This is a genomic window from Streptomyces sp. XY006 (assembly GCF_002237655.1).
In the GTDB taxonomy this organism is placed as follows: Bacteria; Actinomycetota; Actinomycetes; order Streptomycetales; family Streptomycetaceae; genus Streptomyces; species Streptomyces levis.
On sequence record NZ_NOKT01000001.1, the window covers coordinates 339066 to 396736 of the forward strand.

A 57671-nucleotide genomic window follows, 5' to 3' on the forward strand; every position below is an offset into this window, starting at 1 on the left:
CAGCGGGCCCCCGACCGGCAGCGGCCTGTTCAGCTCCGCCGCGTAGGCCTCGTGCTCGTCGCCGGTCCGGGTGATCAGCCGGGGCCGCTCGTCCGCACCGAGGACCCGCAACACGTACTCGCCGCCGTCCTGTTCGATGCGGGAGCGCAGCGGCGGGGCGGCCTCCGTGGTGGCGTCGAACGCGGCCGACAGCGCCGCGACGTCCACCGGTCCACGCAGGGTGCAGGACAGTACGGCCCTGCTTCTCTGGCCCACGTAGAGCGTCTCGACCGGACACAGCACACGGTGCATGCCGTCAGCCTTCTTTCCGTCGTTCGTTCCGGAAGTGCACGGCCCCGGGACAGGTCCGCCACCGCGGCGGTCCGCGGGGAGGTCGGGGGGCCCTCCGAGAGTGCACGGCGGACCGCGGCCGAATCCAGCGGAGCGGGCGGCATGCGGGGAAGTCGCGTGATTTCCCTAGAAGTTGAGCCGCGACCCGCACTCCCCGGCCCCTCGAAATTCAGGGAAACCCTTGAATCGTCGGTCGGAGGGCCGGTTCGCCTTGACCTCCATGGCGCCGGTGCACCACCGTGCTGTGACGTGAAACCGGGGCGGGCGAGGTATCCCCCCGCCCTCGGTGTGCGGCCTCCTCTCCTCCCTGTGGGCCGGCCCGGCGCGCCGCCACACGGCACGCGCGGGCGCCCCGGGGGTGGCCGCACCCGTCCGATCCGGCCGGGCTCCGCCGTCCGGGACATTTACGGCTTGCCACGTGAGGGTTGCGCTATGTCACTCCAGGAGGACGCACGTCGACCGCTGTCCGGGGCCCAGGAGGGCCTCTGGTACGCCGGACGGCTCGCACCGGACAGCGCCGCGTACAACACAGCGGAGGCCGTCGAAATCCACGGGCCCCTCGACACCGCCCTGTTCGAGACGGCGCTGCGGCGCGTCGTCACGGAGGCCGACACCTTCGCCCTGCGCTTCGCCGACACCGACGACGGGCCCCGCTGCCATCCCGCGCCCGACGCGGACGACTGGACCCTGCACCGGGCCGACTTCAGTGCCGCCGCGGATCCCGAGGCCGCCGCCTGGGAGCACGTCCGCGCCGACCTCGCGACCCCCGTGGACCTGGAGAAGGGCCCGCTGTTCGCGCACACCCTGCTGACCCTCGCCCCCGACCGCCACCTGTGGCTGCTCAGGGCCCACCACCTGCTCCTGGACGGCTACAGCTACAAGCTCCTCGGGCGCCGCCTGGCCGAGACGTACAACGCCCTGGCCGAGGGGCGGGAACCGGAGCCCTGCCCCTTCGCACCGGTGCGCCGGCTCCAGGAGGAGGAGGCGGCCTACCTGGCCTCCGAGCGGTACACCCGCGACCGGGACCACTGGGCGCGGCGCCTGGCCGACCTGCCGGAGCCCGCCCGGCTCACCTCCCGCACGGCGGCTCCCACCGCACCCTTCCTGCGCCGCACCGCCGAGCTGACGCCCGCCGAGACCCAGGTCCTCGACGCCGCGGCGACCCGCCTCGGCATCCGGCGCACCGACCTGCTGACCGCCGCGACCGCCGCCTACCTGCAGCGGATGACCGGCGTCGGCGACCTGGTGCTCGGGCTGGCCACGATGAGCCGCCTCGGCAGCGCCGCTCTGCGCGCCCCCGGCACCGCCTCCGACGTCCTCCCGCTGCGCGTGTCCGCCGCCTCCGGCACCTCCGTCGCGCAACTGGCCCGGACCGTCGCGGACGAACTGCAGGCCCTGCGCCGCCACCAGAGGTACCGCGGCGAGTTCCTCCGCCGCGACCTCGGTCTGCTGGGCACCGGGCGCCGGCTGTACGGGCCGGTGCTCAACATCATCCCGTTCGACGAGACCCCGGTCTTCGGCGGGCACCCCACTACCTGGCACCACCTGTCCGGCGGAGCCGTCGACGACTTCCAGATCTCGGTGCGCCCCGGGGCCCACGGCGGCCTGTGGCTGGCCTTCGACGCCAACCCCGCCCTCTACGACGAGGATGAACTGGCCCTGCACCGCGACCGCTTCCTCACTCTGCTGCGCCGGCTGGCCGAGGCCGAACCGGCGACACCGCTGGGCGATCTGGACATCCTGCTGCCGGGGGAACACCCCCGCGACACGCCCGTCCGCAGCTATCCGGTCGAGCGGTCCCTGACGGAGCTGTTCGAGGAGCGCGCGGCGGCCGGGCCCGAACGGACGGCCGTCAGCCACGGGGACGAACAGCTCACGTACGCCGCGCTCAACGCCGAGGCCAACCGGCTGGCCCGGCTGCTGACCGAGCACGGCGCGGGCCCCGGCCGGGTCGTGGCGCTCGCCCTGGAGCGCGGCATCCGGCTGCTGCCCGCCCTGCTGGCCGTCCTCAAGACCGGCGCCGCCTACCTGCCCCTCGACCCCGGTCAGCCGGCCGGGCGGCTGCGGCTGGTCGTCGAGGACGCGGCCCCCGTCGTCCTCGTCACCGAGCACGCCCACGCCCACCTCGCCCAGGACGCCGTCCCCGCCGTCCTCCTGGACGATCCGGACGTGGCCGCGGATCTCGCCCGGCGCTCCGGCACCGACCTGACCGACGCCGAACGGCACGGCCCGGTGCGCCCGTCCGACACCGCGTACATCATCCACACCTCCGGCTCCACCGGCCGCCCCAAGGGCGTGCCCGTGCCGCACGCCAACGTCGTACGGCTGTTCGCCGCCGCGGCCGAGCACTTCGACTTCCGGGCCGACGACGTGTGGACGCTGTTCCACTCCTACGCCTTCGACTTCTCGGTCTGGGAGATCTGGGGCGCCCTGCTGCACGGCGGCCGGGTCGTCGTCGTGCCGTACGCCGTCAGCCGTTCGCCGCGCGACTTCCTCGACCTGCTGCACCGCGAGGGCGTGACCGTCCTCAGCCAGACGCCGTCCGCGTTCGAGCAGCTCGTCGACGCCGACCTCGAACACGGCCGCGGCACCGGGGCGTTGCGCTACGTCGTCTTCGGCGGGGAGGCCCTGCGCCCGGCGCGGCTGCGCCCCTGGGCCGAACGGCACGGCCTGGACCGCCCGGCGCTGGTGAACATGTACGGCATCACCGAGACCACCGTGCACGTCACCCACCACCGCCTCACCCCGGCCGACCTGGACGACCCGCGCCGCGTCAGCGTCATCGGCACACCGCTCGCCGACCTCCGGGTGCACCTGCTGGACGCCGAGGGCCGCCCGGTTCCGCCCGGCGCGACCGGCGAGATGTACGTCTCCGGCGCCGGCGTCGCCACCGGCTACCTGAACCGGCCCGAGCAGACCGCGGAACGCTTCCTCGACGATCCCTACGGGCCGCCCGGCACCCGCATGTACCGCTCGGGCGACCTGGCCCGGCGCCGCCCCGACGGCACGCTCGACTACGTCGGCCGCGCCGACGCCCAAGTGCAGCTGCGCGGCTTCCGCGTGGAGCCCGGGGAGATCGAGGCCGTCCTGGCCGCCCACCCGGGCGTCGCCCGCGCCGCCGTCGTGCCCCGCCGCTCCGGCAACGGCACAGTCCATCTCATCGCCTACACCGTCCCCTCGGGGGACACACCGGCGGACCCCGGCGCACTGCGCGCCCACGCCGCCGCGCACCTGCCCGAGCACATGGTCCCGGCCGCCTGCGTCCCGGTGGACACCCTGCCGCTGACCGCCAACGGCAAACTCGACGTCCAGGCCCTGCCCGAGCCCGACTTCACCGCCGCCGCGTCCGGCACCCGTCCCGTCACACCGCAACAGCGCCTGGTGTGCGCCCTGTTCGAGGACGTGCTGCGACTGCCGCGCGACAGCGTGGGCGTGGACGCCGGCTTCTTCGACCTGGGCGGCGACTCCCTGCTCGCCACCCGGCTGCTGGCCCGTCTGCGGCACGAGACCGGCGCGGAGATCCCCATCACCGCCCTGTTCGAGACGCCGACCCCGGCCGCACTCGCCGAGCGGCTCGCCGCGGGGGCGGACGGCGCCCCGCCCCGGCCGGCCCTCGGCGCCGCCGCACGCACGCAGCGGGTGCCGCTGTCCTTCGCGCAGGAACGCATGTGGTTCCTGAACCGGCTCGACGAAGGCGCGGCCACCTACCACATCCCGCTCCTCGTCCCCGTGGGAACCGAACTCGACACCGAGGCGCTCGACGCCGCGCTCGGCGACCTGGCCGACCGGCACGAGAGCCTGCGCACGGTGATAGCCGAACACGACGGGGTCGCCCACCAGCGCATCCTCGCGCCGGGAGAGCTGCGCCCGGTGCTGCGCCACGTCGACTGCCCCGCCGCGGAGACCGCCGCGCACGTGACCGCCGCGCTGCGCCGCCGCTTCGACCTGACCGCCGAAAGCCCCCTCGCGGCCTGGCTGCTGGGCAGCGGCAGCGAGCGGGTCCTGCTGTTCGTCCTGCACCACAGCGCCGCCGACGGCTGGTCGCTCGGCCCCTTCGCCGCCGACCTGTCCGCCGCCTACGCGGCCCGCCGGGCCGGGCGGGCCCCCGACTGGACACCCCTGCCGGTGCAGTACGCCGACTACGCGCTGTGGCAGCGCGCCCTGCTCGCCCCCGGACCGGACGGCCCGGGCCGGCTGGAGCGGCTCACCGCCCACTGGCGCACCGCGCTGGACGGCCTGCCCGAGGAGTGCACCCTGCCCGGCGACCGGCCGCGGCCCGCCACGCCGCGCGGCGCGGGCGCCCACGTCGAACTCGCCGTCGACAGCGCCCTGCACCGGGCCCTGCTGCGCCTGGCCGACCGCGAGGGAGCCAGCCTGTTCATGGTGCTCCACGCCGCCCTCAGCGCCCTGCTCACCCGCTGCGGCGCCGGCGAGGACATCGTCCTCGGCACCCCCGTCGCGGGCCGCACCGAACCCGGCCTCGACCCCCTGATCGGCCTGATCACCAACACCCTGGTGCTGCGCGCCGACACCTCCGGCGACCCCGCCTTCCGGGACCTCCTCGCCCGGCTGCGCACCGCCGACCTGGCCGCCCTGGACCACCAGGACCTGCCCTTCGACCGGCTGGTGGAGGACCTCAACCCGGTCCGCACGCCCGGGCGGCACCCCCTGTTCCAGGTGATGCTGGCCCTGCAGAACAACGCGCCCGCCGTCCTCGAACTCGACGGCACGCGCACGCGGCTGCGGCCCACGGCCACGGGCACCGCCAAGTTCGACCTGTTCGTGGACGTCCTGGAGAGCCACGACCCCGAGGGCGCCCCCGACGGCCTGACGCTGCACGTCGAATACGCCACCGACCTCTACGACGCCGGGACCGCCGAGGCGTTCGCCCGCGCACTGCACGACGTCCTGCGCACGGTCGGCACCGACCCCGGCATCCGCCTCGGCCGGCTGCCCGCGCTCCCCGAGCGCGCCCCGGCCCCGGCCGCGACCGACCCCGCGGACCTGGCGGACACGGCCCGGTCCGTGCCCGGCATCCGCGACGCCCACGCCCTGCCCGGCAGCGGCGACGCCCCCGCACGGCTGTACGTGGTGCCCGGGCGGCCGGACGCCGCCGCACGCGTCGAGGAACTCCTGGAACGCGCGGGCCACGGATCCGTCCGCGTCACGGCGGTCAACGCACTGCCCCGGACCGAGGACGGCACCGTCGACAGCGCGGCGCTGCGCGCCCTGCCCGCCGTCGATCCGGCCGCGGCCGGTGCCTGGCGGGAACGGCTGGCCCGGCTGCCCGGCGTCACCACGGCGGACGTGACGGTGGAGAACGCCCCCGAGGAACTGGACCGCCGCCACACCGGCCGGCCCGAGCGCCCCGCCCCAGCCGCCCCCGCCGTCCGCCCCGAGCCGGCCGGCGCCGTCCCGGCCGTCAGCGAGGGCCCCGCCCTCGCCGAGCCGTCCGTGCCGAGCTGGGCCGAGGCCCTGCGCCGCGCCGCCGCACTGGACCGGGGCGACATCGTCCACGTCCACGCCGACGGCAGCGAGCACCGGCGCACCTACGCGTCCCTGATCCCCGAGGCCTCCCGCGTCCTGGCCGGTCTGCGCCGCGCCGGCCTGCGCCCGGGCGACCAGGTCATCCTCCAGTGCGACGTCACCGAGGACTTCCTCGCCGTGCTGTGGGGCTGCGTCCTCGGCGGCTTCGTCGCCGTCCCGCTGACCGTCCCCGCCTCCTACGACACCCCCTCCGCGGCCCTGACCAAGCTGGAGGGCATCTGGCGGATGCTCGGCCGGCCCTGGATCGTGTGCTCCGCCGGCCGCGAGACCGGGCTGCGCGCGGTCGCCGCCCGGCAGAACTGGCCCGGGCCGCGCATCACCACGGCCGACGCGCTGCGCGAGGCGCCCGAGGACCACGACTGGCACCCCGCCGACCCGGACGACCTCCTGCTCATGCTGATGACGTCGGGCAGCACCGGCCTGCCCAAGGCGGTGCGGCTCACCCACCGCAACGTGCTGACCCGCTCCGCCGCCACCGAGCAGATGAACGGCCTCGGAGCGGACGACGTCTCCCTGAACTGGATCCCGCTCGACCACGTCACCGGCGTGGTCATGTTCCACCTGCGCGACGTGTACCTGGGCTGCCGGCAGATCCACGCCCCCACCTCCTGGATCCTTCAGGACCCGCTGCGCTGGATGGACCTCGCCGACCGGCACCGGGTCACCGTCACCTGGGCGCCCAACTTCGCCTTCGGGCTCCTCGCCGAGCAGTCCGGCCGCTTCACCGGCCGCACCTGGGACCTCTCGCCCATGCGGCTGGTGATGAACGCCGGCGAGGTCGTCGTCGCCTCGGCGGCCCGCGGGTTCCTGCACACACTGCGCCCCTTCGGCCTGCCGCAGGACGTGATGCACCCCGGCTGGGGCATGTCCGAGACCTGCTCCGTGGTCACCGACGCCGTCCTGCCCGCCGAACCGGTCCCGGGCGAGGGGACGTTCGTGAGCTGCGGCCGGCCCTACCCGGGATTCGCCATGCGGATCGTCGACGAACAGGGCACGGTCCTGCCCGAGGGCGAGGCGGGCCGCTTCCAGGTCCGCGGCACCTCGGTGACCGGCGGCTACCACGACAACCCGGCCGCCAACGCGGAGGCGTTCACCGACGACGGCTGGTTCGACACCGGCGACCTGGCGTTCCTGCGCGACGGCGAGCTGTACATCACCGGCCGCGCCAAGGACGTCATCATCGTCAACGGCGTCAACCACTACAGCCACGAGATCGAGGCGTGCGTCGAGGAACTGCCCTACGCGGAACGGAGCTTCACCGCCGCGGTCGCGGTGCGCACCGACCCCTCGTCGCCCACCGACGAACTCGCCCTCTTCCTGCACCTCACCCCGGACGCCTCCGCCGACCCGGCCCGCGCCCTGCGGGAGATCGCCGGCAAGGTCACCCGGGAGATCGGCGTCAGCCCGGCCTTCCTCATTCCCGTCGCACGGGACGCCGTCCCCAAGACGGAGATCGGCAAGATCCAGCGCACCAGGCTGCGCAAGGCCTTCGAGGCAGGCGACTTCGACGACGAGGTGCGCCGCACCCAGGTGCTGCTCGGCACCGCGGCCACCGTCCCCGACTGGTTCCTGCGCCCGGTGTGGCAACGGGCGGAACGCCCGGACGTGCCCGCCGCGACGCCCGGCCGGCACACCCTCGTCCTGGCCGGCGCCGACCCACGGGTGGCCGCGCTCGCCCGACGGGTCGCCGACGCCCTGCGCTCCGCCGGTGGCCTGTGCACGCTGGTCGAGGAGGGCCCGTCGTACGCCCGGACCGACGCCGCGCACTACCGCGTCCGGCCCTGCGAGGACTCCGGCTTCGCCGCGCTGCTGCGCCGGCTGGAGGACGACCAGCGGCCCGTCGACGCCGTCCTCCACCTCGGCGGGCTCGGCGACACGGAAGGACACCGGGCGCCGGACGACACCACAGGAGTCGAGCGGCTGCTCGCGTTCGCCCGGGCCCTCGCCGCACGGCCCGGCCCGCGGCGACCCGTCGACCTGGTGTACGTGTCGGCCGGTGCCCAGGCCGTCCGCCCCGGCGACCGGCCCAGCCCGGCCCACGCCATGGCCGGAGCCCTCCTGAAGTCGCTGGCCGAGGAGTCCGGTTCACTGCGCGCCACACACCTCGACCTGCCCCCGGACGACGGCACGGACCCGCTTCCCGTCCTGACGGCCGAGGCGACGGCCGCCGGGGACGGCGCGGACGTGGCGTACCGCGACGGACACCGGTACGTGCGCCGCCTCGCCCCCCTGCCCGACACCCCCTCGCGCGCCGAGCCGCCCGCGCGCGACGGCTTCACCCTGCTCACCGGGGGCCTCGGCGGCGTCGGCACCGAGATCGCCGCCCATCTGCTGCGCACCCCCGGCACCCGGCTGCTCGTCCTCGGGCGCACCCCGGAGGACGAGGCCCACGCCCTGCCGCGGCTGCGTGAACGCGGAGAGGTCCGCTACGCCCGTGCCGACGTCACCGACGAACACCGGGTGCGCGCCGCGGTCCGGGCAGCCGCCGAGGCCTGGGGCGTGCCCCTGACGTCGGTGCTGCACCTGGCCGGAACGCTCACGGAACGCCCCGTCGGCGAACTGGACACCACCACCTGGCGCCGGGCGCTGGAGGCGAAGGTGCGTGGCGCGTGGACGCTGCACCGGCTCACCGCCGACCACCCGGTCGCCTCCTTCGTCACCTTCTCCTCGGTGAACGGCTTCTTCGGCGGCGCCATGAACGCCGCCTACGCCGCCGCCAACGCGTGCCTCGACGCCCTCGCCGGATACCGCCGCAGCCTCGGCCTGCCCGCCCAGTCGCTCGCCTGGAGCATGTGGCGCGACCGCGGCATGAGCCGCGGCTACGGCCTCACCGCCCTCACCGAGGCCCGGGGCTACCGGCTGCTCGACACACCCGCCGCGCTGCGCTCGTTCGACTTCGCCCGCACCCTGGACGAACCGCACCTGCTGATCGGCGCCGACCGCACCGCCCCCTGGGTCCGCAGCCACGTCGTGGCCCCCGTGCGCCAGACCCGGCGCCTGGCCGCGCGGGTGGGCCTGGAGGACGGCACCGACCTGGGCGCCCTCTTCCAGGCGGCGGGCGACAGCGCTCGCGCGGCCGGGCTGCGCGACGCGTGGGTCGTGCGCGCGGCGGGCACCGCGGCGCCCGCGGACCCCGCCGAGACCGGCGAGGAGCCGCGCGAGCTGGAACGCCGGCTCGCCGAGGTCTGGTGCGCCGTCCTGAGCCGCGACCAGGTGGGCCGGGACGACAACTTCTTCGACCTGGGCGGCAATTCCCTGCTGCTCGTCACCGCGCAGACCGCCGTCAACCGCGCCTTCGGCACCGACCTGTCGGTGGTCGACCTGTTCGCCCACCCCACCGTGCGCGACCTGGCACGCCACCTGTCGGCCACCGTCGCCGGCCGTACGGCGGCCGCCGTACCGCCGCCCCGGCCGCAGGCGACGGCCGGCCTGGACCGCGCCAAGGAGCAGGCACAGCGCCAGCGCGCCGCCCGCGCCCGCCGCTCGGCCCGGCAGGGCAGGGAGAACGGCCGTGCCTGAGACGGCGAACCCCGTGCCGCACACCACCGATCCGGGAAAGGACGACACACACGCCGTGCACGAGACCAGCGCACCCCACGACGACGACCTCCCCGCCGTCGCCGTCATCGGCATGGCGGGCCGCTTCCCCGGCGCCGACGACCTCGACGCCTTCTGGGAGAACCTCGCAGCCGGCCGTGAGTCCGTACGGCCCGTCACCGACGAGGAGTTCCTCGCCGCGGGCGGCGACCCGCGCGACCTCGACGACCCGGCACTGATCCGGATGGCGTCGGTCGTCGAGGGCATCGACCGCTTCGACTCCGGCTTCTTCGGCTACAGCCCCGCCGAGGCCGCCGTCGTCGACCCGCAGCAGCGGCTGCTGCTGGAGACGGCCTACCACGCCCTGGAGGACGCCGGCTGCCTCGGCGGTGACCGCGCGGGAGAGGCGTTCGGCGTGTACGCGGGGGCCGGCGACAGCCGCTACTACCCCGCCCACGTCCACCCCCGCTACGCCGGACAGCCCGGCTCGGTGGCGCTCGTCCACGCGGCCACGGCCAACTCCCTGGGCACCCTCGCCACCCGCGTCTCCTACGAACTCGGCCTCACCGGCCCCAGCGTGTCGCTGCAGACGGCCTGCTCCACCGCCCTGGTCGCCGTGCACACGGCCTGCCAGGACCTGCTGGACCACCGCTGCGACACCGCGCTCGCCGCCGCCGTCTCCCTCAACCCCTCCGCCGTGCTGGGCTACCGCCACGTACCCGACGGGCCCTTCTCACCCGACGGGCACTGCCGGGCCTTCGCCGCGGACGCCGCCGGCACCTCCTCCGGAGACGGCGTGGGAGCCGTCGTGCTCAAGCGCCTTGAGGACGCCCTCGCCGACGGCGACCGCATCCGCGCCGTCATCCGCGGCAGCGCCGTCAACAACGACGGCCGCCGCAAGGTCGGCTTCAGCGCGCCCAGCGCCGCCGGACAGACCGAGGTCATCCTCGCCGCGCAGGCCCAGGCCGAGGTCGACGCCGCCAGCATCGGCCTGATCGAGGCCCACGGCACCGCCACCAAACTCGGCGACCCCATCGAGGTGTCCGCCCTGACGGAGGCCTTCCGGCACAGCACCGACCGGACCGGATTCTGCGCGCTCGGCTCGGTCAAGACCAACATTGGCCACCTCGGAGCCGCCGCCGGCATCGCCGGACTCATCAAGGCCGTCCTGGCCCTGGAACACCGGCAGATCCCGCCGAGCCTGCACTTCGACCGGCCCAATCCGCTCATCGACTTCGACGCGAGCCCCTTCCGCGTGCCCACCGCCCTGGAGGACTGGCCCGAGGGCGACCACCCCCGCCGCGCCGCCGTGAGCGCCTTCGGTATCGGCGGCACCAACGCCCACGTCATCCTGGAGGAAGCCCCCCGCACGCCCCCGGCCCCGCCCCGCCCGCCCCACGACGGCCACCGCCTGGTGCTGCCGCTGTCGGCGCGCACCGCCGGCGCCCTGCGCGGCCAGGCCGAGGCCCTCGCCCGGCACCTCGAACGCCGCCCGGAGCTGCGCCTGGACGACGTGGCCCACTCCCTGCGCACCGACCGGCCCGCACTGCGCCACCGGCTCACCGTCACCGCCGCCACCTGCGAGGAGGCCCTCGACGCGCTGCGCTCCGCGGCACCGGCCACCCCGCCGCTCGCCGACGACCCGGCCCGCGTGGCGTTCCTGCTGCCCGGCGGCGGCACCCAGTACCCGGGCATGGGCAAGGAGCTGTACCGCGACCACGCCGTCTACCGCGACACCGTCGACGAGTGCGCCCGCATCCTGCGGCCCGTCCTCGGCGCCGACCTGCGCACCGCCCTCTTCGAGGAGCAACGGCCCGACGACACCTCCGCGTTCCTCGGGCTCGTCGTCACCGAGTACGCCCTGGCCCGCACCCTCATGGAGTCGGGCGTACGCCCCGACGCGCTGATCGGCCACTCGCTCGGCGAGTACACCGCCGCCTGCCTGGCCGGTGTCATCGACCTCGCGGACATGCTGCCCCTGGTCACCGAACGCATCCGGCTCATCAGCTCGGCCGGCGGAGCCACCGTCGGTGTCGCCGCCCCGGCCGAGGAGATCCGGCCGCTGCTCGACACCGACCTGTCCCTGGCCGCCGTCAACGGACCCGGCGCCTGCACCGTCGCCGGGCACCTCGACGCCGTCACCCGCTTCGAGGCCGAACTCACCCGCCACGCCGTCCCGTTCCGCCGCCTGCGCATCCCCGTCGCGGCCCACTCCCACGTCCTGGACCCGGTCCTGCCGGCCTACGAGACCCATCTGCGCCAGGTCACCCTGCGCCCGCCGCGCATCCCGTACGTCACCAACGTCACCGGCACCTGGGTCACCGACGCCCAGGCCACCTCCGTGCGGCACTGGCTCGCCCACACCCGCGACACCGTACGGTTCGCCGACGGCATCACCGCCCTGTGGGACCGGCTGCACCCCGTCCTCGTGGAGATCGGGCCGGGCGACACGCTGACCAAGCTCGCCACCGGCCGGCTCACCGACGAGACGCCGGTGACGGTGACCACCATGCGGCACGCCAAGGCCGAGGCGACCGACGGGTTCGTCCTCGCCGAGGCGCTGGGACGGCTGTGGAGCGCGGGCGTCGACAGCGCCCTGCCCCCGGTGCCGGGCACGCCCCGGCGGGCGCCGCTGCCCCCGTACGCCTTCGAGCGCCGGCGCCACTGGATCGACGCGCCCGGCGCCCGGCCGGACCCCGGCACGTCCGACGACACCCCGGCCACGGCGGACCCCGGCCTCGCCCCCCGGCCCCGGCTGACGACCGAGCACGTACCGCCGCGCACCGACCGCGAACGGGAGGTCACCCGGTTCTGGGAGGAGACCCTCGGCATCGGCGGCATCGGAGTGCACGACAACTTCTTCGACCTCGGCGGCGACTCGATGCGTGCCGTGCTGCTGGCGGGCCGGCTGCGCCAGGCCGGTGTCCTCGACGTCCCGGCGGCGACCCTGCTGGCCGCGCCCACCGTGGCCGGGGTCCTCGCCACGACCGGCCCGGCGGACCAGGAGACGCCGGACGGCACCGCCTCCGCGCTCGGCCCGCTGCTGCCGCTGCGCGCCGAGGGCACCGCCACGCCCCTGTTCTGCGTCCACCCCGGCGCGGGCGTCGCCTGGCGCTACACGGGCCTGCTGCCGCACCTCGGCGGCGACCAGCCCGTGTACGGCATCCAGGCGGCCGGCCTCGACGGCACCCGGCCCCCCGCCCCGGACGCCGCCGCCATGGTCGCCCACTACCTCGACCTGGTACGGAAGGTGCAGCCGCACGGCCCCTACCGGCTGCTCGGCTGGTCCTACGGCGGTTTCGTCGCCCACGCCATGGCCTGCTCCCTGCAGCGCGACGGCGAGCGGGTGGAACTCCTCGCCATGCTCGACGCGCCCCAGCCGCACGGCATCGCCCACGACCCCGAGGCGGCCGAACGCCAGGTCGCCGCCCTGCTGTCCAGGGTGGCCGGGCTCGCCGTCGACGGGGCGCCCGTGGACACCGTCCTGGACCGGATCGACGCCCGGGTCGCGGCCGACCCGTCGAGCGTCCCCGTCACCCGTGCCGAGGCCGCCGCCATCGCCGCCGTCATGCGCAACAACCTGCGCATCGCGCCCCAGTTCGCGCCCGGGGTGTACCGCGGTGACGTGCTGTTCTTCAGCGCAGCCGAGGAGCAGCCCACCGGCTTCCCGGCGGACCTGGCGGTGCTGCCGGGCAAGGCCGACAGCTGGCGGCCGTACGTCGACGGCACCCTGCACGACCACCACGTGCCGTGCGGCCACTACGAGATGACCGAACCCGAACCGATCGCCCGCATCGGCGAAGCGGTCGCCAAGGCCCTGCGCGGCCTCGACGGCCCGGCCGCCGCGGCCCCTTCCCCCTGAACCCGCGTCGAGGAGAACCAGCGTGAGTGTGACCCAGGACCTCTACGAACTCGGTGACGCGCCCGAGATCGGCACCGCCCCGAAGAAGATGTACGCCTCGCTCATCCGCCGTGAGCGCTACGGACAGCCCGTCGACGCCTTCCGCACCGAGGTGGTCGACGTCCCGCCCGTGGGGCGCGGCCAGGTCCTGGTGAAGGTGATGGCGGCCGGGATCAACTACAACAACGTCTGGGCGGCGCTCGGTGAGCCGCTCGACGTGATCGCCGCCCGGCAGAAGGCGGGCGCCGGCGAGGACTTCCACATCGGCGGCTCCGACCTGTCCGGGATCGTGTGGGCGGTCGGCGAGGACGTACGCGGGGTGAAGCTCGGCGACGAGGTCGTCGTCCTCGCCAACCGCTGGGACGAGAAGGCCGAGGACATCCGCCTCGGCGGCGACCCCACGTGGTCCACCAGCCAGCGCGTGTGGGGCTACGAGGAGAACTACGGCTCCTTCGCCCAGTTCGCGGTCGTCGACGACTACATGCTCCACCCCAAGCCCGCCCGGCTCTCCTGGGCGGAGGCCGCCTGCTACATGGCGACCGCCGCCACCGCCTACCGCCAGCTCTTCGGCTGGCCACCGCACACGGTGCGCCCCGGTGACCCGGTGCTCGTCTGGGGCGGTGCCGGCGGCCTCGGCTGCATCGCCATCCAGCTGGTCCGGCACGTCGGCGGCATCCCCGTCGCGGTCGTCTCCAGCGAGGAACGCGGCGAGTTCTGCCTCAAGCTGGGCGCCGAGGGCTACATCGACCGGCGGCGGTTCGACCACTGGGGGCGGCTGCCGGACACCTCCGACGAGGCCGCGATGGGCCGCTGGCTGTCCGGGGCCCGGGCCTTCGGGCGGGCCTTCTGGGAGGTGCTGGGCGAGCGCCGCAGCCCGCGCATCGTGCTGGAGCACTCCGGCGCCGACACCATCCCCACGTCCCTGTACCTGTGCGACAACGGCGGCATGGTCGTCCTGTGCGGCGGCACCACCGGCTACAACGGCGACGTCGACCTGCGCTTCCTGTGGATGCGGCAGAAGCGCCTGCAGGGCTCCCACGTCGCCACGGCCCGCGAGGCACGGGAGGTGACGCGACTGATCGACCAGGGAATCATCGATCCGTGCCTGTCCAAGACCTTCGATTTCGATGAGATCGGCCTGGCTCACCAGCTCATCCATGACAATAGGCACCCGGCGGGGAACATGGCCGCACGGGTGGGCGACCGGGGCTGATTCGCCTGCGCCCTGAGGGGTACCTGCGGCGGGGTACGACGCACGCGCACCTCCCGGAGGTACCCCATGGGCAAGCTGGGCGACATGATGAACAAGGCCAAGCAGATGGCCAAGGGCCACCCCGACCAGGCCGACAAGGGCGTCTCGGGCGCCGAGCGCATGGTCGACGAGCGCACGGGCAACAAGTACGACGCCAAGACCGACAAGGCGGCCGACGCGGTGCGGCGTTCCTACCGGGACGGCGGCACGCAGGGGCACTGACCCGAGCCCTCCTCCCGCCCCCGGTGCGGCGCACGCACCGGGGGCGGACCCGTATCCCTGGTCAGGCCCGTCCGCCCGCTCAGGCCCGTCCGCCTGCTCAGGCCCGGCCGACGACGTGGCTGAAGACGCCGGTGCCGACGCGCACGACCCGCACGGCCACCGCCTGAGCGGGATCGGCGCGCAGATGAATGCGCAGACCGCCCCCGCAGGGCGCAGCCCCCAGCTCCCGCAGACTTCCCTGCGCGCCGGGCAGGGCCTTCCACGCCGCCTCCTTGGCGGAGAACAGCTCCGTCACCGACCAGGCCGCGAGCAGCCCCTCCTCGTCCGCGCGCAGGACCAGCCGGGCCGCTTCGCGGGGGAGGGGCCGCAGCTCCAGGTCGCAGCCGAGCGGCTGGTCCCGGCCGGGGGCGCGGGCCACGGCGACGGCGATCCCCGCGCTGTGCGAGATCGACGCGGCGCTGCCCGGCGGGAACACCGGCAGGCGCCCCACCCGGGGGATGTCACCGCAGTCCAGCCCCACCGCGCGCAGGGCCCGGCGGGCGGCCCGCCGGCCGGCCAGGAACTCCAGCCGCCGCCACGACGGCATCGACGCCGCGGCGGCGGCCTCGCCGGGCCCGGCCGGCTCCGCACACGGTTCCGAGACGGCCGCGACACCGAGCCCGAGCCCGGCGGCGGCCACGAGTGAACGCAGCACGGCCGTGTCACTCCCCGCCATGAACCGTGGCTCTCCGCGGTGACGGTCCTGCCCCGCGAGCTCCACGTCGCCCTGTCCCGTCCACGCGGGCTCCCGGTCGTGGACCCCGGTCTCCACAGCCTCCCGGTCGTGGACCCTGGGCTCCTTGGCCTCCCGGGCCACTGACGCGGGCCCTTCACAGGCCCGGGCCGGCCACGACGCAGTCGTCGTGGCCGGCCCGGGATGCGTGGGGCGCTCGGTCCTCACCGTCCGCCGTCGCACGCGCTCACGCCCGCAGCAGCTTCTTGATGATCTTCCCGGCGGGATTGCGCGGCACCTGCTCGATGAACTCCACCCGGCGCGGCCGCTTGTACGGCGCGAGCAGCCCCGCGACATGGGCGAGCAGCTCCGCGGTACCCGGCTGCGCACCCTCCTCCAGGGCGACGTAGGCCAGCGGCACCTCGCCGTAGTCCTCGTCGGGCATGCCGACGACCGCCGCGTCCCGGACCGCCGGGTGGGTCATGAGGGCGCGCTCGATCTCCGAGGGGTAGACGTTCTGGCCCGCGCGGATGATCACGTCCTTGGTGCGGTCCACCAGGCTGATGCGGCCCTCGTCGTCCATGAAGCCGAGGTCGCCCGTCCTGATCCAGCCGTCGCGGGTGATCTCGCGGGTGGCCTCCGGGTCGTTCCAGTAGCCCTGCATCACGCCCGGCCCGCGCACCACGATCTCGCCGATCTCGCCCGGCGGCAGCTCCCGCCCGGCCCCGTCCACGGCACGGGCGGACATGCCCGGCACGACCCGCCCGCACGGGATGCGGGCGGTGACGTCCCCGGGCGCGGGGTGCTCGTCCGGACCGAGCGTGACGAACGGGCCGCCCACCTCGGTCATGCCGTACACCTGCCGGAAGCCGCACCCGAGCCGTTCGACCGCGTCGGCGTAGACGTCGAGCGGCATGGGAGCGGCCCCGTACAGGACCTCCCGCAGGGTGGACAGATCGGTGTGCCGGGACGCCTTCGCCTGGAGCATGAAGCGCAGCATCTGCGGCACCAGCCACATGTGCGTGGCGCGGTGCCGCTCCACCGCCGACAGCGCCCGCTGCGGGGTGAACCCGGGCATCAGCACGACCGTCGCGCCGGCCGCCAGGTAGGTCAGGGACACGACCATGCTGCCGTGGTACAGCGGGCAGCAGTTGACCATGACGATGTCGTCGGTGGGGCGGGCCATCACCAGCCAGCCGAGGGCGATCGCGCGGAACGACGCGCTGTCGACCGTCACGCCCTTGGCCTGCCCGGTGGTCGCCGAGGTGTGCAGCACGGCGATGGGGTCCGTGTCGGCGACGTCCGGCAGCTCCCGTTCGGCCGCCAGGGTGCCCAGCGCCGCGAAGGCGGGCTTGTCGAAGGCCAGCCGGAGGCGCACCGAGGCCGGCAGGCCGGTGTGCCGGTCCAGCAGTTCGGACTCGCCGAGGACGGCCACCGCGCCGACGCGCTCGACGATCCCGGCGACCTCGGGCTCGGCCAGGCTGTGGTTCAGCGGCACGAACAGGGCACCGAGCCGGGCCAGCGCGAAGTAGCTCTCCAGGACCTCGATCCGGTCCTTGGACAGCACGGCCACCCGGTCACCCCGCTCGATGCCCAATTCAGCCAGCCCGTGGGCCAGTTGCAGCGTACGGTCGTGCAGTTCGGCCCAGGTGACGCTGCGCTCCTCGTCCACCAGCGCGGTCCGGCCGGGATGGCACTGGCGGTTGCGCTCCAGCAGCTGCGTCAGCCACATCACGCACCGCCGCTCGCGCCGGCGCCCGCGCGCTCGGCCACGAAACGCTCGTAGTCGCCGATCGTGCGCAGCTCCTCCATGTCCTCGGCGGTGATCTCGACACCGAGCCGCTGCTCGACCAGGAGGACGAGACGCACCAGGTCCCCGGAGTCGATGCCGCTGGCGGCCAGGTCGGCGTCGTCGCCGATCCGGTCGGCGTACTCGGCCGTGCCGGTGAGTTCGACCAGCAACTCCCTGATGGTGCTCATGGTTTCCCCTTTCGCCTCGGCGTGCCGGCCGCCGCGGTCTACGACTGTCACCTCCTCAAGAGGCGGCTGAATCCGGCGGCACTCCCCGGGCCGTCCCGTGAGCTTTGTCACGCGCCCGAACCTCGCCCGGCGGGGATAGCCGGGCCGCGGCCCCGGCCTCTTACCGCAACGAAGCAACCCGCTCCGCCCGGCGCCCCGCGCGGGCGGTTCTCGAACCGAGGGAGTGATGTGCGTGCCCAGGCAGCCGGTACGGGTCCGGGCGGCGGGACGGTGCCCGCAGCACGGCACCGCCACGACGGCCGGCCAAGGCCCGGGGGGGTGCCCGGTGACCACGTCGACCACCACCGCCACCGCGGACGCCGAAACCGCCGCGGACGAGGACGAGCTGCTCGCACGTTTCGACGCGCTCATCGCCGGCGGCGAGACGATCGAACCGCGCGACTGGATGCCCGACGGCTACCGCCGCATGCTGGTCCGTCAGATCGCCCAGCACGCCCACTCCGAGATCATCGGCATGCAGCCCGAGGGCGCCTGGCTCACCCGCGCCCCGTCCCTGCACCGCAAGTCGGTCCTGCTCGCCAAGGTGCAGGACGAGGCCGGCCACGGTCTGTACCTGTACTCCGCGGCCGAGACACTCGGCGTGGACCGCGCCGACCTGCTGGACGCCCTGCACCAGGGCCGCCAGCGCGCCTCGGCCACCTTCAACCATCCCGCGCTGACCTGGGCGGACACCGGTGCCATCGCCTGGCTGACGGACGGCGCCGCCGTCATCAACCAGGCCCCCCTGTGCCGCACCTCCTACGGGCCCTACGCGCGGGCGATGCGCCGCGTCTGCCAGGAGGAGGCCTTCCATGTGCGGCAGGGCTACGACCTGATGCGCGCCCTGTGCGAGGGGACGCCGGAGCAGAAGGAGATGGCGCAGGACGCGGTGGACCGCTGGTGGCTGCCGGCGGTGGCGCTGATGTTCGGACCGCCCGACACCGAGGCGGGCGGCGCCGACGCGCGGACCGCCGCGCTGGGAGCCGCCGTGTCCCGCCGCGCGATGGCCTGGGGCATCAAGCGCCACACCAACGACGAACTGCGCCAGCGTTTCGTCGACACCTGCGTCCCGCAGGCCGAGCGCCTCGGCCTGACGCTGCCCGACCCGGCGATCCGCTGGAACGAGGAACGCGGCCACTACGACTTCACACCCGTCGACTGGGACACCTACCGCCGGGCCCTGGGCGACGAGACCCACTGGGCGCGACAGCGCCTCGCGAACCGTCGGGCCGCGCACGAGGACGGCGCCTGGGTCAGGGAGGCCGCCGTCGCGTACGCCGCGAGGACGGACGAGCCGCGCGGAGCAGACGCGTGAGCGCGGCACGGGAGGGCGCGCCGGCGTCCTGGGAGGTGTTCCTGCGGGCTCGCAGGGGCCTGGCCCACCAGCACGTCGGTTCGGTGCGCGCCGCCGGCCCGGACGCCGCACTGGCCGCCGCCCGCGACCTGTACACGCGCCGGGGCGAACCCCTGTCGCTGTGGGTGGTCCGCTCCGACGCCGTGCACACGGCCTCCCCGGACGAACGCGACCCGTACTTCGCCGGCGCCCGCCACAAGCCGTACCGCTACCCGGAGCACTACGCGCCGCTGACCGAGAAAGGCCCCGAAGGTGAGCACCACGAGTGAGGTCGCCGCGGTGCGTCCCGGCACCCCGCCGGGCGAACCGCCGTCCGCCGCCGATCCCGACCTGGCCCGGCACCTGACGCGCCTCGGCGACGACGCCCTCGTCCTCGGGCAGCGGCTGTGCCAGTGGATCACCCGCGCGCCGACCATCGACGAGGACCTGGCCCTGTCCAACGTCGCCCTCGACCTGATCGGGCACGCCCGCGTGCTGCTCACGCGCGCCGGCCGCCTCGACGGAACCGGCCGCACCGAGGACGACTTCGCCTACGCGCGTTCGGAGCGCGAGTTCACCAACGCCCTGCTGACCGAACTCCCCAACGGGGACTTCGCCGTGACGGTGGCCCGGCAACTCGCCTACACCCACTACGCCGTCCTCTACTACGAGACCCTCGCGCACTGCGCCGACCCCGAACTCGCGGCGTTCGGCGTCCGGGCCGCCAAGGAGGTCGCCTTCCACCGGCTGCACGCCGACCGCTGGACGGTGACGCTGGGCCGCGGCACCGCCGAGAGCGCGCGCCGCATGCGGCACGCCCTGGAGCGGGTCTGGCCCTACACCGGCGAACTCTTCGAGGAGGACGACGTGCTGCGCCGCCTGGCCGCGTCCGGCGCCGTGCCCTCACCGGCGCCGCTGCGCGACACCTGGCTCGGGCGGGTCACCGAGGTCGTCACCGAGGCGGGACTCGCCGTGCCCGCTCCCACCTGGTCGGCCACCGGCGGCCGCTCGGGCCTGCACACCGAGGAGTTCGGGCCGCTCATCGCCGAACTGCAGTCCGTGCGGCGGCAGTTCCCCGGAGGCACCTGGTGACCGGGCCCGTACCGGCCACGGCCCGCCGCTCCGCCGAGGAGGTGCGCGAGCGGGTGGCCGCGCTCCCGGACCCCGAACTGCCGATGATCGGCCTCGGCGACCTCGGCGTGGTGGGCTCCGTCGCCCCCGCCGCGGACGGCGTCCTGGAGGTGGAGATCACGCCCACCTACCTGGGCTGCCCCGCGCTGCCCGAGATCACCGCCGCGGTGCGGGAGGTCCTGACCGCCTGCGGACACCCCGACGGACGCGTCCGGCACGTCCTCACGCCCCCCTGGACGACGGACCGCATCACCGCCGAAGGGCGCCGCGCACTCGCCGCGCACGGCATCGCCCCACCCGTGACCCCGGCCCCCGAAAGCCCGGTCCCCGTCGCACTGGGCGCCGTGCCCTGCCCGCACTGCGGCTCACGGGCCACCCGGCCGCACAGCGCCTTCGGACCGTCCCGCTGCCAGTCGGTGCTGTGGTGCACGGCGTGCCGCGAGCCCTTCCCCCACCTGACCGCGCTGTGAGGCACACCGTGGACACCACCCCGCCCGCCCTCCTCGACGAGGCACCGGCCGGCCCGCCCCGCCGCACCGGCTGGCACCCGCTCGACGTCACCGAGGTCCGTCACCTGAGCGCCGACACGGTCGCCGTCACCCTGCACGTGCCCACCGAGCTGCGCGACGCCTTCGCCCACGAGCCCGGCCAGCACGTCGTCGTCCGGCACCGCCCGGCCGGCACCGAACTGCGCCGCAGCTACTCGATCTGCCCGCCGCCGCACACCCCCGCGGCGCTCCGACTGGTGATCAAACGGTCCGGCCCCGGCGGCTTCGGCGAACACGCCACCACCCGCCTCGCGCCAGGTGCCCGCCTCGAACTCTCCCCGCCCACCGGCACCTTCGCGCTGCCGCAGCTGCCGGGCGCCCACCACGTCCTGCTCGCGGGCGGCACCGGCATCACCCCCCTGGCACCGATGGCCGCCCACGTGCTGCGCCGCGACCCCGCCTGCCGCGTCAGCCTCGTCCACTCGGTCCGCACCTCCGCCGACGCCGTGCTGGCCGATGAACTGGCGGCCGTCAAGGACGAGTTCGTCGACCGTCTCACCGTCCTGTACGTGCTGACCCGGGAGGACCGGGGGAGCGGGAACGGTCCGCTCGCACGGCGGCTGGACGCGTCCGGGCTGCGCCGGGTGCTCACGGCCGTGGACGCCCGGCCGGGCCCGGACACCACGTTCGCCCTGTGCGGACCGCCCGGCCTCGTCGCGACCGCGCGGCACGTCCTGGCCGGTCTGGGAGCGGATCCCTCCCTCGTCCGCTGGGAGTTGTTCACCGCCGACGGCACGCGGCCACGGACGCCCGAGCCGGCCGGCCGGGCACCGGGGGCGGGGGAGTACCGGGTCACGGCCCTGCTCGACGGGCGCCGCCGGGCCGCCACCGTCCTGCCGCACGACCCGGTCCTGCTCGACGCACTGCTGCGCAGCCACCCCGACGTGCCGTACGCCTGCCGGGAGGGCGTGTGCGGCAGCTGCCGCGCGAAGATCCTGTCCGGTCAGGTGGCGGCGGACGGCCAGCACGCCCTGGACGAACGCGACCGCGCCGCCGGCTACACACTCGTCTGCCGCGCCCGGCCCCGCACCCCCGAGGTCACCCTCGACTTCGACGCCTGACCCGCCCCCCCGGGATCCGCACGCCAACCCACCCCTCAGTGAAGGAGACCCACGATGACCGCCACCGCCCGCCACGCGGGGAAGACCGCCCTGGTCACCGGAGGCAGCCGGGGCATCGGCAGAGCCATCAGCCACCGCCTCGCCCGCGAGGGCGCCCTCGTGGCCGTCCACTACGGCCACGACCTGACGGCGGCCGAGCGGACCGTCAAGGAGATCCAGGCCGAGGGCGGCCGCGCCTTCCCCGTACACGCCGAACTCGGCGTCACCGGCGACGCCGACACCCTGTGGTCCGCCTTCGACGAGGCCCTCGCGCAGCAGGACGCACCGGCGGGCCTGGACATCCTCGTCAACAACGCGGGCATCACCGTCCCCCGCCCGATCGCCCAGGTGACCGAGGCCGACTACGACCGCGTCTTCGCCATCAACACCAAGGCGCCTTTCTTCATCATCCAGCGCGGCCTCGACCGCCTGCGGGACGGCGGCAGGATCGTCAACATCTCCTCCGTCGCGACCCGCGTCGCCTTCCCGGCGATCGTCTCCTACACCATGACCAAGGCCGCCCTGGACTACCTCACCCTCTCCTTGGCCCAGGAACTGGGCCCCCGGGGCATCACCGTCAACGCCGTCGCACCCGGTTACACCGAGACGGAGATCAACCCCACCCTCGCCGTCCCGGAGATCCGCCGCCGCTACTCCGAGGCCTCGACGTTCGGCCGGCTCGGCGACCCGGTGGACATCGCGGACGTCGTCTCCTTCGTCGCGAGCGACGACGCCCGCTGGGTGACCGGCCAGTGGATCGACGCCTCCGGTGGCGCCCACCTCGGTGTGTGACCCGTACGCACCCCTAGGAGAAGTGATGAACGACCGCACGACCACGCTCGACGGGCCGGCGGCAAACGACGCCCTGACCCGCCCCTTCGAGGGGGCCAGTCCCTACGACACTTATGTGCACGCGTCCGTCCTCAACACGCTGCAGCACCCGCTCACCGAGGCCCCCGACGAGATGGGGTTCCTCGTCACCACCCAGGTGATGGAGCTGTGGTTCACCCTGATCGTGCACGAGTGGCGCACGGCCAAGGTGGCCTTCGCCAAGGACGACCTGCCCGCGGCCATGGACGCGCTCGTACGCAGCCGCCGCGCGCTGACCGCCCTGGGCGGCGCCTGGGCGCCCATCGCGGCCCTGACCCCGGCCCAGTTCAACGGCTTCCGGGCCGCGTTCGGCCGGGCCTCGGGCTTCCAGTCGGCGATGTACCGGCACATGGAATTCCTCCTCGGCGACAAGTCCGCCGGGCTGCTGCGCGCCCACCGCGGCGACCCGGCCGTCCACGAGGCGCTCGCCGAGACCTACCGCGAACCGTCCCTGTACGACGAGGTGCTGGCCCACCTCCACCGCCAGGGCCTGCCCGTCCCGCGCCACGTCCGCGAACGGGACGTGACCAGCCCCTACGACAGCGACCCCGGCGTGGTGGAGACCTGGCGGCACGTCTACGCCGGACCCCAGCACCATCCGCACCTCGCCCTGGGCGAACTGCTCACCGACATCGCCGAGCTCGTCACCCGCTGGCGGTTCGAGCACGTCCTGGTGGTCCGCCGTGCCATGGGAGCCAAGCCGGGCAGCGCCGGATCCGCCGGGCTGGCCTGGCTGGAACAGCGCGCGGCCCGGCCGGTCTTCCCCGAGCTGTGGGAGGTGCGCGGTGACGTCTAGGACGATCTCCGCCTTCGCGGCCGAGGAGGAGCAGCGGGTCCTGAGCCTGAAGCCGGTCCTGGCCCCGGTGCACGGCCGCTACGGGGACCACCCCCACCAGTCCTACGACGCCTGGCCGTCCGAGGACCCCGGTGCCCCGCTGGTGATCCTGCTGCACGGCGGCTACTGGCGCTACGACCGGATGCATCTGACCCCGTTCGCGGCCTGGCTCTCCACGCAGGGGTTCCACGTGCTGCTCCCCGGCTTCCGCCGGTCCGGCGGCGCGGGCGGCTATCCCGAGACCTTCGACGACATCGCCCGGATCGTCGACACCCTGCCCGAGGGGCGGCCCTACGTCCTGGCGGGCCACTGCTCCGGCGGGCACCTGGCCCTGTGGTGCGCCGCCCGGGGCCTGCTGCCGCCCGGCTCCCGCTGGCACACCCGCACCCTGCCGACGAGCGTGCTCGCCCTCGCTCCGATCACCGACCTCACCGCGACCCGCCGCGACCGGCTCAGCAACGACGCCGCCCTGCAACTCCTGGGCGGTGAGGAGCGGTTCGCCGCACACCTGGCGGAGGTCGACCCCCTCACCCTGCTGCGCGACGCCGGCACCACCGGCGTCCCCACCGTGCTGCTGCACGGGGCCGCCGACGAGGAGGTCCCGCTCACCCAGTTCAGCGACTACGCGGCCGTGCACCGGGACCTCAGGACGGTCGTCCTGCCCGGCACCGGCCACTACACCCTCATCGAACCCGGAGCCCCCGGCGCCCGCGCGGTCGCCGACACCCTCCGGGACATGGCGGCCGCCTTCACCCCGGCGCAGGCCGGCCGCGCGGGCGAGGAGGCCGCACACCGATGACCACCGCACTCTCCGCGACCGCCGCCCTGCACGAGCGGGCGGCACAGCTCGACAGCGACGACGCCCTGGCCGGCCTGCGCGCACGCTTCCTGCTCCCGCCGGACGTCGTGTACCTCGACGGCAACTCCCTGGGCCCGCTGCCCGCCGCCGTGCCGGCGGCCCTGGACGACGTCGTCCGGCGCCAGTGGGCCACCGGACTCATCGGCTCCTGGAACGCGGCCGGCTGGTGGGAGGCACCGCTGCGCGTGGGCGACGCCATCGGCAGGCTCATCGGGGCCGAGCCGGGGCAGACCCTCGCGGGCGACTCCACCAGCGTGCAGTTGTTCACCGCGCTCGACGCCGCAGCCGCCCTCCGGCCGGACCGCCCGCTGCTGGTCACCGACCCCGGGCACTTCCCGACCGACCGCTACCTCGCCGAGGCCGTCGCCCGCCGCCGCGACCTGGAGGTACGGCACGTCCCCCCGGCGGAGCTCCCGCGCTTCCTCGCCGCCGAGGGCGAGCGGGTCGCCGTCGTCAGCTACTCGCCCGTCGACTTCCGCACCGGCGAGCTGTACGACATGCGGGCGACGACCCGGGCCGCCCACGACGCCGGGGCTCTCGCCCTGTGGGACCTGTGCCACGCCGCCGGCGCCCTGCCCCTGGACGTCGACGCCCTCGGTGTGGACCTGGCGGTGGGGTGCGGCTACAAGTTCCTCTCCGGCGGCCCCGGCGCCCCCGCCTTCCTCTACGTGGCCCGGCGCCACCACGCCGCGCTGGAGACGCCGTTGCCCGGCTGGACCGGCCACGCGGATCCGTTCGGCCTGTCCCGGACCTATACGCCGGCCCCCGGCATCGCCCGCGCCCGCATCGGCACCCCGCCGATCCTGTCCCTGCTCGCCCTCGAAGCGGCCCTCACCGCCTTCGACGGGGTCGACCTGGCCCAGGTCCGCGCCAAGAGCCTGTCGTTGACGGGCTTCTTCCTGCGCTGCGCGGACGAGCTCCTGGCCCCGCTGGGCTTCAGCAGTGTCACCCCGGCCGACCCCGGCCGCCGCGGCAGTCAGGTCACCCTGCGCCACGCCCACGCGCGCGGTCTGGCCGTCGCCCTCGCGGAGCGCGGCGTCATCGCCGACATGCGCGCCCCCGACCTCCTCCGCTTCGGCGTCAACGCCCTCTTCACCAGCCACCGGGACATGCTCACCGCTGCGTCGCGCCTGCACGACCTCACCCGGGAGGCCGCCTACGATCCCGCACCGCCCACGGAGGGTCCGGTGACCTGACCGGGCCGAAGCCGGGCGAGTCTCCCTCAGCCGCTGCCCTCGTCCGTCAGAAGCGCGGTGGCGACCACGTCGAAGAGGTGATCGGCGCGTGGCGTGAGCGAGGGCTGGTCGCCGAGCCAGGCCAGCATGGCCACCAGTGCGAACAGGTCGGCACCGTCGAGGTCGCCGCGCGCCACGCCCGCGGCCTGGGCGCGCCTGAGGAGCCGCGCCCCGGCCGCGCGCAGGGTGGCGCACGAGGCGTGGAGCGCGGACTCCGTGTCCTCGATGGCGGCGGCCATCAGCACGGTCGCCCCCCGGTACTCGGTCGTCCACCCGACGCAGTCGCGAAGCCACGCGACGAGAGCGTCCCCGGGCGCCTCGGACGTCTCCAACTCCTCTGCCCTGGCGGTCAGTTCGTCGAAGCCGGTGCGCAGCAGCGCGTCGAGCAGGGCCTCGCGCGTCGGGAAGTGCCGCAGTAGCGTGGCCAGGCCGACGTCCGCCCGGCGGGCGATGTCGCGCAGGGACACCTCGACGCCCTGTTCGCTGATGGCGGCGCCCGCTACGGCGAGCAGGTGTTCACGGTTCTTCCTGGCGTCGGCCCGCATCCGTCCCTGTCCCTCTTGCTATCCGGATCAGTGGTCCATATATTCGGATCAGTGGTCCGTTTTTCCGGATCGCTGATCCGCTTCAGCGTATCCCCTGACGGGGGGCAGGAGAAGACGATGCCGACACACACGATGAGGGCGGTCCGGCTCCACGAGTACGGCGGCCCCGAGGTCCTGCGCTTCGAAGAGGCGCCGATCCCAAGCCCGGGGCCGGGCGAAGTGCTCGTACGGGTGCACGCCGCCGGCGTCAATCCCCCGGACTGGTACCTGCGCGACGGGCTGACCACGATGCCCGGGGAGACGGAGTCGACCGTCACGCTGCCGGTGATCCCGGGAACCGACGTGTCGGGTGTCGTCGAAGCCGTCGCCCCGGACGTGGACGGGCTCGACGTGGGCGACGAGGTCTTCGGACTGCTGCGGTTCCCGAGCTTCGACGGCCGCGGCTACGCCGAGTACGTGGCGGCGCCCGCGTCGGACCTCGCCCGCAAGCCGGCCGGCGTCGACCACGTGCACGCCGCCGGTGCTCCCATGGCCGGGCTGACGGCCTGGCAGTTCCTGATCGAGGTCGGGCACGACCACCCGTCACCCTTCCAGGAGGCGCCGCACCGCCCCGCGGCGCTGAACGAGGACACGACGGTGCTCGTCAACGGCGCCGCCGGGGGAGTGGGGCACTTCGCGGTGCAGCTGGCCAAGTGGAAGGGCGCGCGCGTCGTCGCGGTGGCGTCCGGGGCGCACGCGTCCTTCCTGGACGGACTGGGCGCCGACCGTTTCATCGACTACACCAGGGACCGCCCCGAGAAACTCGTGCGCGACGTCGACGTCGTACTCGACACGGTCGGCGGCCCCGGCAGCAAGGCCCTGCTGCGCACGCTCAAGCGGGGCGGGTCCCACTTCCCCGTGTTCCCCGGGGAGTTCGACGCCGCGGAACTCGCGAGGCTGGGCGTCACGGTGTCGAGCGCCCAGGTCCGCTCCAACGGCGCCCAGCTCGCCGAACTGGGCCGTCTGCTCGAAGCGGGCACGGTGCGCGTCGGCATCGACAGCACCTTCCCCCTCGCCGAGGCGCGCGCGGCACACGAACGCGCCGCCCGAGGACACATCCAGGGCAAGATCGTCCTCACGGCCGTCTGAGAACGCGTCGCAGATGCCCGGGGCCGGCGGTTCGACGCTGTCGATCAACGCGAAACGACACCTGAGGCGAACCGCGGGAACAGCGGTCGACGTCCCGTCGCCGAGTACGCCGCCGGTCCGGTCAGCGCCCCACGGGATCGCCCTCGGCGCCGTCGTCCCGGCCGCGCAGTGTCATGTGGCCGCCGTGCTGGAGCGCTGTGTCCAGGCGCAGACGGGCCGCCTCGTGTCCCGTCTCCGCGTCGACGAGGTGCACCTCGCCGTGACCGCCCCGGGTCACGGCGATCCAGTCGGAGCCCGGTGAGGCGGCCACCGCCCGGCGCTGGACGCCCTCCCAGGGCGTGCCGCCGCGGCGGGGAGCGCCGTCCATGGCCGGCAGGGGCACGCGGCGAACGGTGTCGTCCGCGTCGAGGAGGACGAGTTCGTCGCCGTCGGGGTGGATGCGGGTGAAGGCCGTGTGGCGCCGGGCGAAGGCCAGCCGGAAGACCAGTCCGGGACCGAGTTCCGTGCGATGGGTGCGGTCCGTCCCCAGGTCGTGACGCCAGGCCTGGTTGGTCCACTCCGGCCACCGCAGTGGGTCCGGGTCGCCGCCCCGCAGCGTGCTCCACAGCGTCTGCCTGCGCGTGTCGAGCCGGAGGTACCAGCCCCGGGCGGGCGCGCCCCAGGGTATGGCCGCCTCCGCCGCGAGCGCGTCGCCCTCCCTGCGCGCCCGGTGCACACCCTCGCCCGTGGCCGCGAACACGACTTCCGCGCCCGGTGCCTGGGCGTCCCCGTGTCCGTCGTCCGGCAATGGCAGGAGTTGGCGGGGCGTGGCGGGAGGGCAGCCGGGCGGAGCCGAGAGAAGGTCGGCGAAGCGGTGGACGGCCAACGCGCCGGGTTCCCGGTGCCGCAGCACGACCAGCGGGTCGCCGCCGCCCAGCACCGTCACGCCCGGTTCGCCGACGCGCGTGCGGACCCGCGCGGCCTCTCCGGTGGCCAGGTCCACGACCGTGAGCAGGTCCGACCACGGCACGCCGTTCTTGCCCAGGCCCGTGGTCACGGCCAGCCGGCGCCCCGACGGATCGCAGGCCAGGTGCTCGGCCGGCACGGCGACCGGCACTGCGCGTTCGACGAACTCCTCGGTGTAGGGGTCGAGGACCAGCAGTTCCCCTCGGCGGTCGTCGACGCAGGCCACCCGCCCTCCCGGCAGCGCCAGGAACCCGGCGTGCTCGGAGAGGTGACGGCCGGTGAGGCGCCCGACGACGGCGCCGTCCGGCACGGTCAGGGCGAGAACGGATCCCTCCACATGGTCGGAGACGAACAGAACGGGCGGGGCAGCGGGCATGAGGTCCTCCGGAAACCGAGATAATGAAAACGATTATCATGTATGTTCGGTGCGTTCCCGGTACCTGAAAGAAGCGAGGACATCGATGCTGGGCTCACCGTCGAGACGCGTTCGCAGCTGGCTCACCGCAGTGGCGGTGGGCTCGCTCCTGGCCGGCTGCGGATCGTCCGCGGAAGAACCCGCGGGCGACCAGGCCAAGCCCGCGGCGACGACGGACGTGACCGTCGAACCCATCAAGGCGTCCAAGGAGTTGACCGACACCAACGGCGTCAAGGTCTCCCTGAAGAAACAACCCGAGCGGATCGTCTGCCTGTTCGCCCTGTGCGACGACATCCTGACCGAACTGGGCATCGTGCCGGCGGCCACCAACAGCACGCTGCTCGCCCACCCGGACTTCCTGGGGGAGAAGAAGTCGAAAGAGGTCGACGTCATCCCCGGCGGCTTCATCGCCCCGGAGGTGGAGGCGATCCTCTCCCACAAGCCCGACCTCGTGATCGGCCTGGGCGACACCCACGGCAAGCTCGCCCCGGCCCTCAAGGGCGCCACCACCTTCTGGCCCATGCAGCCCGAGACGTGGGAGGACAGCGTGGGATACCTGCGCGACGTCGCCGCGCTCACCGGGCGCACCGCCGAGGGCGAGAAGGCCGAGAGGACCTTCCGGACGAAGCTCGCCGCGGCCGAGAAGACCCCGAGTGACAAGACCGCGCTCGTCATCTACGGCAGCGACGAGAACTTCGGCGTCGCGACCCCGGAAGGAGACGTGGCCGCCAGCCTGTTCCCCAAGATCGCCGACTACCCGTGGAAGTCCCGTGGTGTGGAGGGCAGTTACAGCCTCGAGGAGATCCTCGCCCAGGGCGTCGACGTGCTGTTCGTCGAGACGATGAGCTTCGGCGACGCGGACGGCAAGCTGTCGGAGAAGCTCGCCGAGAACCCGCTCTGGAGCAAGATCCCGGCCGTCGAGAACGGTGACGTCCACGAGGTCGACCCAGAGGTGTGGGCCAAGGGGCGCGGCACCCGTTCGCTGGGCATCGTCCTCGACGAGGCCACGGCCGCGCTGCGGTGAGCCGGCACACGGTGCGCCCGGTGCCCCTCCCGCCGTCCGCCGCGGCCGGGGACACCGCGGCGGACGGACGGCGGCCGTCGCCCGGTGCGCGCAGGGGGCAACCACTGCTGGTGGTCGTCCTCCTGGCCGTCTCGTCGGTCTGCGCGCTCAGCCTCGGCACTCCCTACGTCCCCCCGCACCGGCTGGTCGCCGCCCTGCTGGACGGGGACACCACCCTGGCCGGGATCGTCGTGAGCGAACTGCGCGTCCCCCGCCTGCTGTTGGCGCTCGTCGCCGGAGCCTGTCTGGGGGCGGCGGGACTGGTGCTCCAGGAGGCGCTGCGCAATCCCCTGGCCGTGCCGGAGATGCTGGGCGTGTCGTCCGGGGCCGCGCTGGGGGTGGCCGCGCCGCTGGTGCTGGCCCTCTCGCTGCCCGCCGCCGTCCAGCCGCTGCTTGCCATCGCAGGGGCCGTGCTCGGCGGCGGACTCACGCTGCTCGTCGCCGGGTTCGGCCGCAGTCCGTCCGCCGTGCTCCTGACCGGGGCGGCGGTGGCGGCCGCGTTGCAGGCGGCGCTGCTCGTGCTGATGGTGATGGCCGACCAGCTCGACCTCCAGCTCATCTACCGCTACCTGCTCGGCTCCCTCTCCGCCCGGACCTGGGACGACGTGACGGGCCTGTGGCCGTGGCTGCTCGTCGCGGTGCCCGCACTCGTGCTGTGCGCGCCGGTGCTGTCGGTGCTGCGGCTGGGAGACGAGGACGCGGAGGCGCTGGGCGTGCGCGCGCACCGAGCCCGGCTGGCCGCGCTGGCCATCGCCGTGGTGCTGATCGCCCCGGTGACCGCCGTGTGCGGACCCGTGGCGTGGGTGGGTTTCCTCGCCCCGCACCTGAGCCGTTGGTTCGCTCCCGCGGCCGGGGCGGTGCGCTGGCTCCCCTGGTCCGCGGCCTGGGGCGCGGTCGTGGTCATGGCCGCCGATGTCCCGGCCCGGCTGGCGCTGGCCCCCGTGGAGACACCGGCCGGTGCGTGGACGGCCCTGCTGGGGGTGCCGGCCGGCGTGGCACTGATGCGGTCGGGCAGCCGACGCCGGCCGCTCCGGCGCGGACCGTTCGCGCCGGCCGCGGCGCACGCGCCGCTGCCCGGGCCGCGTGAGACGCCTCGCGATGCGGCGGACGACGTACCCGGCACCGCGACTTCGCATCACGCCCACCGGAGCGCCCCCGGTCGCGACGTTCCCCCCTCGTCCCCGCGCGATGCTCCGCCCTCCTCACCGCGCGGCGCTCCGCTCGCGTCCCCCCACAGGACCACCACCACGGAGGACACCCCGTGACCCGGCGTTTCACCCTCCTCGCCGTACTGGCCCTCGTGTGCGCCGCCGTGGAGGTGGTGGCCGGGCGCGGCATGTCCCCGGGGGCGGCCTGGGACGTCCTCAACGGCGGGGGTGACGCGACGCAGCGCCACATCCTGTTCCAACTGCGCCTGCCCAGGCTCCTGGTGGCCCTCGGCGCCGGGGCCTGCCTGGCCGTGGCCGGGCTGGTGCTGCAGTCCGCCCTGCGCAATCCCCTGGCCGGGCCGGAGGTGACGGGCGTGACCCCCGGTGCGGTGCTCGGCGCCGTCACCGCGACCGCCCTGGGACTCGCCGGCTGGGACTCGCCCCTGGCCGTGGTCCTCGCCGCGTGCGCGGGCGGGTGTGCCGGAGCGGCGCTGCTGTGGCTGCTGGCCGGCCGCGGCCGCGGTGATCCCGCCCAGACGGCCGTCCACGGGGTGCTGGTCTCGGCGGTGCTCGGCGGGCTCACCGCCATGGTGCTGCTCGTGGAGCCCGGCGAACTCGGCAGCGTCGTGCAGTGGCTGGTGGGCACCACGGAGGGCCGGGTCTGGCAGCACTGGCACTTGTTGTGGCCGTGGGCGCTTCTCTGGGGAGTCGCCGCCTGGCTGCTGGCCGGGCCGCTGACCCTGCTGCGCTGCGGGGACGACATCGCCCTCGCCGCGGGCCTGGCCGTACGCCGGGCCCGGACCCTGGCCCTGCTGTGCGCGGTGGCCCTGACCGCGGGCGCCGTGGCCGCCGTGGGCGCGCTGGGCTTCGTCGGGCTGCTCGTCCCGCACCTGGCCCTGGCCGTCTTCGGCGCGGATCTGCGCAGGAGCCTCCCCGGCGCCGCCCTGACGGGCGCGGTGGTGGTGTGCGGGGCCGACGCGGCCGCGCAGCTGGCCTCGCGGCTGCCGGCGGCGGTGCTGGACTCGGGCCGCCTCACGCTGCCGGTCGGGGCGCTGGCCGCCTGCCTGGGCGCCGCGCTGCTGCTGGTCGTCGTGCGCCGCACGCCGGGCCGTACGTTCTGAAGTCGACTGAAGGACAGAGCATGACCGAGTCCGTAGGGATCCACGTCGAGAAGGTCCGCTTCGGCTACCCCGGACGGCCCGTACTGCGAGGCGTCGACCTGACCGTCCGCCCGGGTGAGTTGACCGCCCTCATCGGCCTGAACGGCTGCGGCAAGTCGACCCTGCTGCGGCTGGCCGCCGGGTTGCTGCGGCCCGACGAGGGGCGCGTGCTGCTCGGCGGGGACGACCTCGCGCGGCTCTCCCGACGCGCGACGGCGCGCAGGGTCGCCCTGCTGCACCAGTCCGCCCCGGCCGTCCCGGGTATGACGGTGCGTCACCTCGTACGTCAGGGGCGGTACGCGGCACGGGGCCCGCTGGGCATGCTGCGTGAGGGCGACGATCCCGTGGTGCTCCGGGCGTTGCGGGACGTCGGCGTGGAGGACTGGGCCGACCGTGACGTGGACGCGCTGTCCGGTGGCGAACGGCAACGCGTCCGGCTCGCCATGGCGCTCGCCCAGGACACCCGCGTCCTGCTGCTGGACGAACCGACCACGTACCTCGATCTGCACCACCAGCTCGACGTGTTGCAGACCGTGGTCCGCCTGCGCGAGGAACGCGGGCTCACCGTGGTGATGGTGCTGCACGACCTGGCTCACGCCGCCCGGTTCGCCGAACGCATCGTCGCCCTGCGCGACGGCCTGGTGGTGGCCGACGGGCCTCCGCAGGAGGTCGTGACCCCGCGGTTGCTGGCGGACGTGCTGAAGGTGGCCGGCCGGGTCGGCCGGGACCCCGAGGGGGGCTGGCCCGTGTGTTATCCAGATCACCCTCTGGCCGCACTTGAATATGAAAATCAGATTCATTAGGTTGAGTGCAGGCGCTCAACCGAACGCCGCATCTCCCTGCTGATGAAGGAGAGTTCATGGACAACGAGCAGGTCTTCGCACCGATCGCCGACCCGGGTCAGCTGGCCCACGACTCGGCTTCCCACTCCAACGCGCTCGTGGAGAACCCCTTCGAGGACACCGAGGAGTAAGCCAGGGCCTCACCGCCCCAGACCGTGGGCCCGCCCGATGCCTTCCGGGCGGGCCCACTCCCGTCCCGACTCCCGCCCCCAGGAGGAACGCCGTGTCCCGCAGCCGACTAGTCCCCGGTGCCGACGTCGTCGCCGTGCCCGGTCGAGGCCTCGCCGTCCGCACCCCGGAAGGGGAGTTCCTCAGCGTCAGGACAGCGGACGCGGACCAGGACGCGCTGCTCTCCCTGCTCACGGGCGCGACCGCACCCCCGCGGGACGAACGACTGGCGCGTCTGGTGCGGGCGTTCGAGGAGGCCGGCTACCTGGGGGAGGAACCGCGGACCGCGCCCTGGCCCGCCGCCCGCCGGGACGTCCGGGTCCTCGGCGACCCGGTCCTGACCGAACCGCTCGCCGCGCAGCTGACCGCTCTGGGCGCGCGGCCGCTCACGGCCCCGGCCGCCCCCGGCGAGGCCCGACTGACGGTCGAGGACCTGCTCGACGGCGGCCCCGCCGCGGTCGTGTGGTGCCTGGACGGACCCGTGCCGGACGGGCTGTGGGACGCCGCCGACCGGTTGCCCGGCCACGGCGTCGCCTGGCTGCGCTGCCACCGCGAGGGCTGGCAGGCGTACGTCGAGCCGGTGGCCGCCGCTCCAGGAGACGTCACCTCGGCCCACGTCCGGTCCCGCCGGCTCGCCGCCACACCCGCTCACCGCGAACTGGCCGCGTACTGGACCGGACCGCGTACCTCCGGCGCATCCGTCCGGCTCACCCCTCCCGCCGTCACGCTGCTCACGGCGCTCCTCGCGGACGACCTGACCCGGTGGGCCACCGACGCCCCCGCTGTGTCCGGCCTCCCGGCGCGGCGCCGCCTGCGCCAGGTGGACCTGCGCAGCCTGACCGTCACCGAACACCCCGTCCTGCCGGTGCCCGAGGTCGCACCGATGCCGAGGAAGGACCGATGACGGCGTCCTGCGCGACGGTGGGGGGACTCGCCACCGACGTCCGCCTCCCGGCCGGCGACGGCCCCTTCCCGGCCGTCCTGGTGCGCACCCCCTACGACCGCACCCGGCACGGGGCCGAGGCGCGCGACTGGGCCCGCCGCGGGTTCGCCGCCGTCGTCCAGGACGTGCGGGGCCGCTTCGCGTCACCGGGGGAGTGGCACCCGTACACCCACGAGGCCGCCGACGGAGCGGACGCGGTCCGCTGGATCCGGCGGCAGCCGTGGAGCGACGGGCGACTGGTGGCCGCCGGCGCCTCCTACGCGGCCCACTGCGCCCTCGTCCTCGCCCTCGACGCCCCCGAGGACGCCCGGCCCGACGCCGTCATCGCGGCCGTGCCCGCCCTCGGGCTCGCGGACACCGCGCGCGAGGAGTCCGGCGCCGAACGCCTGCTGTCCCGGCTCGGATGGTGGGCCGCCCACGGCGACCGGCGGAACTCCGACGAGAACGCGCTGGCCACAGCCCTCGCCGCCGACCCCGCACTGCTCACCCACCTGCCGCTGACCGGCCTGCCCGAACGGCTCGGCCGCAGCCTGCCCTCCTGGACCGGCCTGTGGCGGGCCCGGGACCGCGGCCGACTCGTGGCGAGAGCGGTCCACGCCCGGCTGCCGCTGCTCGCGGTGGGCGGCCACCACGACCACTTCACCGAGGACACGGTCGCCCTGTGGCGCGTCTGGGGCGGACCCTCGGCCCGGCTGCTGCTGGGCCCCTGGGGGCACTCCCTCCTCGCCTCGCCCGGCCCCGGCGCCGGCCCCGCCCACCGCGTGCACCTCGGCGAGCTGTACGTGCGCTGGGCCCGCCGCGCCCTGGCAGGCGCACTCGCCCCCGGCCGTCACGGCGCCCAAGGCCTGGGCGGCGCCGACCTGTGGCTGCCCGCCACGGCGGAAGGAGAACCCCGCATCCACCGCACGCGACTGCTGCACGGCCGCACCTTCACCGCCGACCCCGCCCGGCCCGTGCGCTCGGACGACCTGACCGTCCCGGCCGACGGCCCGCCCGACCGCTGCCTGCTGGTCACACCGCCGCTGCCCCGCCCGCTCGACCTGGTCGGCCCCGTCGGCGTGCGCCTGCGGGCCACGGCCCACGACCCGTCCGCGGACTGGGCCGCCCGGCTCGTCACCCTCTCGCCGCAAGGACGCGCCGAGCGACTCGCCGTGGGCATCGTCCGAAGGGCCGAACCACCCGGCCGCGAGAGCGAGTTCACCATCGGTCTCGGCCGCCTCGCCCGCAGGCTGCAGGCCGGCACCCGGCTGCGGCTGGAGATCACCGGCCACCACTTCCCGGCCCACGCCCGCAACCCCCACACCGGGCAGGACCCCGTGACGGCCGACCGGCTGCTCCCCTCCCGGCGGGAGGTCGACCCGGACAGCGTGGCGCTGATCCTGCCCGTACTCCCGTCCCGCCCCACCCCCACCGACCCCGCCCAGGAGATCCTGCGATGACGACGCTGCCGCTGGAAGCACTCGTCGACCCCGTCTGCGGCATCGTCCGCAAGGTCAAGCCCGTCGAGCACCCCGCGGGCGCCCCACCCCGGTACACCGCGCTCACGGCCGAGATATCCGACGCCCGCAGACACGGGCTGTGGCCCGCCGACCGGGTCTCCCTCGGCACCACCTTCGGCGACCCCGAACAGGCCCGCGTGGCCGCCATAGCCGAAGGGATGGAGCGCTACTGCGGCAACCGCGTGCCACCCCCCGGCCACCCGGACGCACCCCTGCGCGCCACCGCCGCCGAACTGACCGAGAAGGGCCTGCGCCTGTACGGCCCGGGCGACCTGCCCGCGTACGCCGACTGGCAGTACGCCCGCGAGGAGTTCCCCTACCGCCCCTTCACCGCCGACACCCCGGCCCTGTGGACGCGCGGCACCGAGTGGCTGCCCGGCGGTCCGGCGACGGAGGTCTGGGCGCCCGTCGCCCTCACGCACCTCAACTGGCGCCAGGGCGCCCTGCGCGAACTGCCGCGCACCCACCACCTCAACTACGCGGGCATCGCCACCGGGCAGGGTCTCGACGACGCCGTCGAACGCGGCCTGCTGGAGATCGTCGAACGCGACGCCCTGGAACTGTGGTGGCACCTGGACGGCCCGGCCCGGGGCATCGACCCCGCGAGCGTGCCCGGCCTCGCCGACGACCTCGCCGGCTGCGCGCTCGACGTCCACCTCGTCGAGATGCACTCCGAGTTCGCCCCCTGCATGGCCGCACTCGTCCACGACCCGCGCCTCGGCCTGTACGCCGCCGGGTTCGCCTGCAAGTACGACCCGGCCGAAGCCGCCCGCAAGGCCGTCCTGGAAGCCGTGCACACCTGGGTCTTCACCCAGGGCCTGACGGACGCCGACGGCTGGGTGTTCCAGGCCGTCGAGGCCGGGCTGCTGGCGCGCGGCCTGTACCTCGACCACCGGGCCGACGGCCGCTATCTCGACGTGTGCGGCGAGCAGTTCGAGCACGTGCGGGACCTGGGAGCGCACGTGCAGGTGTGGCTGGACGAACGCATGGCGCCCGAGGCCCGGCGGTTCACCGCACCCGCGCTCGGAACGGTGTCCCTCGACGCGGTCCGGCCCGGCAGCCGGGAACGGCTGGAGAGCGCGCTGCGCGCGGGCGGACACCGCGTGATGACCTTCGACCTCACCACCGAGGACGTGGCCGAGACCTCGCTGCGCGTCGCCCGGGTCCTCGTCTCCGGACTCCTGCCCAACGCCCCCGCCGCCTTCGGCTACTTCGGCTGCCCCCGCCTCGCCGAGGCCGCCGTCGCGCGCGGCTGGCGCACCACCGAGCCCCGGGCGCCGCGGGACTTCACGCTGGCGCCCCCGCCGCACATGTGAGGACCGCCGTGGAAGACCTCCCCGAGGAACCGCCGCAGGACCTCGTCGCCGCCCTCGCCCGCGCCCGCTCCCCGGAGCGGCCCGGCCCCGACACACCAGCCGGGCCGGCCGTCCCGCCCTGGCCGGGGCCGCCGCTGCCGATCCCGGAGGCCGGCCCCGCCGACCTCGATCTGCGGGCCCTGCTGCGGCTGTCCCTGGCCGCCTCGGACGCCTCCGGCCGCCTCAGGCCCGCACCGTCCGCGGGCGCGCTGCACCCGGTGGACACCCGGCTGGCCGTGGGCGCCGGCTGCTCCCTGCCGCCCGGCCGCTACGGCTACGACCCGCTGCGCCACCGCGTCCACCGCCTCGGCCCGCCCGCCGCCGACACGCCCCCGGGCGTCACGGCCGAACTCTCCGTCACCGCACAGCGCACGGTGTCCCACTACGGACACCGGGCCCGGCCCCTCCTGCTGCTCGACACCGGGCACGCCGCCGCCGCACTGTTCCTGGCGGCCCGCGCCCTGGGCGCGGACGAGCCCGCGGTACGGCTGGACGGACGCACCGAGAACCCCTTGGCCGTCGTACGCGTCCCGCCGCCCGCCCGGCGGAACCCGACGCACCCGGCGGACGGTGCCCGCGTCCCGGAACCGTCGCAACCGTCCGGGGGCCCGCCCACCCCGGCCGAACTGCTGACGCGCCGCAGCACCCCACCGCCACTGCCCGGCACGCCCTCCCACGACGCCCTGCGGGCAGTCCTGACCACCGCCGAACGGGCCGCTACGGGCGGCTCGTTGCGCTGGTGCGCCGCCGTCGGCCCACCCCGGCCCGGCCTCCTGCGACGGGCCCCCGACGGCACGACCCTGCTGCGGTACGCGGCCGGAGAAACCCGCCCCACACTCGCCGCCTGGGCCGCGGGCCAGGCGTGGATCGCGGACGCCGGCGCCGTCCTGCTCGCCCACGGCTGCCCCGCCGACGCCGACGCCTCACACATCCGCCGCGCCCACCTGCGGGCCGGCTTCGCCGTCCACCTGGCCCATGTCACCGCCCGGCGCCACGGCCTGGCCGCCCGGCCCGTCGGCTCCTGGCAGCAGGCGGACCTGGGCGCCGCGCTGGGTGCCACCCCGGGCCGCGACTGGATCGTCCACGCCCTGGCCCTCGGCACCCGTCACGCCGACGAGGAGAACACCCCGTGATCGTCCACCCCGAGCTGCGCCGCGCCACCCGCCCCGCACGGCGCCCCCTGCTCGCGGCCACCCTCCTGCAGGGCGCCGTCACCCTCACCCACCTGGCCCAGGCCGCACTGCTGGCCCTCGCGCTCGCCGGCCTGGCCCGCGGCGACACCGGCCGGCTTCCCTGGCTGCTGGGCGCGGTGCTCGCCGTCGTCGCCGCCCGCGCCGGGCTCAGCCTGTGGCAGCGGCGCACCGCCACCCGCGCCGGTGCCCGCGTCAGGATCGCCCTGCGGGACGAACTCCTGGCGCACCTCGGCCGGCTGGGCCCCGCCCACCTGACCACCGCGCGGGCCGGAGCCGTGCGCACCACCCTCGTCGACGGGGTCGAGGGCGTCGACGCCTACGTCTCCCGCTACCTGCCCCAGCTCCTGGTCACCCTCGTGGTGCCGCCCCTGGTCCTCGCCGCCCTGGCCGTGGCCGAACCCCGGGCGCTCCTCGGCCTGGTCCCCGCGCTGCTCCTCGCCCTGGCCGGGCCGCGCGCCTGGGACCGGCTCCTCGCGGCCCGCGGCAAGGAACACTGGGACACCTACGAAGGACTGGGCGCCGACTACCTCGAAGCCCTCCAGGGCATGCCCGCCCTGCGCGCCGCGGGCGCGGTCGGCCGCACCCGCGCACGCCTGGAGGAGCGGTCCGCCGCCCTGCACCGCGCGACCGTCGCCAAACTACGGGTGTCCCTGGTCGACACCGGCATCACCGACCTCGCCATCCAGGGCGGCACCGCGGCCGCCGCACTCCTGGCGTGCTGGTCGGCCGTCACCGGATCGACCACGGCGACCGGCACCTACCTGGTGCTGCTGCTGGCCTCCGAGTGCTTCCGCCCGGTCCGCGACCTGGCCCGCGAATGGCACGCCGGATACCTGGGCGTGTCGGCCGCCGACGGCCTCACGGCCCTGCGCACGGCCGAACCGGCCGTCCCCGACACCGGAACGGCCCCCGCCCACTGGCGGACCCCGCCCGAACTGCGCTTCGACGGCGTCCGCTTCACCTACGAAGGGGCCCCGGCACCCGCCCTGCACGGCGTCTCCTTCACCGCGCGGGCGGGACGGACGACCGCGATCGTCGGCCCGTCCGGCGCGGGCAAGTCCACCCTGCTGGCGCTGCTCCTGCGCCACCACGACCCGCAGCAGGGCCGGATCACCCTCGACGGCCGCCCCACGACCGACTACGCCCTCGACGCGCTCCGCCAGGGCATCGCCGTCGTCTCCCAGGAGACGTACCTCTTCCACGCCAGCATCGCCGACAACCTGCGCCTGGCCCGGCCCGGCGCCACCCACGACGAACTGACCCGGGCGGCGCGCGTCGCCGGGATCCACGACGAGATCACCGCCCTGCCCGACGGCTACGCCACCGTCCTCGGTGAGCGCGGCGCCACCCTCTCGGGCGGCCAGCGGCAGCGTCTCGCCCTCGCGCGCGCCCTGCTCGCGGACGCCTCGGTGCTGGTCCTCGACGAGGCCACCAGCGCGGTCGACGAACGCCGCGAGGCGGGCATCCTCCGGGAACTGATGAGCGCCACGCGCGGCCGGACCGTCCTGGTCGTCGCCCACCGGCTCGCCGCCGTCCGGCACGCCGACCGCATCGTCGTCCTCGACGAAGGACGGGTGGACGCCGTCGGCGAGCACACCGGCCTGGTCGAAGCAGGCGGCGTCTACGCGCGGCTGGTCGACGCCGGCCACGCCCACCGAGGGGAACTCGCCGCATGAGCACCGCCACCGCCGCCACCTCCGCCGTCTCCACCGGGGACGCACCCGCGCGAGGCGCCCTGCGGGCCCTCCTGCCCGCCCTTGCCGCACACCGCGCCATGACGGCCCGCACCTGCGCCGCCGCCCTCCTCGAACAGGGCTCCCTCGTCGCACTGGTGACCCTCGCGGCGCACACCGTGGGCACCGCCGTCATCGAAGGGAAAGCTCCCTCGGCCGCCACCGTCACCGCACTCGCCGCACTCGTCCTGGTGCGCGCCCTGGCGACCTGGCGGGAAATGGACCTCTCGCACGACCTGGCCTACCGGGTGCTGGCCGTCCTGCGGGTCCGCGTCTTCGACGGACTCGCCCGCAGCGCGCCCGCCCGCATCGCCGGCCGGCGCAGCGGCGACCTCGCCGCCACCGCCATGGCCGACGTGGAGGCGCTGGAGTTCTTCTACGCCCACACCACCGCCCAACTGCTGGCGTCCGCGACCGTCCTCACCGGTGGCTGCCTGGTCCTCGCCGTGGTGGAACCGTGGCTGCCGGCGGCCGTACTGCCGGTCGCGGCCCTGCTCGCCGCGGTGCCCTTCGCCGACGCGCGCGGCCGCGCGGCACGCGGTGCCCGCACCCGGACGGCCGTGGCGAGGCTGTCGGCCGACACGGTGGAGACCGTCGACGGACTGCGTGAACTGCTCGCCCTCGGGCGGCTCGCCGAACGCCGGCGCACGCTCGCCGAGCACGGTCGGCAGGTGGGCGACGCCCAGCGCGCCGAGGCCACCCGGGAGGCGGTCGCCGCATCCGTGCGCGACCTCCTCATCGTCGCCGCCGTCCTCGGCGTGGTCGCCGCGGCGGCGCACTCCGTGACCTCCGGACGGCTGCACGGCGCGTGGGCCCCGGCGGCCATGGCCCTGGCCCTGGCCGTCCTCGGTCCCGTCGCGGAGTCGGCCCGCGCCCTGAGCCAGGCCGTCGCCCTGCGCGCCGCGGCCTCCCGCGTCGGCGCCGCCGTCCAGGCCCCCGCTCTCGCACCGCCACCCGCACAACCCCGCCGCCTGCCGCCCGGCCCGCTGGGCGTCCGGCTGCACCAGGTGAGGTTCGACTACGGCGGACAGCCCGTGCTGGACGGCGTCGACCTGACCGTCCCCCCGGGCCGGACGCTCGCCCTGGTCGGTGTCTCGGGAGCCGGCAAGTCGACCTGCGCCCATCTCCTGGCCCGGTTCTGGGACCCCTCCCAGGGAACCGTCCAGCTCGTACCCGCCCACGGCGACCCCGTAGACGTCCGGGACGTCGCCGACGCCGAACTGCGGCGGGCGGTGGTCCTCGTGGGACAGGAGACACCCCTGTTCCACGGCACCCTCGCCGAGAACCTCCGGCTCGCCGCACCCGAGGCGGACGACGACCTGCTCGCCGCGACGGCGCGCCGGTGCGGCGTCGACCGGATCGCCACCATGGACACCCTCGTCGGGGAGCGCGGCGCCACCCTCTCCGGTGGACAACGGGCCCGCATCGCCCTCGCCCGCGCGCTGCTGGTACGCCCTCGCGTCCTCGTCCTCGACGAGTCCACCGCCCACCTGGACAACACCGGCGACGCCCGGATCGCCGACGCGCTGCGGGAGGAGGGCCGCACCACGATCGTCATCGCCCACCGGCCGGCCACCATCCGCCGTGCCGACCGCATCGCCGTCCTCGACCAGGGCCGGATCGTGGAGGAGGGAACCTGGGAGGATCTCACCAGCCGCCCCGGCAGCGCGCTCGACCGCGTACTCGGCATTCCCTCCTGACCTCGGCTCTTTACGGCCAGAGCGAGTGCGCCGGCCCAGTCGCGGCCCTTGCATCCGCGGCAGGGGCCGGCCGGCACCCGATCCGGGTATCCCCTGGTCGGCAGAGGCTGCACCGCCCCAACGCTCGTGCAAGTGTTGAAGTTTCACTCGGGTCGGGGGCACCGCGCCGGTCGGCCTCCGCAGCACATGAGCGTGATCGGCCTGCAAGAACGCCCGCGTCCGGAAGGCGCCGTCTCGCCTTGCCTCCGCGCCCGTGCGCTGAAAGCTTCGGGTCTTGAAGTCGCCCAGCCTTACAACTGGGCTTCGGCTGCGATTACTTGAACGACACCGACGGCATCCGAGGAGTGAAGCCATGCTGAGAGGCATGCGGACATCGACGTGGGCAGCGGCACCCGTCGCAGCCCTGGGTCTCCTGCTCGCGGTATCGCCCGGGCCCGCCTCCGCGGCGACCGGCGTCTCCGAGCCCGCCCCGTCCTGCGTGGAGATGTACGAGAGCTGGCGGTACACCGACGCCGCCAACAACTGCCCCGACACGCTGAGCGTCTCGGTCCTCTACCAGGACGGCGCGATGAGCCGGTGCGCCACGCTCCCGCCGGGCGCTCGCGCGACGATCGGGGAGGGGTACCTCGGCCAGCACGGCCACGCCGACCGTCTCGTCCTGTGCGGAACACCCTGACGGCGACCAGCATCGAGACGGCGCAAGTGCGGTGCCGTGCCCCTCGCGGCGCGTGAGCGGGGCGCAGTCCGTACGCTGCGAGCGGTCAACGCCACCGGGCGCCGCCCCACGGAGTGAACGACCGGCAAGTGCCGTGTCCCGCGGCCAGTTCCCCGCCGTTCAGCCGCTCACCATGCTCCCCACCCCCCACCGCGCGGCGGCCGTCGCCCCCCCGGTCAGGAAGTCACCTACGACGGCGTCGCCGACGACCGTGGTGACTCCCACCGGTGGGCCATGAGCTGCTGAGACCCCGCGGGCAGTTCCACTGTGATGCGGAGCCCACCGGCGGAGCGCGGGGTCAGGGTGAGGGTGCCGCCGTGTGCGCGGGTGATGGTCTCGACGATGGCCAGGCCGAGGCCGGCGCCCGCGTGGTCGCCGCGCACGCGCTCGGTACCGCGCTGGAACGGCTCGGTGAGGGTGGAGACCACGTCCGGGGCGATCGGCTCGCCGGTGTTCTCGACCGTCAGCACCACCGTGTCGGGGCGTACGCCGGTGGTCACCCACACGCTGCCGCGTTCCGGCAGGTTGTGCACGATCGCGTTGTGCACGAGGTTCACGGCCAGTTGCAGCAGCAGCGCCGGCGATCCGGTCGCGGGGGCGATGTCGCCGTCGGTCTCCAGGGTGACGCCCTGCCGCTCCGCGAGAGGCAGGAGTGTCTCGGTGGCCCCCTCCGCGACGAGGGAAAGGTCGACGTCCTCCCGCGTGAAGGACTGCCCGCCGGCCCGGCTGAGCAGGAGCAGCGCCTGGGTGAGGTCGATGGCCCGGGTGTTGACGGCGTGCAGACGGTCGATCAGCGGGTCGGTGGCACGGCCCGGATCGGCACGGGCCACGTCGAGCAGCGACTTCGAGACCGCCAGCGGGGTGCGCAGCTCGTGCGAGGCGTTCGCCGCGAACCTCTGCTGTTCGGCGACGTGCGCTTCGAGCCGGGCGAGCATCGCGTCGAAGGCGTCGGCGAGTTCGCGGAACTCGTCCTGGCGGCCAGGCAGCCGGATGCGGTGGGACAGCGATCCGCTCGCGGCCGTACGGGTCGCGTGCGTGATGCGGTTCAGCGGGGCCAGCATGCGGCCGGCGAGAACCCACCCGCCCAGGAGGCCGAAGACCAGCAGGAACCCCATGACGATGGCGGCCATAGGGGCGAATCCGCGTACGAAGGCGGTGCCCGGAGTCGCTCTCCACACACCCTGCTCGTTGGTCTGCAGCCACCCCTGCCGCAGGAGGAACACGCCGATGGCGGCGAGCAGCAGGGCGCCCGCGAGCATGAGGAATCCGGCGTAGCTGAGGGTCAGCTTGAGACGGACGCTCGGACCGCGCGCCCTAGGCACGGTCCGCATCCCCGGGTCCGGCGCCGGGTGGCGGGCCGATGCGGTAGCCGACCCCCGGCACGGTGGTGATCAGCCCGGGTTCGCCGAGCCGTTTGCGCAGCGCCGACACGGTGATGCGCACGGCGTTGGTGAACGGGTCGGCGTTCTCGTCCCACGCACGTGCCAGGAGTTCCTCGGCACTGACGACGCCGCCCTCCGCGGCGACGAGGACTTCCAGCACCGCGAACTGTTTGCGGGTGAGCGCCACATAGCGGCCGTCCCGGTGGACCTCTCTGCGGAACGGATCCAGACGCAGGCCCGCGATCTCCCGCACGGGCGGCCTGGCGTGCGCACGCCTGCGGTCGAGCGCTCTCAGCCTGAGCACGAGCTCCTGCATCTCGAAGGGCTTGGTGAGGTAGTCGTCGGCGCCGAGACCGAACCCGGAGGCCTTGTCGTCCAGACGGTCGGCCGCGGTGAGCATGAGGATCGGCATGCCGCTTCCCGAGGCGACGATGCGCCGCGCGATCTCGTCACCGGAGGGCCCGGGAATGTCGCGGTCGAGGACGGCGACGTCGTAGGTGTTGACGCTCAGCATGTCCCCGGCCGTGTGGCAGTCACCTGCGATGTCGGCCGCGATCGCCGCCAGGCGGAGGCCGTCGCGGATGGCCTCCGCCAGGAAGGGTTCGTCCTCGACGATCAACACGCGCATGGCGCAGATCCTAGGAGCCGGGGCGTATCGCCGGCGTATCGAAATCCGCGTTCGGCCCGGCGACAGCCCGGCAACTCAGTGAATCCGGCGGGTCAGGACGTCACCAGTTCCTCCGCGAGGAACTTCTCCAAGAACTCCTCCGCGCGACGGTCGAACGCCGCGTACTGCGTCGCTCGCTCGGCGCCCGCCACCGCTTCGCCGATCAGGAGGTTGCCTTCGGCGTCGACGCGCTGCGGGCGCTCCTCGGCGTCGGTGAGCAGGCCGACGGTGGACTGCGAGAAGCCGCAGTAGTACGCGATGCCCTCGCTCAGACCGGTCTCCAGAACGGACTGCATCCCCGCCACGACGGGATCGTCGGCGGTGGCCCCGGCCAGGCCCAGCCACAGGATGCGCTTGCCGGCGAGGCGGGGCCTGCTGCGACCGTAGGCGAACCCGTAGTTCCACACCCGGTCGATCCAGCCCTTGAGCAGGGCCGGCACGCTCTGCCAGTACACCGGGAAGACGGCCACGATGACATCGGCGTCGAGGACCCGCTGCATATGGGCGTGCACTTCGTCGGAGTACCTCTTCTCCCGGTCGCCCCAGTCCGGCTGGTCCGCCTCGTTCATACGCGGGTCGAATCCCTCGGCCTGGAGGTCGAGCAGGTCGACGCGGTAACCGGCGGCTTCCAGTCGGGCGGCGGTGCGGCGGGCGGTGTGTGCGGTGAGGGAGTCGGTGCGGTGGTGTGCGAGGACGACGAGCGCTGTCCCGGCGTGGCTGTCCTGCTGCGTCACGGTGTCTCCCGGCTGGTCTCGGTGAGTTCGACGAGTCCAGTACAGCCGCGCCGCCGTAGATGATCCATGGGAGAAGCGCTCCGGAACATAGGAGATCGTCTACCGTGTCAGGTGTGGACCCCCTGAGTTCCCTCCTGAGCGGCATCCGGGCCGAAGGCTCGGTCGTCACCCATGCCGTACTGACACAGCCCTGGACCATCCGCTTCACCGACGCCGCGCCGCTCACGATGATCAGCGTGCTGCGCGGCGGCGGCACCCTCCTGCTGCCCGACGGCACCGAACGCCCGGTCGGCGCCGGGGACACGGCCATCGTGCGCGGCCCCGAACCGTTCCACCTCGCGGACCACCCCGCCACCGTGGACAACCCTCACGCCGCCTACGAGATCGCCTGCTTCACGGACACCGCATGCACCGCCGAGGAACTCGGCGGTATCCACTGGGGCGCCGACTCCGACGAGACGACCGCGCTGATCGTGGGCGCCTACCGCGCCTCCGGCCACCGCCACGAACGCCTCCTGCGAGCCCTGCCGCCCCTCCTGGTGGTCGAGGAGGACGCCGAGGTCTGCGCCTGGCTGGAGACGGCCGCCGCCGACGCCGCCCGACACTCGGCCGGCTCACAGGCGTTGATGGACCGGCTCCTGGACTGGGCCCTGGTGTGCACGCTGCGCAGTTGGTTCGACCAGGCGGGCGCCGACGCGCCGAGCTGGTACCGGGGCCTCGCCGACCCGGTCCTCGCGCCCGCCCTGGAGGCCTTCCACGACCGGCCCGCCCAGGCGTGGACCGTGGCCTCCCTGGCCGCACGGTCCGGCGTCTCACGGGCGCTGTTCGCCAAGCGCTTCACCCGGCTGATGGGCCGTCCACCCCTCGCCTACCTCACCGAATGCCGCCTGGACGAGGCCGCGGCCCTCCTCACCGACACCGACCTCAGCATCGCCCGCGTCGCCAAGGCCGTCGGCTACGCCGACGCCTTCGGCTTCAGCGCGGCGTTCAAACGGCACAAGGGCCTGAGCCCCAGCGCGTTCCGACGGGGCTCCTCCCCGGACGCCGGAGCTCGTGGGGTCGGCTGAAGGGCCTGGCACGCGGCGGGTGGCAGACGGCGGGCGGCTGTCACGCGTCGGCGAGAAGAGGGTCGTAGGGAGTGGTGCGTCGGCGCGCTGACATGAAGGACAGGAAGTCGTTGATGAACGCGCTGCGGCTGTACGTTCCGTCGGCGTCCGGGGTGTCCCGGCGGAACCCGGTCCGGAACAGCGTCCGGTACTCCTCGGCGTCGATCCGGTCGTTGCCGTCCTTGTCGGTCACGTCGAAGAGGACTTCGGCGACCCGGATCAGCGCGGGACCGGCGAGCGAGGGGACGGCGGCGGCGTACTCGCGGGCACTGACGCGGCCGTCGCCGTCGGCGTCCAGGGCTGCCTGCAGTTCCCGCCACCAGTCGGCATAGGCGTTGTAGAGCCGGGTCTCCTCGGGTTCGTCCAGGTCGAGGCGGCCGGCCATCTCCCGGGCCATGGCGGCGAGGTCGGGCCAGTCCAGATAGCCGTCCCCGGTCTGGTCGAGGACCTCCGCGAAGAACTCCTCCGCGCTGCGCTGCGCCGAGGGGGCCGCGGTGGGTTCCGGTTCCGGGGGGAGCGGCGTGATGAGACGGATGAGGGCGCCGGCCCGCTTCATCTGCTCACGCAGTGCGGCCATCGTCCTGGCGCGAGGATCGTCGCTGTCGGGGGAGAGCATCACCGTCTCGGCGATTTTGTCGGCCTGGAGCCACCCTTCGGGCAGGAACCGGGCCAGACCGGCCACCAGGTACGCCCCCTGCATCAGGGTCTCGACGCCCGCGATCTCGGGCAGACCGGCCCGCCGCCTGAAGGACTCCGGGAGGGACGCCACGGTGATCGCCCCGACGACGGGACCGGCGACGGTCCGGCCGGTCGCCCACAGTGCCGGAAAGCCGTGGAGCAACGGGGGAGCGGGGAGGTGGTCGAAGAGCTTGTACAGGATGATGCGCATCGCCTCGGTGTTCTCCAGCTCCTCGTCGACCACCCGGTCGTAGTAGGGCCAGAACTCGTCGAGCGTGGGCGGCAGATGGCCGGTGTCGTCTCCCATCGCGGCGAGGAACGCCTGGAATTCGGCGTACAGCTGCTCCATGGTCTTCTGCTCTAGGGGCTGTCCGCCGAGCCGGCACATGGTGACGGTGCTTTCGAAGAGGGTCGCCACGACCCAGGCGCGCACCCCGGGGTCCCTCGCGTCGTAGGGGCGGTCGCGGGCATCGGTGCCCTGCAGGCGTGCGTGCATGCGGTTGAGCCGGGCCGCCTCCCGCTGCCGCACTTGGTCGTCGGGCCCGAACATGCGCCGCAGGCTCATGAAGGTGTTGCCCAGTCGCCGCCATGGGTGGACGACGAAGGTGGAGTTCTCGATCAGGGCGGCGCCGATCTGCGGGTGCGCGGCCTCCAGCACGGTGGCCCGGATCATGGCTAACGCCCAGCGCGGGTCGTTGAAGAGCCGGTGGAACTGCGAGCCGGGACCGAACAGGGGCTCCCCTGCCCCGGTGTGATCCTTCGTTGCGTGGTCCCCCGGACCGGCGCCGGCGGTGGGGGACTGGGTGCTGTCCGTGGTGGTCATGATCGGGACTCTCCGTTCTGGTGGGGCAGCACGCCGCCGAAGCGGCGCTCGCGCTGCCGGTAGGCGTCGAGACAGTCGAGGAAGTCGGGTGCGCGGAAGTCGGGCCACAGTGCCGGCGGGAAGATCCACTCGGCGTAGGCGACCTGCCAGAGCATGAAGTTGGAGATGCGCTGTTCACCGGAGGTGCGGATGACCAGGTCCACCTCGGGGGTGTCGGGAAAGGGCAGGTGAGCGGCGAAGCTCTCCTCGGTCACGGCCTCGGCCGGCACACCGCTGCGGATCAGTGACCGGGCGGCCTCGACGATGTCCCTGCGCCCGCCGTGGTCGAAGGCGACGGTCAACGTCATCCGGCGGTTCTGCTCGGTCAGCGTCATCAGGTCGGCGATGTCCCGTCCCAGGGCGGGAGGGATACGGGGGTCGGTCATGCCGAGGAAGCGGCAGCGGATGCCGCGGGCGTGCAGCAGCGGGGCGTGCTTGCGTACCACCCGGCGCACCAGGTGCATCAGGAAGGCGATCTCGGTGTTCGGCCGGCTCCAGTTCTCGGTGGAGAACGCGAACAGGCTCAGCCAGCCCACTCCGGCCGCACGCGCCGCTTCGATGACGTCGATCACCGTCGTCTCCGCGGCACGGTGTCCCGCCGTGCGCGGCAGTGAGCGTTGTGCCGCCCAGCGGCCGTTGCCGTCCATCACACACGCGACGTGCCGTGGCACCGCACGGGGGTGCGGTGAAGCCGTGCGCTCGGTGGCGAGGGGAGAGGCGGGCCCGTCGCCCATGAACCGACCTTCTGTCATGCCCGCCCCCTCGGCCGCCCTGATGGATCTTCCGATCACCGACAGAAAGATTGGCAGCGTCCGGCGCCGCGCAGTCCGCACATCGCGCGGATTCACGCTTGGTGCGTGTGTGCGAGCCCGCCTGCGGCGGAGCGCGAGCCGACCGGAAAAGAACAGAACGCGAGCGGGGGCAACCCGTAGGGTGCGCGGCATGACGCTGCAACTGGTTCAGGTGAACTTCAAGGCCGGGGACGACTCGGCGCTCGGCCGGTTCTGGGCGCAGGCGCTCGGCTGGGACGTCTCCAGTGAAGGCCCTGGAGTGACCAACCTGGAACCCGTGGGCTTCGACTGGCCGGACCCGTCCGCCGTGTGCGTCGATCTCGTCCGGGTCCCGGACCCGGAGACGGTGCGGTACCGCGTGCACCTGGAACTGGCCACCACCTCCGAGGCGCATCGGACGGAACTGGTCGCCCGCCTGAAGGAACTCGGGGCGAAAACCGTCGACAAGGGCCGGGACGATGCCCCGTTCACGTTGCTGGCCGACCCGGAAGGCAATGCGTTCGGCGTCCTGGAACCCCGGGAGCTCTACAACGACACCGGGCCCATCGCGGCCGTGGTCGTCGAATGCGCGGACCCGCGGGCCATGGTCGGGTTCTGGGGCGAGGCGATCGACTGGACCGTCCACCAACTGACCGACGACCGCGCCGTGCTGCGCTCGGTCAAGGGTGTCGGCCCGTACCTGGAGTTCCGCCGCACGCCGGAGGACGAGGGCGTATGGACCCGTATCCATCTCGACGTCAGGCCCGACCCGGTGGAGGACCAGTCCGAGGAGGTCGCCCGCCTCGAAGGCCTCGGCGCGAGGCGGACCGACGTGGGCCAGGGAGACGTCCCCTGGGTCGTCCTGACCGACCCTGAGGGCAACGAGTTCTGCGTCCTCGGCCGGCACTGACGAGCAGCGCGGTTCAGGGGCGTCGGGCGGCCCAGACCGTGCGTCGGGTGCGTACGGTCAGGTCGTCGCGGCGCAGGACGCTGTGCGGGCCCTCGGTGTCGAGGAGCCGGTCGAGCGCGGTGAGGTCGCCGGGGGAGAGCTCGTCGGCGACGGCAGTGCGGATGCGGCGCAGGATACCGAGGGCGTAGCGGCCGGTGGCCTCGTTGCCCGAGCCGTCGATGTCGACGGTGAGGGTGCGTTCGCCTTCGACGGTGAAGCCGGCGGCGGTCAGCATCGGTCCCCATTCAGCACCGCGGTAGGGCAGGTGCCGGCCCTGGAGGCGGTTGGCCGCGGCATGGACCCGCTCCTCCAGGCCGGGCCGCTCCTCGGGGGCGTCCTCGGGGAGGAAGCGGGGGTGGCCGGCCAGTTCGACGACGGCGAACAGGCCCCCGCGAGCGAGGATCTCGCGGACGGTGCGCAGTGTGCGCTCGGGGTCGGTCATGTGGTGCATCGAGGCCGACGCCCAGACCAGGTCCGGTGTGCCCAGGTCGGGCCAGTCGGCTCGGTCGAGGTCGGTCTGCACGGTGTGCACGCGCTCCCGCAGGCCGCGGGCGCAGGCCTTGGTGTGCAGGCGCCGCAGGTGTTCGGCCGACGCGTCGACGGCGGTGACGTGTGCGTCGGGAAAGCGGTCGAGGAGGGCGAAGGTGCCCGCGCCCGTGCCGCACCCCAGATCCACGATGTGGTGGGGGTCGGTGCGCAGCGGCAGCCATGCGGTGATGGCGGCCGTGTGTCCGGCGAGGACCTCGGCGTCCAGGTCGAGGATCTCCGCCTGCCCGTCCCCTCCGTGCGGGGCGTGATGGTCGTGCGGGTGCGGGTGCGGGTGCGGGTGCGGGTGCGGGTTCGGGTGGGGGTGGGGGTGCGAGTCCGAGTGTGGGTGCGGGTCCGGGTGCGTGGTGTCCATGTCCGTGACCTTAGGGCGACCATGCGTCCACGGCACGAAGTCTCCCGGCTTCGGCAAGACGCTGGTCGGAGGCGTTGCCCGGCGCGCAAGAGGTGGGTACCGGGCAGCCCGGTGCCCGCCCTGCCGGGTCTTCCGACCCCGCCCTGTCATCCGGGCGTGCCGGGCGCGTCACCCCCGTCGCGCTGGTGGCCGCGGCGGGCGTCGCGGTCGAAGATGCCCAGGATCTCGCACGGCCCACCCGCGGTGCCGATCGCGTGCGGCATCATCGTGGGGAACTCGGCAGCCTGGTTGGTCTCCAGCCGGAAGCGGCGGTGCCCGAGCATGAGGATCGCGGTGCCGGACAGCACGACGAGCCATTCGCGCCCCGGGTGGGCCCGCATCCGTGCCGGATTCTCGGGCGGCGGTTCGGTCATGCGCTGACGCACCACGCTCATCCCGGGGTCCGCCTTGATGGTCCAGCGCATCTGTCCGTGGGCGCTGTCGATCGTCGGGCTGGTGACCACGTCGTCGGTGTCGGTCTCCACGAGCTGATCCAGCGTGGTGTCCAGGGCGCGTGCGAGCGTGACCAGTTGATCCAGGGCCAGCCGGCGCTGGCCGTTCTCGATGCGGCTCAGCGTGGACTGGCTGAGGTGGGCCCGGCCCGCCAGTTCCTCCAGCGACCAGCCCTGTGCCACGCGCAGAGCACGGATGCGTTTGCGTACGAGGCTGTCCAGCTCCCCACTGTCTTGCGTCATAGGCAACATCGTATGCCCTGGCCGCAAAACGGGCCTAGCGTCGACCGCCGATCCGACACGCCCCTTCCGAGAGGAATCCATGAGTACGAACCAGCTCCCACCGGCCGCGCGAGCCGACGGCGGAAGCGTGCCCGACGCGCGGCAGTTGCGCGCGATCCTGATCGCCGTCTCTCTGGCCCTCATGGCGGTCATCGCCTCGGTCTCCGGGCTGAATGTCGCGCAGACGCACATGGCCGTGGAGTTCGGGGCCTCCCAGAGCACGGTCCTGTGGATCATCAACATCTACACCCTCGCCCTGGCCGCACTGCTGCTGCCGCTCGGCGCCGTCGGCGACCGGCTGGGCCGCAAGCCCATGCTCATCGCGGGACTCGGGGTCTTCGGAGCCGCGACCGTCGTCGCGGGCCTGGCCCCGACGGCGGAGGTGATGCTCGCCTCGCGCGTGGCGAGCGGGGTCGGCGCCGCGATGATCATGCCGATCACGCTCGCCGTCATCACCTCCACCTTCCCCGAGGAGCAGCGCGGCAAGGCGATCGGCGTGTGGACCGGCGTCGCCGGAGGCGGCGGCGTCCTCGGCATGTTCCTCTCCGCGCTCCTCGTCGATGTCGCCGACTGGCGTGGGCTGTTCGTCCTGCCGGGGGTCCTGGTGCTCGTGGCCCTGGCCATGACGGTGAAGTCCGTTCCCAACTCCCGTGAGAGGGCGGCACACCGCTTCGACACTCTCGGCGCGCTCGTCTCCTCGGTCGCCGTGGTCGGTCTCATCTTCGTCCTCCAGGAAGGCCCCGAACGCGGCTGGGCCGCCCCCGAAACGCTGATCAGTCTCGCCGTCGGCCTCCTCGCCGCCGTCGGGTTCGCGGTTTGGGAACTGCGTCGCCGCGACGCCGCGCTGCTGGACGTACGGCTCTTCCGCGAGCGCGGTCTGGCGGCCGGCTCGGTGACGCTCCTGGTGGTCTTCGGAGTGCAGGCGGGCATCGGCGTGGTCCTGTTCCCGTTCTTCCAGGCCGTGCTCGGCTGGTCGGGCCTGCTGTCCACGCTGGCGATGATGCCCATGGCCGTCGCGATGATGGCGGCCTCCGGTCTGGCGCCGAGGCTCGCCGTACGTCACGGTGCTCGCTCGACGATGGTGCTGGGCACGGCGACGGCCGGCCTCGGCATGGCGTTCATGGCCCTGTTCGTCTCCGTGGACGGCGGCTATCTGTCCGTCCTGCCCGGTCTGCTCGCCATGGGCGTCGGCATGGGGCTGTCGATGACCCCGTCCACGGAGGCCATCACCGCATCCCTGCCCCGCGCGAAGCAGGGCGTCGCCTCGGCGCTCAACGACGTCACACGCGAGTTCGGCACCGCGCTCGGCGTCGCCCTGCTCGGCGCACTCGTGTCCGCCGGTTACCGCAGCGCCATCGACGAGAGGCTGCACGGCATTCCGCAGGGGGCCGCGGACACCGCCCGGGAAGGCGTCGCCAACGCCGTCGAGGCGGCGGGCGGCACCGGCCCGCACGCACCGGACCTGCTCCACGCGGCCCGGGAGTCCTTCGTCGACGGCTGGCAGCAGGCCATGTGGGCAGGCGTCGCCGTCATGGCCGTGCTCCTCGTCCACATCGCGTTCCGAGGTCCCGCGAACACGCCCCGCGAGGTCCCGGACGACACGGAGACCGCGGAGCCGGCGACCAGCCGCTGACCGAACGGCCTGCCACGACGAGCCGTTCCGCGACACGAGACGAGCCGTCCCGCGACACGCGACGAGCCGTCCCGCGACACATGAGGACACGTCCCGCGACACGCGGCGAGACATCACCATCGACCCGGGTCAACTCGCCGCACGGCTCGGGTCGATGGAGCATGCCGGTGTCCTCGGCCGATAGCCTGGCCACTGTGACGGTGGGCACCGAGGAAACCAGACTGATCGTGCTCCGCGGCAACAGCGCCTCGGGCAAATCGTCCGTCGCGGCCGGACTGCGCGAGCGGTTCGGCCGCGGACTCGCCGTCGTCGCCCAGGACAACATCCGCCGGACCGTGCTCCGCGAGCGGGACCGGCCCGGCGCGGCGAACATCGGCCTGATCGACCTCACCGCCCGCTACGCCCTGGACGCCGGCTTCCATGTCGTGGTCGAAGGCATCCTCTACGCCGACCACTACGGAGCCATGCTGGCGGCACTGAGCGCCGACCACCTCGGCCCCACCCATGCCTACTACCTGGACGTGCCGTTCGAGGAAACCCTCACCCGGCACGCGACCAAACCGATCGCCGACGAGGTCACCGAGGCGCAACTGCGCGACTGGTACCGGCCAGGCGATCTGCTGCCCGGCGGCACGGAAACGGTCATCGGCGCCGACAGGACCCTCGACGAGACCATCGACCACATCATGCGCGCCACGGGCCTGATCCACGGGGCGAGCGCCGTCTCCTGAAGTTGGCCGACTCGCAGGACTCGGGCTAGGTCGTGTCTCTTTGATGGGTTGGTCAGTTGATCGGATGTGTCCGTCCGATTAGTGATCACCGATGCGACGTGGGACCGGATCGAGCCGTTGATGCCAGCTGATCCGGTCCGCGGGCGGCGATGGGCCGACCACCGCCGCACCCTTGAGGCCATCGCGTGGAAGTACCGCACGAACTCGCCTTGGCGGGACCTGCCGGACGAGCTCGGCTCGTTCCAGACCGCCCACAAACGGCTGATCAGATGGGCCGTCGACGGCACCTGGGAGATGATCCTCACCGCCGTCCTGGCGTCGGCGGACGCCGGCGACGACATCGACTGGACCGTGTCAGTGGACTCCACAGTTGTCCGGGCTCACCAGCACGCTGCCGGAGCACTCAAAAGAGGGGCGGCCCGCACCGGCGAGCCCGCCGATCACGCCCTCGGACGCTCCCGCGGCGGGCTGAGCACCAAGGTCCACCTGGCCGCGGATGGCCGCGCACGGCCTCTCGCCTTGACCGTCACGGCGGGCCAGGCAGGTGACGCACCCGCATTCGCGACGGTGATGTCCCGCATCCGCGTGCCCCGCACTGGTCCGGGCAGGCCTCGGACCCGCCCCCTGGCCGTTCTGGCCGACCGCGCGTATTCCTCCCGCGCCATCCGCAGCCACCTGCGGCGCCGGGGTATCCGTGCGGTCATCCCGCAGCCGTCCGACCAGATAGGCCACCGCCTGCGGCGAGGCCGGCTCGGTGGCCGTCCGCCCGACTTCGACAGCGAGGCCTACAAGCAGCGGAATACCGTCGAGCGGTGCATCAGCCGCCTCAAACAGTGGCGCGGCCTGGCCACACGAACCGACAAGCTCGCGATCGCTTACCAGGCCGCACTCCACCTCGCGGGCATCCTCATCTGGACCCGACGCTGACCCGAAAGACAGAACCTAGCCCACACCCACCGCGACTTCGATGACATTCAGTAGGTCCTCTTCGGCGGGGATGTCCGCGCCTCCGCAGTGCTGGTAGGGCGCGCTGAGCGGAAGCTGAGCGGCATTGTTCAGGAGACCTGCGGCGTGCGCGGTTTCGGTGACAGCCCTGTTAGTGCGGTCGATGGTGACACAGGTGTTGTTGAATGCCGGGCTCGCGATGACCCCGATACCACCGGCGCTGGCTGGTGCTGCGGACAGCATTCCGGCCCCGGCAACGAGCCCCACCAGGCCCGCGACCCGTGCGACATGCAAAATTTCCATACCCAGCAAACGCGGCACTCTGGCTGCGGTTACGTACTGCTAATGCCTGCTCGTAACGCGTGCGGCAGCCAGGGCGAACCCGCTGCTCCTGCCACCCGGGCCTTATCTGCAAGCTGGGAGGCCGGCCGGGTCGGGCGGTGCCCTCGATGGTGACGGCAACTTCCAGTGGGCCGATCCACTCGCTGTCCTTCGACCTGGCGGTGATGCTTAGGCGTACCGGCGCGTTCGCTTACTCGCGCAGCCAGTCATGTGTGCTGCTCGCCCGACCAGGTCGGCCGGATGGTTGGTGTCAGGCCGTAGCGCGTCCACTCACCGCCGTGAGCTGCTGCGGGGCGACGGTCCGCCCGGTGTCGTCGCGGCCATCCGCGCTGCATTTCCACGGCCCCCAGAGTGCGCCCGTACCTGCTCGGGGGTGGCGGTGGCGGCGAGTTGCGGACCGTTGCCGCGGTGCGGGTTGTGGTCGCGGATGGCCACGGTGATCTCGATCTTGCCAGCAAGGCTGGCAAACAGCGGAACGCCTTCGAACGGTGCATCAACCGCCTCAAAGAGGGGCGGCTTGGCCACACGAACCGACAAGCTCACGATCGCCTACCAGGCCGCACTCCACCTCGCGGGCGTCCTCATCTGGACCCGACGCTGACCAAAGAGACACGGCCTAGCGGGGTGTCGCCAGGACGTCCTGGAGTACGTCTTCGAGCGTGACCCGGGCCAGTTCCTTTCTCAGGGTCTGCTCGACGCCGTCGTAGACCCGCTGCATCGCCGGCTGGATGCCGTGGCCCACCACGCACTCCTGGTCCGGCGTGGTGCGGTGCATCGCGAACAACGGGCCCGGTTCCACTGCCTCGTACACGTCGAGCAGGGTCATCGACCCCAGCTCGCGCGCCAGCGACCAGCCGGCTCCCACGCCTCGCCGGGACTCCACGAGCCCGGCCCTGCGCAGATCACCCAACAGCCGCCTGATCACCACGGGGTTGGTGTTCGCGCTGGACGCGATCTGCTCGGAGGTGGCGACCTCATGGCCCTGGCGCTGGTAGAGGCCGATCCAGGCCAGGGCGTGCGAGGCGATGGTCAGCCTGCTGTTGGCACTCATGACCCCTCCTCTCGGCCGCAACGCCTCATGTTACGACAGCGCAGTCGTAACAGTGAAGGTTGCAACAGTCGGTCGTAACAATTACTGTTGCGACAGCCGTAAGGGTCAATCAACGAGGTGAGAAGAAGCATGAGCAAGCCACTCACGGGCAAGGTCGCCCTGGTCACCGGGGGGTCGCGAGGGCTGGGAGCCGCGACCGTGCGACTGCTGGCCGAGCAGGGCGCCGACGTCGCCTTCACCTATGTCAGTTCCGAGAAGCAGGCGCAGGCCGTCGTCGACGAGGTGCGCGGCAAGGGGGCGAACGCCGTCGCCTTCCGGTCCGACCAGGCGGACACGAGCCAGGCACCGGCGCTGATCGACGACGTGGTCGCGCACTTCGGCGGCCTGGACATCCTCGTCAACAACGCCGCGATCTCCGTGGCCGGCACGGTGGACGACCCGGACGCCGACACCGCCGCACTGGACCGGATGCACGCCACCAACTACCTCGGCGTGATCGCCGTCATCCGGGCCGCCGCCCGAGTGCTGCGCACCGGCGGTCGCATCATCACGGTGAGCTCCGGCCTGGGCTCCCGGGTCGGCACCCCCGGCCTCGCCGACTACTCGGCGACCAAGTCCGGGATAGAGAGGTACACCATGGGCGTCGCACGCGACCTCGGCCCCCGCGACATCACGGCCAACGTCGTGGAGGCCGGACTGATGGACGGCGGCATGGAACCGCCGGACCCCGAGACCCTCAAGGTCCTGCTCGGCTCGCTGTCCCTGCAGCGCATGGGCCACCCCGACGAAATCGCCGCGGCGATCGCCTTCCTGGCGAGCCCGGCCGCCTCGTACGTCACGGGCGCGGTGCTGGACGCCCACGGTGGCTACAACGCCTGAGCCGCCACCTCCCGCCGCTTCATCCGCCTCACCGGGTGTCGGTGGGCCGGGGGTCGGCTGAGGACTGGGGGAGCGTCGACAGGTACGTCGCGACGAGGCCACGCGCCCAGTCCGCCGAGGCGGGCTCGGAGGTGAAGACGGCGCGGTAGTAGACCGGGCCGAGCAGGGAGTCGGCGGCGCTCTCCACCTCCGGTGCGGTTCCCCCCCGCTCGACCTCGTGCCGGAGGATGGCGCCCAGCTGGCGGTGCCGGTCCTCGACGCAGGCGCAGCCGCCGGCCGGTCCGGTGGCGATGGTGGCCCGCATGAGGGCGAGCGTGTCCGGATCGGCGACGTCGGTGGCGACATCGGCCAGCCAGCGCTCCAGGTCGCCGGCGAGCGAGCCGGAGTCGGGCACCACCAGATCGTCGCTGAAGCGGCTGGTGGCGACATCGGTGAGCAGCTGGGCGGTCGATCCCCAGCGCCGGTAGAGGGTCGTGGGGTGCACGCCGGCGCGTGCGGCGACAGCCGGGAGCGTCAGCGTCTCGGCCTCCTCCTCTGCGAGGAGCTCCGCGACGGCGCGGTGCACGGCGGCCCGGACCTTCGCGGAGCGGCCGCCGGGGCGTACCTGGGTGGACGAGTCAGCCATGAGGAAATTATCGCACTGATCGTTGCGTTAGTGGTAGCGTCTTAACGCATCGATCACTGCTTTTGGAGCCTCCTCATGTCCGAGCCCGCCTCCTCGCAGCTCCAGCCGCCTCCGCCCGCGCCCGAGGGCACCGCCGCGAGCCCCGTGGGGCGACGGCGACTGAGTCACCCGGTCGCCTTCGCCTCCCTCGCGGCCGTCTTCGTCCTCTTCATGGCCGCCTCCAGCGCCCCGTCCCCGCTCTACGTCGTCTACCAGGAGCAATGGCACTTCTCGGCGATCACTCTCACCACCGTCTTCGCCGTGTACGTGCTGGGCATGATCGCGGCCCTCCTGGTGCTCGGCGCTCTCTCCGACCACCTCGGCCGCCGCCCGGTCCTGCTGTCCGCGATCGCCCTGGAAGCCGTCTCCATGGTCCTGTTCCTCACGGCGGGCAACGTCGCGGTGCTGCTGACCGCGCGCCTGGTCCAGGGCATCGCCACGGGAGCCGCCATGACCACCCTGGGTGCCGCCCTGGCCGACCTCAACCCCGGCTACGCCCCGCACCGCGCGGGCATCGTCACCGGCACCGCACCCACGTTCGGCCTGGCCCTCGGCTCCCTGGGCTGCGGTCTCCTCGTGGAGTACGAGCCGCACCCCACCCGGCTCGTCTACCTGCTCCTG

At 73.9% G+C, this 57671-nt stretch carries 49 protein-coding genes and 1 pseudogene (2 of these 50 cut by a window edge); 34 read left to right on the forward strand and 16 right to left on the reverse strand.

What is annotated here, in order from left to right; translation table 11 throughout:
- Nucleotides 1-291, reverse strand: the 5' end (the start) of a protein-coding gene (locus tag CHR28_RS01555) for a phthiocerol/phthiodiolone dimycocerosyl transferase family protein (RefSeq protein WP_094051559.1). Its footprint begins 1017 nt before the window's first position; the window shows 291 of its 1308 coding nt (coding positions 1-291); it begins with the start codon at nucleotides 289-291; the stop codon falls past the left edge of the window.
- Between the two features lie 471 nt (nucleotides 292-762).
- Between CHR28_RS01555 and CHR28_RS01560 the strand changes: the two genes are divergently transcribed.
- The 4 genes from CHR28_RS01560 (at nucleotide 763) to CHR28_RS01575 (ending at nucleotide 14789) form a co-directional block, all read left to right on the forward strand.
- A complete protein-coding gene (locus CHR28_RS01560; protein ID WP_094051560.1) occupies nucleotides 763-9396 on the forward strand; it encodes a non-ribosomal peptide synthetase in 8634 nt (2877 codons plus the stop codon).
- Nucleotides 9389-13276: a type I polyketide synthase gene (locus CHR28_RS01565; protein ID WP_256984060.1), complete on the forward strand. Its 3888-nt coding sequence runs from the start codon at nucleotides 9389-9391 to the stop codon at nucleotides 13274-13276. The genes CHR28_RS01560 and CHR28_RS01565 overlap by 8 nt, the downstream gene beginning before the upstream one ends.
- A gap of 22 nt (nucleotides 13277-13298) precedes the next feature.
- Complete coding sequence (ccrA, locus tag CHR28_RS01570) at nucleotides 13299-14528, forward strand: crotonyl-CoA carboxylase/reductase (protein ID WP_094051561.1); 1230 nt, start codon at nucleotides 13299-13301, stop codon at nucleotides 14526-14528.
- 66 nt (nucleotides 14529-14594) lie between these two features.
- Nucleotides 14595-14789 (forward strand): antitoxin, encoded by a 195-nt coding sequence (locus tag CHR28_RS01575; RefSeq protein WP_094051562.1) that lies wholly within the window; start codon nucleotides 14595-14597, stop codon nucleotides 14787-14789.
- A gap of 97 nt (nucleotides 14790-14886) precedes the next feature.
- Here the strand turns inward: CHR28_RS01575 and CHR28_RS01580 are convergent, their stop codons facing one another.
- The 3 genes from CHR28_RS01580 to CHR28_RS01590 all read right to left on the reverse strand — a co-directional run bounded on the left by CHR28_RS01580 (nucleotide 14887) and on the right by CHR28_RS01590 (nucleotide 17481).
- Nucleotides 14887-15483, reverse strand: a complete 597-nt coding sequence (locus CHR28_RS01580) for an enterobactin synthetase (RefSeq protein WP_256984061.1) — start codon at nucleotides 15481-15483, stop codon at nucleotides 14887-14889.
- A 265-nt stretch (nucleotides 15484-15748) separates the two neighbouring features.
- On the reverse strand, nucleotides 15749-17233 hold the full coding sequence (locus CHR28_RS01585; RefSeq protein WP_094051563.1) for a class I adenylate-forming enzyme family protein: 1485 nt from the start codon (nucleotides 17231-17233) through the stop codon (nucleotides 15749-15751).
- Nucleotides 17233-17481: an acyl carrier protein gene (locus CHR28_RS01590; RefSeq protein WP_094051564.1), complete on the reverse strand. Its 249-nt coding sequence runs from the start codon at nucleotides 17479-17481 to the stop codon at nucleotides 17233-17235. Before CHR28_RS01590 ends, CHR28_RS01585 begins: the two co-directional genes overlap by 1 nt.
- A 325-nt stretch (nucleotides 17482-17806) precedes the next feature.
- Here CHR28_RS01590 and paaA point away from each other — a divergent pair, with 325 nt between their 5' ends.
- The 9 genes from paaA to CHR28_RS01635 are packed head-to-tail and all read left to right on the forward strand — an operon-like array spanning nucleotide 17807 to nucleotide 25392.
- Nucleotides 17807-18835, forward strand: a complete 1029-nt coding sequence (gene paaA, locus CHR28_RS01595) for a 1,2-phenylacetyl-CoA epoxidase subunit PaaA (protein WP_094051565.1) — start codon at nucleotides 17807-17809, stop codon at nucleotides 18833-18835.
- Nucleotides 18832-19143, forward strand: a complete 312-nt coding sequence (gene paaB, locus CHR28_RS01600) for a 1,2-phenylacetyl-CoA epoxidase subunit PaaB (protein WP_085572033.1) — start codon at nucleotides 18832-18834, stop codon at nucleotides 19141-19143. Before paaA ends, paaB begins: the two co-directional genes overlap by 4 nt.
- Before the next feature lie 10 nt (nucleotides 19144-19153).
- Nucleotides 19154-19945, forward strand: coding sequence for a 1,2-phenylacetyl-CoA epoxidase subunit PaaC (gene paaC, locus CHR28_RS01605; protein WP_094051761.1), 792 nt, complete (start codon nucleotides 19154-19156; stop codon nucleotides 19943-19945).
- Complete coding sequence (paaD, locus tag CHR28_RS01610; protein WP_373453313.1) at nucleotides 19939-20454, forward strand: 1,2-phenylacetyl-CoA epoxidase subunit PaaD; 516 nt, start codon at nucleotides 19939-19941, stop codon at nucleotides 20452-20454. Before paaC ends, paaD begins: the two co-directional genes overlap by 7 nt.
- A gap of 8 nt (nucleotides 20455-20462) precedes the next feature.
- A complete protein-coding gene (locus tag CHR28_RS01615) occupies nucleotides 20463-21593 on the forward strand; it encodes a 2Fe-2S iron-sulfur cluster-binding protein (RefSeq protein WP_179272277.1) in 1131 nt (376 codons plus the stop codon).
- Between the two features lie 54 nt (nucleotides 21594-21647).
- Nucleotides 21648-22424, forward strand: coding sequence for an SDR family oxidoreductase (locus tag CHR28_RS01620; protein WP_094051567.1), 777 nt, complete (start codon nucleotides 21648-21650; stop codon nucleotides 22422-22424).
- 25 nt (nucleotides 22425-22449) lie between these two features.
- Nucleotides 22450-23298, forward strand: a complete 849-nt coding sequence (locus CHR28_RS01625) for a tryptophan 2,3-dioxygenase (RefSeq protein ID WP_094051568.1) — start codon at nucleotides 22450-22452, stop codon at nucleotides 23296-23298.
- Nucleotides 23288-24136, forward strand: a complete 849-nt coding sequence (locus CHR28_RS01630; RefSeq protein ID WP_094051569.1) for an alpha/beta hydrolase family protein — start codon at nucleotides 23288-23290, stop codon at nucleotides 24134-24136. The genes CHR28_RS01625 and CHR28_RS01630 overlap by 11 nt, the downstream gene beginning before the upstream one ends.
- Nucleotides 24133-25392, forward strand: coding sequence for a kynureninase (locus CHR28_RS01635; RefSeq protein WP_094051570.1), 1260 nt, complete (start codon nucleotides 24133-24135; stop codon nucleotides 25390-25392). The genes CHR28_RS01630 and CHR28_RS01635 overlap by 4 nt, the downstream gene beginning before the upstream one ends.
- Nucleotides 25393-25418: 26 nt before the next feature.
- Here the strand turns inward: CHR28_RS01635 and CHR28_RS01640 are convergent, their stop codons facing one another.
- Nucleotides 25419-25976 carry a TetR/AcrR family transcriptional regulator gene (locus tag CHR28_RS01640; RefSeq protein ID WP_094051571.1) on the reverse strand — a complete coding sequence of 186 codons (558 nt, stop codon included), beginning with the start codon at nucleotides 25974-25976 and terminating at the stop codon, nucleotides 25419-25421.
- 117 nt (nucleotides 25977-26093) lie between these two features.
- Here CHR28_RS01640 and CHR28_RS01645 point away from each other — a divergent pair, with 117 nt between their 5' ends.
- Nucleotides 26094-27104: an NADP-dependent oxidoreductase gene (locus CHR28_RS01645; RefSeq protein ID WP_179272278.1), complete on the forward strand. Its 1011-nt coding sequence runs from the start codon at nucleotides 26094-26096 to the stop codon at nucleotides 27102-27104.
- Nucleotides 27105-27225: 121 nt separating this feature from the next.
- Here the strand turns inward: CHR28_RS01645 and CHR28_RS01650 are convergent, their stop codons facing one another.
- Nucleotides 27226-28425 carry a hypothetical protein gene (locus CHR28_RS01650; RefSeq protein ID WP_094051572.1) on the reverse strand — a complete coding sequence of 400 codons (1200 nt, stop codon included), beginning with the start codon at nucleotides 28423-28425 and terminating at the stop codon, nucleotides 27226-27228.
- A gap of 85 nt (nucleotides 28426-28510) precedes the next feature.
- Here CHR28_RS01650 and CHR28_RS01655 point away from each other — a divergent pair, with 85 nt between their 5' ends.
- From CHR28_RS01655 to CHR28_RS01705, 12 genes are all read left to right on the forward strand, one after another.
- Nucleotides 28511-29488, forward strand: coding sequence for an ABC transporter substrate-binding protein (locus tag CHR28_RS01655; protein WP_094051573.1), 978 nt, complete (start codon nucleotides 28511-28513; stop codon nucleotides 29486-29488).
- Nucleotides 29489-29598: 110 nt separating this feature from the next.
- Nucleotides 29599-30792, forward strand: a complete 1194-nt coding sequence (locus CHR28_RS01660; protein WP_373453314.1) for a FecCD family ABC transporter permease — start codon at nucleotides 29599-29601, stop codon at nucleotides 30790-30792.
- The gene (locus CHR28_RS01665; RefSeq protein ID WP_094051574.1) at nucleotides 30789-31796 is read left to right on the forward strand and encodes a FecCD family ABC transporter permease; all 1008 of its coding nucleotides are present in this window, start codon (nucleotides 30789-30791) and stop codon (nucleotides 31794-31796) included. Before CHR28_RS01660 ends, CHR28_RS01665 begins: the two co-directional genes overlap by 4 nt.
- A gap of 20 nt (nucleotides 31797-31816) precedes the next feature.
- Nucleotides 31817-32638 carry an ABC transporter ATP-binding protein gene (locus CHR28_RS01670; protein WP_094051575.1) on the forward strand — a complete coding sequence of 274 codons (822 nt, stop codon included), beginning with the start codon at nucleotides 31817-31819 and terminating at the stop codon, nucleotides 32636-32638.
- 56 nt (nucleotides 32639-32694) lie between these two features.
- The gene (gene amiA, locus CHR28_RS38085) at nucleotides 32695-32808 is read left to right on the forward strand and encodes a streptamidine family RiPP (RefSeq protein WP_241270818.1); all 114 of its coding nucleotides are present in this window, start codon (nucleotides 32695-32697) and stop codon (nucleotides 32806-32808) included.
- Between the two features lie 92 nt (nucleotides 32809-32900).
- Complete coding sequence (locus CHR28_RS01675) at nucleotides 32901-33749, forward strand: hypothetical protein (protein WP_094051576.1); 849 nt, start codon at nucleotides 32901-32903, stop codon at nucleotides 33747-33749.
- Nucleotides 33746-35227 (forward strand): CocE/NonD family hydrolase, encoded by a 1482-nt coding sequence (locus CHR28_RS01680; RefSeq protein WP_094051577.1) that lies wholly within the window; start codon nucleotides 33746-33748, stop codon nucleotides 35225-35227. Before CHR28_RS01675 ends, CHR28_RS01680 begins: the two co-directional genes overlap by 4 nt.
- A complete protein-coding gene (locus CHR28_RS01685; RefSeq protein ID WP_094051578.1) occupies nucleotides 35224-36603 on the forward strand; it encodes a YcaO-like family protein in 1380 nt (459 codons plus the stop codon). Before CHR28_RS01680 ends, CHR28_RS01685 begins: the two co-directional genes overlap by 4 nt.
- Before the next feature lie 8 nt (nucleotides 36604-36611).
- Nucleotides 36612-37775: a nitroreductase family protein gene (locus CHR28_RS01690; protein WP_256984063.1), complete on the forward strand. Its 1164-nt coding sequence runs from the start codon at nucleotides 36612-36614 to the stop codon at nucleotides 37773-37775.
- Nucleotides 37772-39511: an ABC transporter ATP-binding protein/permease gene (locus tag CHR28_RS01695; protein WP_094051580.1), complete on the forward strand. Its 1740-nt coding sequence runs from the start codon at nucleotides 37772-37774 to the stop codon at nucleotides 39509-39511. The genes CHR28_RS01690 and CHR28_RS01695 overlap by 4 nt, the downstream gene beginning before the upstream one ends.
- Nucleotides 39508-41268, forward strand: a complete 1761-nt coding sequence (locus CHR28_RS01700) for an ABC transporter ATP-binding protein (RefSeq protein WP_094051581.1) — start codon at nucleotides 39508-39510, stop codon at nucleotides 41266-41268. The genes CHR28_RS01695 and CHR28_RS01700 overlap by 4 nt, the downstream gene beginning before the upstream one ends.
- Nucleotides 41269-41632: 364 nt before the next feature.
- A complete protein-coding gene (locus CHR28_RS01705; protein WP_179272279.1) occupies nucleotides 41633-41944 on the forward strand; it encodes an alpha-amylase in 312 nt (103 codons plus the stop codon).
- Between the two features lie 227 nt (nucleotides 41945-42171).
- On the opposite strand, the gene CHR28_RS01710 is transcribed toward CHR28_RS01705, so the two are convergent.
- The 3 genes from CHR28_RS01710 to CHR28_RS01720 all read right to left on the reverse strand — a co-directional run bounded on the left by CHR28_RS01710 (nucleotide 42172) and on the right by CHR28_RS01720 (nucleotide 44766).
- Nucleotides 42172-43305, reverse strand: coding sequence for a sensor histidine kinase (locus CHR28_RS01710; RefSeq protein ID WP_094051764.1), 1134 nt, complete (start codon nucleotides 43303-43305; stop codon nucleotides 42172-42174).
- Complete coding sequence (locus tag CHR28_RS01715; RefSeq protein ID WP_094051583.1) at nucleotides 43298-43993, reverse strand: response regulator transcription factor; 696 nt, start codon at nucleotides 43991-43993, stop codon at nucleotides 43298-43300. Before CHR28_RS01715 ends, CHR28_RS01710 begins: the two co-directional genes overlap by 8 nt.
- Before the next feature lie 92 nt (nucleotides 43994-44085).
- Complete coding sequence (locus tag CHR28_RS01720; RefSeq protein ID WP_179272281.1) at nucleotides 44086-44766, reverse strand: NAD(P)H oxidoreductase; 681 nt, start codon at nucleotides 44764-44766, stop codon at nucleotides 44086-44088.
- A 113-nt stretch (nucleotides 44767-44879) separates the two neighbouring features.
- Between CHR28_RS01720 and CHR28_RS01725 the strand changes: the two genes are divergently transcribed.
- A complete protein-coding gene (locus tag CHR28_RS01725) occupies nucleotides 44880-45833 on the forward strand; it encodes an AraC family transcriptional regulator (RefSeq protein ID WP_256984065.1) in 954 nt (317 codons plus the stop codon).
- A gap of 40 nt (nucleotides 45834-45873) precedes the next feature.
- Here CHR28_RS01725 and CHR28_RS01730 read toward each other — a convergent pair whose 3' ends face one another.
- Nucleotides 45874-47373: an oxygenase MpaB family protein gene (locus CHR28_RS01730; RefSeq protein ID WP_094051586.1), complete on the reverse strand. Its 1500-nt coding sequence runs from the start codon at nucleotides 47371-47373 to the stop codon at nucleotides 45874-45876.
- Entirely contained in the window at nucleotides 47370-48146 is a 777-nt protein-coding gene (gene uppS / locus CHR28_RS01735) for a polyprenyl diphosphate synthase (RefSeq protein WP_094051587.1), read from the reverse strand. The genes CHR28_RS01730 and uppS overlap by 4 nt, the downstream gene beginning before the upstream one ends.
- 208 nt (nucleotides 48147-48354) lie before the next feature.
- Between uppS and CHR28_RS01740 the strand changes: the two genes are divergently transcribed.
- Entirely contained in the window at nucleotides 48355-49092 is a 738-nt protein-coding gene (locus CHR28_RS01740; RefSeq protein WP_094051588.1) for a VOC family protein, read from the forward strand.
- A gap of 13 nt (nucleotides 49093-49105) precedes the next feature.
- Here the strand turns inward: CHR28_RS01740 and CHR28_RS01745 are convergent, their stop codons facing one another.
- Nucleotides 49106-50032 carry a class I SAM-dependent methyltransferase gene (locus CHR28_RS01745; RefSeq protein WP_094051589.1) on the reverse strand — a complete coding sequence of 309 codons (927 nt, stop codon included), beginning with the start codon at nucleotides 50030-50032 and terminating at the stop codon, nucleotides 49106-49108.
- 146 nt (nucleotides 50033-50178) lie between these two features.
- A complete protein-coding gene (locus CHR28_RS01750; protein WP_094051590.1) occupies nucleotides 50179-50775 on the reverse strand; it encodes a helix-turn-helix domain-containing protein in 597 nt (198 codons plus the stop codon).
- A 70-nt stretch (nucleotides 50776-50845) separates the two neighbouring features.
- On the opposite strand from CHR28_RS01750, the gene CHR28_RS01755 reads away from it, so the two are divergent.
- The 3 genes from CHR28_RS01755 (at nucleotide 50846) to CHR28_RS01765 (ending at nucleotide 54096) form a co-directional block, all read left to right on the forward strand.
- On the forward strand, nucleotides 50846-52438 hold the full coding sequence (locus tag CHR28_RS01755; protein WP_094051591.1) for an MFS transporter: 1593 nt from the start codon (nucleotides 50846-50848) through the stop codon (nucleotides 52436-52438).
- A 185-nt stretch (nucleotides 52439-52623) separates the two neighbouring features.
- Nucleotides 52624-53169, forward strand: a complete 546-nt coding sequence (locus CHR28_RS01760; RefSeq protein ID WP_094051765.1) for an AAA family ATPase — start codon at nucleotides 52624-52626, stop codon at nucleotides 53167-53169.
- 66 nt (nucleotides 53170-53235) lie between these two features.
- Entirely contained in the window at nucleotides 53236-54096 is an 861-nt protein-coding gene (locus CHR28_RS01765; RefSeq protein ID WP_094051592.1) for an IS5 family transposase, read from the forward strand.
- Nucleotides 54097-54111: 15 nt separating this feature from the next.
- On the opposite strand, the gene CHR28_RS37425 is transcribed toward CHR28_RS01765, so the two are convergent.
- Nucleotides 54112-54426: a hypothetical protein gene (locus tag CHR28_RS37425; protein ID WP_143655763.1), complete on the reverse strand. Its 315-nt coding sequence runs from the start codon at nucleotides 54424-54426 to the stop codon at nucleotides 54112-54114.
- 483 nt (nucleotides 54427-54909) lie between these two features.
- On the opposite strand from CHR28_RS37425, the pseudogene CHR28_RS38090 reads away from it, so the two are divergent.
- Nucleotides 54910-55057 (forward strand): annotated as a pseudogene (locus tag CHR28_RS38090) (IS5/IS1182 family transposase); the annotation flags it as partial.
- A gap of 15 nt (nucleotides 55058-55072) precedes the next feature.
- Here the strand turns inward: CHR28_RS38090 and CHR28_RS01770 are convergent.
- Nucleotides 55073-55507: an Rrf2 family transcriptional regulator gene (locus CHR28_RS01770; protein ID WP_094051593.1), complete on the reverse strand. Its 435-nt coding sequence runs from the start codon at nucleotides 55505-55507 to the stop codon at nucleotides 55073-55075.
- Nucleotides 55508-55636: 129 nt separating this feature from the next.
- Here CHR28_RS01770 and CHR28_RS01775 point away from each other — a divergent pair, with 129 nt between their 5' ends.
- Nucleotides 55637-56386, forward strand: a complete 750-nt coding sequence (locus tag CHR28_RS01775) for an SDR family NAD(P)-dependent oxidoreductase (RefSeq protein ID WP_094051594.1) — start codon at nucleotides 55637-55639, stop codon at nucleotides 56384-56386.
- 28 nt (nucleotides 56387-56414) lie between these two features.
- Here CHR28_RS01775 and CHR28_RS01780 read toward each other — a convergent pair whose 3' ends face one another.
- Complete coding sequence (locus CHR28_RS01780) at nucleotides 56415-57011, reverse strand: TetR-like C-terminal domain-containing protein (RefSeq protein ID WP_094051595.1); 597 nt, start codon at nucleotides 57009-57011, stop codon at nucleotides 56415-56417.
- Between the two features lie 75 nt (nucleotides 57012-57086).
- On the opposite strand from CHR28_RS01780, the gene CHR28_RS01785 reads away from it, so the two are divergent.
- Nucleotides 57087-57671, forward strand: the 5' portion of a protein-coding gene (locus tag CHR28_RS01785; RefSeq protein ID WP_094051596.1) for an MFS transporter. Its footprint extends 699 nt past the window's final position; only the first 585 of its 1284 coding nucleotides appear in the window; the start codon lies at nucleotides 57087-57089; the stop codon falls past the right edge of the window.

Excerpts from the sequence above, each read along its gene's own strand:
- CHR28_RS01745 (WP_094051589.1), bottom strand. The coding sequence starts at position 50,032 with ATGGACACCACGCACCCGGACCCGCACCCACACTCGGACTCGCACCCC.
- CHR28_RS01780 (WP_094051595.1), bottom strand. The coding sequence starts at position 57,011 with ATGGCTGACTCGTCCACCCAGGTACGCCCCGGCGGCCGCTCCGCGAAG.
- CHR28_RS01635 (WP_094051570.1), top strand. The coding sequence starts at position 24,133 with ATGACCACCGCACTCTCCGCGACCGCCGCCCTGCACGAGCGGGCGGCA.
- uppS (WP_094051587.1), bottom strand. The coding sequence starts at position 48,146 with ATGGGCGACGGGCCCGCCTCTCCCCTCGCCACCGAGCGCACGGCTTCA.
- CHR28_RS01655 (WP_094051573.1), top strand. The coding sequence starts at position 28,511 with ATGCTGGGCTCACCGTCGAGACGCGTTCGCAGCTGGCTCACCGCAGTG.
- CHR28_RS01680 (WP_094051577.1), top strand. The coding sequence starts at position 33,746 with ATGACGGCGTCCTGCGCGACGGTGGGGGGACTCGCCACCGACGTCCGC.
- CHR28_RS01700 (WP_094051581.1), top strand. The coding sequence starts at position 39,508 with ATGAGCACCGCCACCGCCGCCACCTCCGCCGTCTCCACCGGGGACGCA.
- CHR28_RS01560 (WP_094051560.1), top strand. The coding sequence starts at position 763 with ATGTCACTCCAGGAGGACGCACGTCGACCGCTGTCCGGGGCCCAGGAG.
- CHR28_RS01575 (WP_094051562.1), top strand. The coding sequence starts at position 14,595 with ATGGGCAAGCTGGGCGACATGATGAACAAGGCCAAGCAGATGGCCAAG.
- CHR28_RS01755 (WP_094051591.1), top strand. The coding sequence starts at position 50,846 with ATGAGTACGAACCAGCTCCCACCGGCCGCGCGAGCCGACGGCGGAAGC.
- CHR28_RS01770 (WP_094051593.1), bottom strand. The coding sequence starts at position 55,507 with ATGAGTGCCAACAGCAGGCTGACCATCGCCTCGCACGCCCTGGCCTGG.
- CHR28_RS01750 (WP_094051590.1), bottom strand. The coding sequence starts at position 50,775 with ATGTTGCCTATGACGCAAGACAGTGGGGAGCTGGACAGCCTCGTACGC.
- CHR28_RS01775 (WP_094051594.1), top strand. The coding sequence starts at position 55,637 with ATGAGCAAGCCACTCACGGGCAAGGTCGCCCTGGTCACCGGGGGGTCG.
- CHR28_RS01705 (WP_179272279.1), top strand. The coding sequence starts at position 41,633 with ATGCGGACATCGACGTGGGCAGCGGCACCCGTCGCAGCCCTGGGTCTC.
- CHR28_RS01650 (WP_094051572.1), bottom strand. The coding sequence starts at position 28,425 with ATGCCCGCTGCCCCGCCCGTTCTGTTCGTCTCCGACCATGTGGAGGGA.
- amiA (WP_241270818.1), top strand. The coding sequence starts at position 32,695 with ATGGACAACGAGCAGGTCTTCGCACCGATCGCCGACCCGGGTCAGCTG.
- CHR28_RS01730 (WP_094051586.1), bottom strand. The coding sequence starts at position 47,373 with ATGACCACCACGGACAGCACCCAGTCCCCCACCGCCGGCGCCGGTCCG.
- CHR28_RS01625 (WP_094051568.1), top strand. The coding sequence starts at position 22,450 with ATGAACGACCGCACGACCACGCTCGACGGGCCGGCGGCAAACGACGCC.
- CHR28_RS01645 (WP_179272278.1), top strand. The coding sequence starts at position 26,094 with ATGCCGACACACACGATGAGGGCGGTCCGGCTCCACGAGTACGGCGGC.
- CHR28_RS01670 (WP_094051575.1), top strand. The coding sequence starts at position 31,817 with ATGACCGAGTCCGTAGGGATCCACGTCGAGAAGGTCCGCTTCGGCTAC.
- CHR28_RS01620 (WP_094051567.1), top strand. The coding sequence starts at position 21,648 with ATGACCGCCACCGCCCGCCACGCGGGGAAGACCGCCCTGGTCACCGGA.
- CHR28_RS01715 (WP_094051583.1), bottom strand. The coding sequence starts at position 43,993 with ATGCGCGTGTTGATCGTCGAGGACGAACCCTTCCTGGCGGAGGCCATC.
- CHR28_RS01640 (WP_094051571.1), bottom strand. The coding sequence starts at position 25,976 with ATGCGGGCCGACGCCAGGAAGAACCGTGAACACCTGCTCGCCGTAGCG.
- CHR28_RS01685 (WP_094051578.1), top strand. The coding sequence starts at position 35,224 with ATGACGACGCTGCCGCTGGAAGCACTCGTCGACCCCGTCTGCGGCATC.
- CHR28_RS01585 (WP_094051563.1), bottom strand. The coding sequence starts at position 17,233 with ATGTGGCTGACGCAGCTGCTGGAGCGCAACCGCCAGTGCCATCCCGGC.
- CHR28_RS01740 (WP_094051588.1), top strand. The coding sequence starts at position 48,355 with ATGACGCTGCAACTGGTTCAGGTGAACTTCAAGGCCGGGGACGACTCG.
- CHR28_RS01590 (WP_094051564.1), bottom strand. The coding sequence starts at position 17,481 with ATGAGCACCATCAGGGAGTTGCTGGTCGAACTCACCGGCACGGCCGAG.